The sequence below is a fragment of the Burkholderia lata genome, assembly GCF_000012945.1.
In the GTDB taxonomy this organism is placed as follows: domain Bacteria; phylum Pseudomonadota; class Gammaproteobacteria; order Burkholderiales; family Burkholderiaceae; genus Burkholderia; species Burkholderia lata.
Map to the genome: position 1 here is coordinate 2,101,017 of NC_007510.1, position 56,883 is coordinate 2,157,899.

Genomic DNA, 56,883 nt, shown 5'->3' on the forward strand with positions numbered 1-56,883 from the left:
GCTCGACACCGGGCGGCGGCGCACCGACCAGCGCGTCGGTCGTGAACGCGAGCGTCAGGTGCGGTGAAAGGATGTCGCATCCGCGAAAACGCGCATCGAGCCCGTAGCGCGCGAACAGGCGCGTGCGTTCCGGCGCGAGCCATCGCACCGTGCGCAGCAGTTCCGAATCGAGCTCGTCCGGCAGCACCGGATTCAGAGAATTCGACATCGAGACCCACGGCAGCCCTTCCAGCTCCGCGGCGATCGCCGCCGCATAGAGCAGCGGATCGATCACGACCACGTCGGGCCGCCAGTCGCGCAGCACCGCACGGATGCCGTCCACCTGCGCGGGCGCGAGATCGATCAGCAGCGTGCGGATCCAGTGCCGCAGCCAGTCCGCGTCGCGAATGTTCGCGGCGAAGCTCGCGCCGCGCGACAGGTCGTGGCGCTCGGGCGTCTCGCGCGGCCCGACGAATTCGAAGCCGCCGGCACCGTCGAGCTGTGCGCTGATGTCCGCCGGCGCATAGAACGCGACGTCGCACCCGGCATCGCGCAGATGCTGGGCCGGGCCGATACACGGATTGACGTGCCCTTTCTCGGGCACCACGCAGAACAGGATGCGTTTCATGAACGACTCAGGTTGGGCGATGCGCGGCATCGAGGTGGTCGAAATGATCGAGGATCAGCGACAGCGTCGTCCACAGCACGCGTTCGTTGTCCGTCTGCAGCGTGGGTGTGGCCAGGCCGAGCTTGCCGGCCAGCGCGTGTGTGCGGTCGCGGTCGAGCAGCGCCGCGAGGTCCATCGCCGGGGCGAGCCGCCCGCGCTTGGGGCCGTGCACGAGCCGGTCCGGCAGGTTCAAGCGTGCACCGAGATCGCGCAGGCATTGCTTGTCCGGATCGGGCGCGATGCTCGTCAGATGCGCGACGACGGCCGCGTCGACGAACGGCGGATGCAGGTCGACCGACGCCGCGTCGAACAGCGCATGGCACAGCGGCAGATAGTTGGCCGACTGGTCGCGGCGCAGCACCTGGTCCGCGCCGTCGCCGGTGATGGCCACCTCGACGCCGTCCGCGGCCATCGCCTCGGCGAGCAGCAGCTTCGCGACCGGATGCAGGTTGAACATCGGCTCCTCGACCGCATGCGTCGTTCTCGGCAGCGCCGCGACGAAATCGGCCTCGTTCGCGCGCACGATCTTCACGTTCGCCTGCATCTGCGCGGCCAGTTCGAGTGCGGCATCGCGTTCGCAATAGTCGGGCATGTCGGTCACGAGGACGTAGGACGTCACGTGCCGCTGCGCGCCGAGTTCGCGCAACAACGCGAGCAGCAGCGCCGAATCGAGCCCGCCGCTCAGCGCCAGCGCGACGCGCCTGCCGCTGTCGAGCGCACGTTGCAGCGACGCGCTCAGCACGGTTTCCAGATCGGCATGCTGCGGCCGCTCGGGTGCCGGCTGCACGGTCAGCCCCTGCGGCGAACGAATCAGCGCATGACCGGGCGGCACCGCGCGCACGTCGCGCAACACGGTGCGGCCGACCAGCCGCTCGCCGTTCAGGTAGCCCGCGATGGCCGCCGCGTCCGGCTCGCCGGCCGGTTGCCCCGACGCGTGCAGGACGGCCCCGATACCGGACGCCGTCGCACCGCTGCGCGGATGGTAGTGAAGCCGGTCGAAGCCGAACAGGTCGCGCGTGCCGACGATCATGGATAACGAGGCTTCAAGGAGTCCACTTCAATGCGTTTGAGGATGCGATGCGGCGCCACCGGCGCGCTGCCGCCCTGGCAATGCAGGCACGCTTCGAGCGGCGCCTCGCGTTGCAGATAGGCGAGCATTGCGTCGAGCATGGCGGTGTCGTTACGCAACGGCAGGCCGTCGGATTGAAAATCCTTCTCGCCCTTGTAGAGCGTATGGAAATGCGCCGGACGCGTGCAGGTGTAGAACATGCCGTCGCGAATCATATGGCAGCGCTCGCGGATCCAGCAATCGTGATAAAGGCGCTGCGCTTCGTCGCGATCGGTTCCGGGCTCTACGCGATTCATCGTCGTGAACACGTCCTGCACCTTCCAGTTCAGGCGCACGTCGAAGCGTGCGGCCTGGCGCTCGATGTGCGCGACCAGATCGGGCGACAGCGACGGCTTCGGATAGCGCGAGATCGTCAGCGCATCCACCGCCTGCCAGAACGCGCACGTCATCTCGCCGAGCTTCAGGCCGTTCGTCGTGACGGAGATCACGGGCGCGATGCCCGTGGCGCGCACGCGCTGGACGAGTTCGACGAGCGCAGGATGCAGCAGCGGTTCGCCGCCGACCAGCTTGAACATCCGCGGGCGCAACACCTTCGCGGCCATGCGCAGATCGGCTTCGAGCGATTCGGGGCTCGCGTACCACTCGGGCAGCAGCGGCGACAGCGAGCAGCATTCCGCGCAGGTCAGGTTGCAGTGATCGACGATATGCGCTTCCAGCGAGCGCGTCAGCACGCGCCCGTCTTCGACGCGGTAATCGCGATCCAGCGGCGGCGGAAACACATGCTGCCGATCGGCCGGCGGCGACGGATTCGAAGTCCGGTTCAGATTCGCATTCACTTCAGCGTCCTGCTTCCATGCAACGGGAAAAGAAATCGACGAGACGATCGCGCGCATCCACCATCGCGGACGCCATCGTCACCGCACCGTTCAGATGCGATGCAAAGCGCGAAGGGTCGTCGAGCCAGCCTTGCACGATCCAGAGCTTGAGCGCGTGCTGCAGACACGCGGCATCGACCGCCCATGCAATGCGTGCGGGATCGATCCGTCGGGTCCGCCGATAGGCCAGCACGAACGCTTCCGCCAGGTGCGGCGCCTCCAGCGGCAGATGGTTCAGGCAACGCACCAGTTCGTACTCGCGCGGCGCGCCGATCGACGCTTCCCAGTCGAGGATGAGCGGCGGCAGCGTGCCCGTGAACAGGTAGTTGAACTGGTTGTAGTCGTTGTGGATCGGGTACTGCGGATCGTCGGCCGGAAACGCGTTGATGCTGCCCGGATAGTAGCGGTCGAGCATGCGCAGTGCGAGATCGACATAGCGGCGCAGGTTTTCGGCGCTGTGGTTCGAGCGGGCGCGATCCAGTGCGTCGAGCAGACTGCGGCGCACCGCGTCCGCGTTGATCGCGGTCAGCCGTGCGCGGATCGTTTCGACTTCGGGCAAATGCAGCTGCTCGAGGCTCAGATGCAACGCCCCCAGACTCGCGCCGAGTGCATCCCATTCGGCCGGCGAAAACGTGTCGTAGGTTCTGAACTGCCCGGTTTCCCAGCGCGTCAACATCGCGTGGGCATTTGCCCCCGTCCACAGCGGTTCACCGGTTGCCGTACGTTTCAACGCCTGCACATGGAAACGCGTATCGCCGTGCGTCTCGAAGTGCGCGAGCACGGCAGCTTCCTTGGCCGCACGCGCGTGATGCCCGCTCGCGTAGAGCTTGACCGCTACGCCGCCGTCATCGGTCGGCAGGTGCCACACGCGTTCGCCGACCTGGCGCGGCGGCCCGCTGCGGCCCAGCGCATAGGCATCGCGGATCTCGTCGAAGGTCGTGGCGAGCGAGTCCATTCAGATGTGCTCGGCCGGCCCGTATCGATACGGATGGCCGGTCAGGAAGGTGTTGTTCCCGACGTAGCGCACCTTGTACATCGCCGGGCGGAACAGCACCGAGGGAGCGTTGTTCGCGATGCCGAGCAGCGGATACAGGTCCTGCCGCACGAAGAACGCGTTGTTGCCCATGTCGTCGCAGCAGACGAGTTCATAGCCCTTCTGCCTGCCGAGATGGACGAGCGATTCGAGGCTCGCGCCGTAATAGGTCGAGCCGTCCCATTCGTGGTCGGGGTTGAAGCACATGACCCAACGCTCGGGCGGCGTGTAGTACGGGTTGTATTCGATCACGACGATGCGCGGCTGGAATGCCTGCAAGCCGCGCCACACCCAGTAGTCGTTGCCGTCGATGTCGATCGACAGGAGGTCGAAGTCGGCCGGCGTGTTCGCATCGGCGAGCAATGTGTCGATCGTGTCGGGCTGAACGCGATCGTGGTGCAGACTCACGCGCTCCGCTCCCGCGTAGTGGGCGGCAAGCTTGCCGAAGCGGTACGCGCTGCCTTCCACCAGCACGCCGGACCATTCCTGTTCGCGCAGCAACCGCGCGGTGTTGCTGTTGCGCAGGCCGTCGCTTGCGCCGATATCGACGCAGAAGCGGTTGGTCGGCGCGATCCGCTCCATCAGGCGTGCCAGGATGCCCTCCTCAGTGCCCTGCGCATACAGGCTTGGCGCAAGGCCGGACAGGTCGAGCGGGAAAGGATGGTCCTGCATCGAGGGGGCGGCTCCGGGTCGGAATTCAGGGTGGTATTTGGAGCGTAATTTACCCGAAGTCGAATGACGAAAGGAAACGGGAATGCGCGGCACGCCCGTGCTTCATCGGCACGGAAATGAAAAAGCCCGCATCGACAATACTGTCGATGCGGGCTCGATGCCTTTCTGGCTGCTTCGCGTTGCTATACGCCCAGGCTTCGTACCATTGCCTGGCCGCAACACATGAACGGAAGCGTCAGGACAATTACTCCTGCCCCTGACTTGTCAGGAACTCCTCGTAATTGCCACCGAAGTCGAACAGCGTGCCATCCGTACGCACTTCGATAATCCGGTTCGCCAGCCCGCTCACGAACTCACGGTCGTGCGAAACAAAGATCAACGTGCCTTCGAACTGCTCGAGCGCGATCTGCAGCGACTCGATCGACTCCATGTCCATGTGGTTGGTCGGCTCGTCCATCAGCAGCACGTTGTGGCGGCCGAGCATCAGCTTGCCCCAGATCATGCGGCCCTTCTCGCCGCCCGACAGCACCTTTACCGACTTCTTGATGTCGTCCGACGAGAACAGCAGGCGGCCCAGCGTGCCGCGCACCATCGTTTCGTCGTCGCCGTCCTTGCGGTACTGGTCGATCCAGTCCATCAGCGTGATGTCGTTCGGGAACTCCTCGTACGTGTCCTGCGGCATGTAGCCGACATTCGCGTTCTCCGACCACTTCACCGTGCCGTGCTCGAGTGCGAGCGCGCCGAGCAGCGAACGCAGCAGCGTCGTCTTGCCCGCGCCGTTCTCGCCGATGATCGCAATGCGCTCACCCGGCTGCACCGACAGGTTGAAGTTCTGGAAGATCGTGCGCTCGTACTTCTTCGTGATGTCTTCAGCCACGACCGCGACGTTGTGCAGCTTCTTCTCGAACTCGAAACGAATGAACGGGTTCTGGCGCGACGACGGCTTGAATTCCTCGATCTTGATCTTGTCGATCTGCTTCGCACGGCTGGTCGCCTGACGGGCCTTCGACTTGTTCGCCGAGAAGCGGCGCACGAAGTCCTGCAGTTCGGCGACACGTTCCTTTGCACGCGTGTTCGCCGCGGCCTGGCGCTCACGCGCCTGTGCCGATGCGAGCATGTAGTCGTCGTAGTTGCCCGGCCAGACCTTCAGCGTGCCGAAGTCCATGTCGGCCATGTGCGTGCACACCGCGTTCAGGAAGTGACGATCGTGCGAGATGATGATCATCGTCGAGTTGTACTCGTTGAGCGTGTGCTCGAGCCAACGAATCGAGTTGATGTCGAGGTTGTTGGTCGGTTCGTCGAGCAGCAGCACGTCCGGCTTCGAGAACAGCGCCTGCGCGAGCAGCACGCGCAGCTTCCAGCCCGGCGCGACGTCGCTCATCGTGCCGGTGTGGAATTTCTCCTCGATGCCGATGCCGAGCAGCAGCGCGCCCGCGCGCGCTTCGGCGTCGTAGCCGCCGTATTCGGCGAACTTGCCTTCGAGCTCGGCGGCGTGCATGTAATCGTCGTCGGTGGCTTCCGGGTTCGCGTAGATCGCGTCACGCTCGGTCATGGCGGCCCACATCTCGGTGTGGCCCATCATCACGACGTCGAGCACGCGCACGTCTTCGTACGCGAACTGGTCCTGGCGCAGCTTGCCGAGACGCACGTTCGGCTCCAGCGCGACGTTGCCGGCGCTCGACTCGAGGTCGCCGCCGAGGATCTTCATGAACGTCGACTTGCCACAGCCGTTCGCGCCGATCAGACCATAGCGGTTGCCCTCGCCGAATTTGACCGAGATATTCTCGAACAAGGGCTTCGGCCCGAATTGCATCGTGATGTTGGCAGTAGAAAGCACGGCAGGTCCCGTTAAAGGATAAATCGACGGAAAACCGTGTATTTTAGCAGGTGTCGGAGAAACTGCCGACCATGCCGTTCCGCCGGCGCATTTCAGGCTCCGTTGGCCCGCCGCCCTGTGGCCCGCCAACACGACGGCACGCGCCCCACCGCCGCCTCACCGGAATCCCGCATGCTTGCCAGCCAGCTTCGCGAACAACTCGTCGGCGCGTGGCGCCTCGTGTCCTACGAAGTCCGCCCCTGCGACGGCAGCGCGGCCGCCTATCCGCTCGGTCGCGACGTGCGCGGCTGGCTGCTCTATACGCGGGACGGCTACATGTCCGCCCAGCTGATGGCCGCCGGCCGGCCGGCCTACGCGATCGGCGACCCGCACCACGGCGCCGACGACACATGCGCGGCGGCCGCGCGCGGCTACATCGCCTATTCGGGCCCCTTTCAGGTTGCCGACGACGGCACACTGACTCACGAAATGGACGTCAGCCTGCTGCCGAACTGGGTCGGCAACATCCAGCAGCGCATCGCCGTGCTCGACGGCGATCGCCTGCAGCTCGGCCCCGCGGCACCGGTCCGGATCGGCGGCCGGGAGGTCGAAGTCCTGCTGCTCTGGGCGCGCGCGGGCCGCTGACGCCGTCACTTGCCGACTTTCGCCGCCGCCCGCTGTGCCGCCTTCGCATTCATCTGACCGAACAGCTCCGAGCACGGCACATCGCGGTTGTTGCTCGGCGCGATCAGCGGAATCAACGCCGCGAACGGGTTGATCAGCCCGAGGCCGACCATCGCGCCGGCGCGCAACGCAAGTGCGCCCGCATCGACGCCGACGTCCGGATTCTTGAACGTGCCCTTCGCATACAGCGGCGAGCGCAGCGAGAAGATCCGGAAACCCTTCGTGTGCGGGTGGATCTTCAGGTTCAGCGTTTCGTCGCGCAGGCTGATCGGGCCGTCGACGTTGATCAGCGCGTCGTCCGTATCAAGCGCGAAGACCTTCGGGTCGAGAATGCCGTTGGTCGCGACGAAGTCGATCGCCGCGCAGTTGATCTTCACGTCGTTGTTGCCGAACAGCTTCTCGTAGACGACGTTCGCGACGTTCAGCCCCGCCGCTTCCATCAGCAGGCGGCTGATGCGGCCGTCCGTCACGAGTGCCTTCACTTCGCCGGTCGACGTCGCGGCCAGCGCGGCCGGCGAGTTGCCGGTCGCCGACAGCGACGCATCGCCGTTGATCTCGCCGAGCGCCGACTGCATGACCTTCTGCGCCGGGAACAGCTGCTTGAGCTTCAGGTGCCGCGCCGCCACCGTGAAGCGGCCCTTCAGCGGCGCACCGCTGCCGTCGAGATGCGCGGTCGTTGCGAGTGTGCCGCCCGCGACACCGAACTGCAGCGGCTCGAGCGACAGCACGCCGTCCGTCATCACGATGTGCGTGTACAGGTTGGTGATCGGCAGGTCCGAACTCTTGACCAGCTTGCGGCCCGTGAACTTGACGTCCGCGTCGAGTGCGCGCCAGCGGTCGGTGCGGAACGTCTCGACCGGCAGCACGCGGCTCGACGGCTGTTTCGTCGTGTCGCCGCGCTTGGCTTTGCTCGCGGCCGTATCCGCGCCGATCACCGGCGCGAGATCGGAGAACTGCAGCAGGTTCGACACGAGCTCGCCCGACAGCTTCGGCCGCGGCTCGCGCTGCTCGTAGGCAAGCGTGCCGCCGAGATCGCTGCCGCCGACGCGGCCGTTGAAGTTCTCGTAGCGGAACGTGCTGGCCTTGCGCTTGAAGTTGCCGATCAGCCGGCCTTCCGTCGCGTAAGGCGGCGTATCGGGCAGCGTGATGCCGGTCAGCTGGTAAAGGTGCGACATCGACGTGCCCTGCAACCACAGCCGCAGGTCGATGGCCGCGAGATGCATCGGATCGGTCAGCGTGCCGACGATCGCGAGCCGCGTGTCGCCGGCCTTCACATCGGCCTGCAACGGGAACGGCTGCGACGCGTCCTGGATCGCGAGCACACCTCCCAGCTTGCCGGTGCCGCTGATCGGTACATTCTTGTAGCGGCCGTCGACTTTCAGCCCGAACGCATAGGTCGGGCCGGACGGCTTCGCGGGCGCCGCGACGCTGCTTGCGCCGCTTGCACCAGACGCGGCAGCAGCCGATGCCGAAGCGGTGGACGAAGAAGACGAAGCCGACACCACGGCAGACGCGGCCGAAGCCCCCGTTGCCGACGCCGCACTCGCAGCCTGCGCAGCGGAAGCGCTCGACGCGGCCTCCGCGTTGGCCTTCGCGCTCAACTGCGCAGCACCGTGCTTGCCGACACGCTGCGCCGATGCCGCGCGCGACGTCTGCTCCTGCTCCTTCAGCACGTCGCCGAGCGGAATCGGCTGCCCGAGCGTATCGATCGCGACGCTCAGGTCGGCCTTCGTGATTGCGTCGCGATACGTGACGGTGCCCTTCGCGAAGCCGAAGCTGTCGAGCCGCACCTTCCACGGCGACGGCTGCGACGATTGCTTGAACTGGAAGGTCCACGTGTTGCGGCCGTCGGCCAGCCGCTCGAGATCGACGGCCGGATTCACGACGTCGATCGACGGAATCACGATTTCATGCGCGAGCAGCGGCAGGATCGCGAGATCGAAGTGCGCAGCATCGAGCGTGACGAACTTGGGTGTCTTCGCCCAGTCGGGGTTGCCGATCTCGAGCTGCGTGGCCGTCAAGCTCGGCCAGGGCACCCAGGCGCGCCAGCCAGTTTCGCCGTCGGGGCGGCGCCAGCCGACCTTCAGGTCGCCGTTGATCGCGAACGGGCGGCCGAGTGCGGCCGTGACCTGTTCGTTGACCCACGGCTTCGCGCGATTCCAGTCGAAGGCGAAGAGAAAGACGCCGGCCGCCGCGATGAGCACCGCGACGATACCGACGATCCATGCAGCCGATTTGCCGATGGCTCGGGTTAGCGTCATGGCGGTTCCGTTGTTGTTCTGAAATGTAGCCGCACCATGCCGGGCCGCGTGCGTGGACGAACGGCGCACGACACCCGCGGCTTTTCAATCGGTATTATGACGCACGCCATGGTGACGTTTCGGCGCCATTAACGCTTTTTTTCATTTGTGACATGACAGCCCCCACCGGCCTCATCGATGCAGAGCGCATCACGCGTCGCGATGCCAGCAGCGGCAAGACCCTGCTCGCCCCGACCGATTTCACCCTCGCTGCGGGATCGCGAATTGCTATCACCGGGCCATCCGGGTCGGGCAAGAGCGTGCTGCTGCGCGCGCTCGCGCTGCTCGATCCGCTCGACGGCGGCCACATCCTGTGGCGCGGCAACCGGATCCGGCGCAATGCGATCCCGCGTTACCGGCGCAGCGTCGCCTATGTACGCCAACGCCCCGCGCAGATGGACGGCACCGTCGAATCGCAGTTGCGCTATCCGTATTCGCTCGCGATCTATCGCGACGTTGCGTTCGATCGCGCGCGCGCCGAAGCGCTCGCCGCGCAGGCCGGCCGCGGCCCCGACTTTCTCGACAAGCGCGCAAGCGACCTGTCGGGCGGCGAAGCACAGATCGCCGCGCTACTACGCGTGCTGCAACTCGATCCCGATGTATTGCTGCTCGACGAGCCGACGTCCGCGCTTGACCCCGAATCGGCGCGCGCGATCGAGGCGCTCGTCGGCGCATGGTTCGACGCGGCGCCCGACGCCCGCGCGTACATGTGGATCTCGCACGATCCGGCCCAGGCCGCGCGGATCGGCACGATGCGGCTCGTGATGCAGGCCGGCGTGATGCACGTTGCCAAGCCGACGGAGGCAACGCAATGAGCCCCACACTGCAGGACCTGAGCCTCGTCGACGTCGGCATCGCCGCCGCGCTCGTCGCGGTCAACGGCGCGATCTCGATGGCCCTGTCGCTCGGCCTCGGCCGCAAGCTCGCGCTCGCGGCCGTGCGCACCGTCGTGCAGTTGCTCGCGATCGGCTACGTGCTCGGCTGGGTATTCGGCCATCCTCACTGGTACGTCGTGCTGCCGCTCACCGCACTGATGACGCTGATCGCCGGTTTCGCCGGCGCGGGGCGCGGCAAGCGCACGTATCGCGGCCAGCGCATCGACAGCATTGCGTCGATCTGGTTCAGCAGCTGGTTCGTCGCGGCGGTCGGCCTGTTCGTCGTGATCCGCATCCATCCGTGGTACGCACCGCAATACGCGATTCCGATCCTCGGGATGATTCTCGGCAATACGCTCACGGGCGTGTCGCTCGGCGTCGAACGGATGATGGAAGAACTCACGGCGCGCCGCGACCGTGTCGAGACCGCACTCGCGCTCGGCGCGACGCGCTGGGAAGCCGCGCAGGACGCCGCACGCCAGGCCGTGCGCGCCGGCATGCTGCCGACGCTGAACCAGATGGCCGTCGTCGGCGTCGTGAGCCTGCCGGGGATGATGACGGGCCAGGTGCTGGCCGGCCAATCGCCGCTGCAGGCCGTGCGTTACCAGATCGTGATCATGTTCCTGATTGCCGCGGCCTCCGCGCTCGGCACGGTCGGCGCGGTGCTGATGACCTATCGCCGGCTGTTCTCGCCCGATCACCGCTTTCTCGCAGCGCGGCTCGAAGAACGCGCGCACTGACATGCCGCGTCACCGCGCGATGCATTCGCGCGGTTCGCCAGTCAGCGCACGCTGCGGCGCTTGCCGAGCGCCTGCCGCAACGCGGCCGCGATGTCCGCGTCCGGCGCGAGCCCTTCGACCGACGCGACGAGCCGCACCGCGCGCGGCGTCGTCACATAGGCCTGCGCGCCGACGTAGCCGCCGCTGCCGGCCGAGCGCGTCGTCACGACGAGCGCCTGCGGCGCGCGTGCACCGAGGTCGGCCGTGAATGTATCGGTGACCGTACCATCACGCGCATGCAGCACGCCCGTCACGTAATCGTCGGCATCGAAGCCGGGGGCGGCATGCGCGGTCGAATACACGCGCACCGCGTAGCTGCCGGTCGAGCACGGTTCGAGCGCCCCGCTCGACACGACTGCCACCTGCTGCCGCGACGGCAGCTCGACTTTTTTCACGAAACCGCAGTCGTCGGCCGCGTGCGCGTGCGCGGCGACGAATGCAATGGCACACAGCAACGCGCGCATTCGGCATTTCATCGGGATGTCGTGACAGGAAGGTGATGATGCGGGCGAGCATAGCGTGACATTCGCATGACGTCACGCGGTCCACCACGCGACGGTGCTGCACGTCGAACGGCTGCTGCCGTGCCGTTGCAGCAACACGGTTCCGTGCTGCTGATCGCGAGAAGGCACCATGACGGCGACACGATACGATCACGTGCCGCCGGGCCCGCCCGCGCGTCGAATCCGTTGCGCGCGCACCGGCTCCGACGCCGGTCCGCGCGCGCCGCTCAGCGCTTGATCGACACCGTCACCTTCGAGCCATCGCTCATCGTGACGGACTTCGACCCGCCGTTGGTCGGGATCGACACCCACTTCACCTGGCTCACCGACACGACGTCCGGACACTGCAGCGACTTGCCGCCGGCCGTCACGCTGCGCGTGCCCTTCGGCGCGGCCGCCTGGAAGCTCATCTGCACGTTGGCGATCCCCTTCGCGTCGATCGACGGCGCAAGCCGCACCTGGGTCTGGCGCACCATCGCGCCGTTCTCGTCGCGCGGCAGGCTGTCGGCGTTCGGGCACCCGTCGGGCATCGCGACCGCACCGCTCGGCGGCACCGACTTCCAGTTGAAGTCGTCCGTCTCGCCCGAGCGGATCTTGCGGGTCTCCTGCGTATTGCCGAAGGTCTTCGAATCGACCTTGACGGTGTATTCGAGCTGTCCGGTACCGCCGCCTTTCAGGCTGCCCTTGACCGGCGGCGCCGCGAATACGCTCGCGCTGACGCACGCCGCCGCGAACACGACCGACCACGATGCGGCGACTGACAAGCTGCGTTGGCTCATGCTGACCTCCTTGGTATGCGGCGGCACGCGCGTGCCGCGCGGTTTTCGATGCATGATGCGCTGCCAGTCTACCGCCAAGCGGCATGCAATGTGCCGCAAACGCATCGGGTGTTACCCCGCTTGCGTTCGCGGCACCGCAACCTTACGCGCGATGCCGGCTCAGAAGCCGCTCAGCACGAGCTTGCCGATCGAACGCCCGGCCTCGAGCAACTGGTGCGCGCGCCGCACGTTCGCGGCATTGATCGTGCCGAGCTGCTCGCCGAGCGTGGTGCGCAGCGTGCCGCCATCGACGAGCCGCGCGACTTCGCCGAGGATCCGGTGCTGCTCGATCATGTCCGGCGTCTCGAACATTGCACGCGTAAACATGAATTCCCAGTGAAACGCGGCACTCTTCGCCTTCAGCAGTTCGACCGGCACCGGCTTGTCGTTCTCGACGATCGTGCAAATGCCGCCCTGCGGCCGGATTACCTCCGCTGCGGCAGGAAAGTGACGATCCGTGTCGTTGAAAATCAGCACGTAGTCGACGTTCGGATGCCCGGCCTCGCGCAACTGCGCAGGCAGGTCGCCGAAATGGTCGACCACCGCGTCGGCACCCAGCGAGCGCACCCAGTCGGCCGACGCCGGCCGCGACGCGGTGGCGATCACGTGCAGCTTGCCGAGCGTCTTCGCGAGCTGGATCGCGATCGAGCCCACGCCACCCGCGCCGCCGATGATCAGCACCGACTTGCCGGCGTCCGCGCCCTGCGGCGACACGTGCAGCCGGTCGAACAGCGCTTCCCACGCGGTCAGCGCCGTGAGCGGCAGCGCGGCGGCGGCGGCGAAATCGAGCGTGCGCGGCTTCAGCGCGGCGATCCGCTCGTCGACCGTATGAAATTCGCTGTTCGCACCCGGCCGCGTGATGCTGCCCGCGTAGAACACCTCGTCGCCGGGCCGGAACAGCGTCACGTCGGCGCCGACCGCGACCACCGTGCCGGCCGCATCCCAGCCGAGCACGCGCGGCGTGTCCTCGACCTGCGGCTTCGGCGCGCGCACCTTGAAGTCCACCGGGTTCACGGAAATCGCCTCGACCTTCACGAGCAGGTCGCGCGGGCCCGGCACAGGCTGCGGCAGCTCCACGTCGAGCAGCGCTTGCGGGTCGTCGATCGGCAGATAACGGGTCAGTCCAACGGCTTTCATCACGACACTCCTTCAGGAAATCCTGTGGGCCGCGGCGCAGCCCCATGAACGTCATCGTAAGCAACCCGATCATTCGAGAAAACCGCTATATTTCCTGAAACATTTTCAGGATTTTCAGAATAATGGCCTCCGATCCGATTCCGGCCCCCGACAAGCCGCTCGACCTGCTCGACGTCGCGCTGTTCGTGCGCGCGGCGCTGCTTGCGAACGTCACCGCGGCCGGGCGCGAGTTCGGCGTGTCGGCCGCGGTCGCGAGCGCACGCATCGCGCAGCTCGAGCGCCAGCTCGGTGCGCGGCTGCTGCACCGCACCACGCGCCGCATCAGCCTGACGCAGGACGGCGAAGTCTTCATGGCGCACGCCGATACGCTGCTGTCGGCCGCCGACGCCGCGCGCGCGTCGGTCGGCCACGGCCGCACCGAGCCGTATGGGCGGCTGAAGGTGTCGATGTCGTCGTCGTTCGGCCGTCAGCATGTCGCGCCGGTGATTCCCGCGTTCCTGCGCCGCTATCCGTCCGTATCACTCGACCTGCGGCTGTCGGACGAGATCGTCGACCTCGTCGACGACGGCTACGACGTCGCGATCCGCCTCGGCGCGCTGAAGGATTCGACGCTCGTCGCGCGCAAGCTCGCCGCAAACCGCCGCGTGCTGTGCTGCTCGCCCGCGTATCTCGCCGAACACGGCACGCCGCGCCATCCGGCCGACCTCGCGCAGCACGAATGCGTGATCCTCGGCGACCAGCGCGACTGGTCGTTCACCACGCCGCAAGGCCCGCTCACGGTGCGGGTCGGCGGCCGGCTCGTCGCGAGCAACGGCGAGGCGATCCGCGAAGCGCTCGTCGACGGCTTCGGGATCGCGATCAAGTCGACCTGGGACGTCGGCCCGCTGCTCGCGAGCGGCGCGCTCGTCACGGTGCTCGACGACTATCCGTTCGCGGAAGACATCGCGATCTGGGCCGTCTACCCGAGCCGCGCGCACGTTCCGCTGAAGACGCTCGCCTTCATCGCGTTCATGGCCGAGCATTTCGGCGATCCACCGTACTGGGATCGCGCGGACGAGCCATGACCGCGGCGCCGCGCGCGGTTTCGCTTCGCCCCTGACCGCCGCGTGCGGCCAACCGGCTACAATGGCGCGTTCGCCACGCAAGGGCCCGACGCCGGACGGGGCCCGCATCGGCAGGCGGCTGCCCGTTGGCCGCATACGCATTTCATTCGCCTCCCAACCATCCCGTCATGACCCACAACCTCGTCATCCAGAGTCTTGCGCCGCTGTCGGACGCCCATCACAAACCGCTGCTCGCGCTGTCGCGCGGCACCCGCATCGTGCAGACCGACGATCACGCGCTGCGGATCGACAACGCGAACCCGGCGCAGCGCCTCGATATCGATGCGTACTGCGGCACGCACGCGCTCGACTTCGCGTTCGTCGAGGCCGGCCTCTCGCTCGGCGATTTCGGGCTCGCCGTGATGGACATGGATTCGACGCTGATCACGATCGAGTGCATCGACGAGATCGCCGATTTCTGCGGGCTGAAAACGCAGGTCGCCGAGATCACCGAAGCGTCGATGCGCGGCGAGATCCGCGACTTCAACGAAAGCCTCACGCGCCGCGTCGCGCTGCTGGCCGGGCTCGACGCGCACGCGCTCGAACGCGTGTACGAGGAGCGGCTGCAACTGACGCCGGGCGCCGAGAAAATGCTCGCCGGCGTGAAGGCTGCCGGCATGAAGACGCTGCTCGTGTCGGGCGGCTTCACGTTCTTCACCGAGCGACTGAAGACACGCCTCGGCCTCGACTACGCGCATGCGAACACGCTCGAGATCGTCGACGGCAAGCTGACCGGCAAGGTGCTCGGCGAGATCGTGAACGCCGACGTGAAGGCGCGCCTGCTGCGCGAGACGTGCGCGTCGCTCGGCCTCGAGCCGCGCCGTGCGATCGCGATGGGCGACGGGTCGAACGACCTGAAGATGATGGCCGAAGCCGGGCTGTCGGTCGCGTACCACGCGAAGCCCGTCGTACGCGACGCGGCGACGGTCGCGTTCGATCATGTCGGCCTCGACGGGCTGCTGCGCCTGTTCTGATCCTGCAGAATCCGAAATGAAAAACGCCGGTGCGATGCAACATCGCGCCGGCGTTTTGTTTTTCCGCGGAGCCTTCGCGGCCTGCGATCAGCCGAGTACGTCCTGCATCGCGCGCTCGATGTCCGCGCGCAAGTCGGCTTCGTCTTCCAGGCCGACATAGAAACGCACCAGCGTGCCGCGATGCGGCCAGTCCGGACGCATCGACGCGACGTCGTAAGGCATCGCGAGGCTGCACGCGCCGCCCCAGCTCCAGCCGATCGCGAACAGTTCGAGCGACTCGACGAAGCGGTCGATCTGCTCCGCGCTGTAGCGCTCGTCGAACACCACCGAGAACAGCCCGCCCGCGCCGGTGAAATCACGCATGAACGACGCGTGCCCCGGGCAATCGGCGATCTGCGGGTGCAGGACCGCCGCGATCTCCGGCCGCGCCTTCAGCCATTGCGCAAGCGCGAGCGCGCTCTTGCTGTGCGCGTCGAAACGCACCTGCATGCTCGGCAGGCTGCGCAGCACGAGCGAGCAATCGTCGACCGACACGCCGACGCCGCAGCGCATCCGTGCGAGCTTCAGCTTCGCGTGCAGTTCCGCGTTCGCGGTGATCGTCGCGCCCATCAGCACGTCGCTGCCGCCCGACTGGTACTTGGTCAGCGCCTGCACCGAGATGTCGACGCCGTGTTCGAACGGCTTGAACGCGAGCCCGGCCGAGAACGTGTTGTCGATGGCGGTGACGATGCCGCGCGCCTTCGCGGCCGCCGCGATCGCCTGCACGTCCGGCACTTCCATCGTCACCGAGCCCGGCGCTTCGATCCAGATCAGCCGCGTGTTCGGCTGGATCAGGTCGGCAATGCCGGCGCCGATCAACGGATCGTAGAAGCGCGCGGTGATGCCGAAATCCTTCGCGAGCCAGTTGCCGAAATCGGCGTTCGGCCCGTACACGTTGTGCGGAATCAGCACGTCGTCGCCGGCTTTCACGATCCCGAAGTAGACGTTCATGATGGCCGCGAGACCCGACGGCTGCAGCAGCGCATGCGTGCCGCCCTCGATCTCGGCGAGCCGCTGCGCAAGCGCGAGCGACGTCGGCGTCGCATGCAGGCCGTAGCGCCACTGGTTGTCGTTGTGCCAGACGAGCGCACGCATCGTCGCGAGATCGGGGAACACGACCGTCGACGCGCGCGCGACCGGCGGCACGAACGAACGGAAGCCTTCCGGGATCACGTCGTCGGGTTGAACGATGCGGGTTTGCAGCGCGCGCTTGGGAGTGGATGCAGTCATGACAGGAAGCCCGGCACGAGGCCGTTCGGTTGCGGAATATGCAGCTAGATTAGCCAAAATCGGCGCAATTGGCCCGGTACAATGCGCGCCGCGCGCACCGAGCCAGCGCGGGTTCAGTCGTCGGTGCGCAGGTTGACGACACCGCCCACCGTCTCGATTTCCTGCACGCGGCCGTCGCGCACCTGCAGCGCCGCGCGCTTGCCCGGCGCAAGACGCAGCACGACGGGCTGCGGATCCGACTCGTCCGAATTCATCCGGTCGGCCTTCAGGTCGCCCGTCGCGTCGAAGCGGCCGATCCACACGCCCGTGATGTTCGTGCCGTCGTTCGATTCCTCGATCTCGAGCGTGTCGCCGTCGCGATCGCCCGCGAGCAGCACGACCTCGCCCGTATCGGCGAACTGGTATTCGCCGTGCACGCCTTCCTCGTCCGTCTTCGGGCCGAGATGCACGACGATCGGCCGGTCGCCGAGCGTGCCTTCGTAGCGCGGCAGGCGGGCGAACTCGGGATTCGGCTTCAGCGGCCGCGCCATGGCCGGTTCATCCTGCTGCACGCCCGGCGCGACGGCCTGCGCCGCGACTACGCCCGGCATCGTCATGCCCGCCGCCAGCGCGCCCGCGACGACGAGCGCCCGTTGCCATTGCGAATATCGACCCACCTTGTGTTGCTCCTTGCTTCAGATTCGCTCGAAAATCGCGGCGATGCCTTGCCCGCCGCCAATGCACATCGTGACGAGCGCATATCGGCCGCCGACGCGCTGCAGTTCGTACAGCGCCTTGACAGTGATCAGCGCGCCCGTCGCGCCGATCGGGTGGCCGAGCGAAATGCCGGACCCGTTCGGATTCACCTTTGCCGGGTCGAGACCCAGTTCCTGCGTCACCGCGCATGCCTGCGCGGCGAACGCCTCGTTTGCCTCGATCACGTCGAGATCGGCCACCGTCAGCCCCGCACGCGCGAGCACTTTCTGCGTCGCCGGCACGGGGCCGATCCCCATGTAGGCCGGATCGACGCCCGCGTGCGCATACGCAACGAGGCGCGCGAGCGGCTGCGCACCGCGCTGCTCGGCAACGCTGCGCTCCATCAGCAGCACGGCAGCCGCCGCATCGTTGATGCCCGACGCGTTGCCGGCCGTCACCGTGCCGTTCTCCTTCACGAATACGGGCCGCAGCTTCGAGAAATCCTCCAGGCTCGCATCGTGGCGCACGTGCTCGTCGTGATCGAACACGACCGGCGTGCCCTTCTTCGAGCCGATCAGCTCGACCGGCAGGATCTGGTCCTTGAAGTAACCGGCCTTCGCCGCATGCGACGCGCGGCGGTGCGATTCGAGCGCGAGCGCATCCTGCGCGTCGCGTGAAATGCCGTACTTCGCCGCAACGTTCTCGGCCGTCACGCCCATGTGGATCGTCTGGAACGGATCGTTCAGCGCGCCGACCATCATGTCGACTGCGCGCATGTCGCCCATGCGCTGCCCGAAGCGCGCGGCCGGGATCGAATACGGCGCGCGGCTCATGTTCTCCGCGCCGCCTGCGATCGCGATGTCCGCATCGCCGAGCAGCACGCCCTGCGCGGCCGACACGATCGCCTGCAGGCCCGAGCCGCACAGCCGGTTCACCGTGAGCGCCGGCGCGTGCTGCGCGACGCCGCCGTCGATCGCGGCGACGCGCGCGAGATACATGTCCCTCGGCTCCGTGTGCACGACGTTGCCGAACACCACGTGGCCAACCTCGTCGCCCGACACCTGCGCGCGCTTCAGCACTTCGCGCACGACCTGCGCGCCGAGCGCGGTCGGCGCAATGTCCTTCAGGCTGCCGCCGAAATCGCCGATCGCGGTACGCACGCCGCTCACCACCACCACTTCACGTTGCATGTCGCCTCCTCATCCTTCTGATCGAATGAATCGTTCGTGCGGTGCCGTGGCCGGCGTGCGCATGCCGCGTCAGCCTTGCATCAGGCGCTCCACCGCATCGCGGTGCGGAATCGGCGCGACCGCGCCGTAGCCCGTCGTCGACAGGGCCGCCGCGGCGTTCGCATAGCGCGCTGCCGCGAACGGATCGTCGCCCGCGACGATCCGCGCGACGAAGGCTCCGCCGAAGCAGTCGCCCGCGCCCGTCGCATCGACAGCCTCGACCGCGAAGCCCGGCACGACGCGCCGCTCGTTCGGCGTTGCCACGTAAGCACCTTCCTTGCCGAGCTTCAGCGCGACGACCTGCGGCCCGTGTTCGAGCATCGCGTCGACGATCGCGTCGCGATCGTTCGCGCCCGTGAGTGCCGTCACGTCATCCCAGCTGGGCAGGCAGATGTCCGTCTGGCGCAGTGCTTCGCGCATCACCGCGCGGGCGCGCGGCAGCGGCCACAGCTTCAGGCGCAGGTTCGTGTCGAAGCTGACCTTCGCACCGTTGCGGCGCGCATGGTCGATCCCCGCGAACGCGGCATCGCACGCAGCCGTGCTGATCGCGAGGCTGATGCCCGACAGGTGCACGGCCTTCGCGGCGGCCAGCGCGTCGAGCGGCAGGTCGCCCACCGCATAGCGGCTCGCCGCCGAGCCCGCACGCAGGTAGTCGAACTGGTGACCGTCGGCGCCGTGCGTGACGAAATACACGCCGGTCGGCGCGCTGCGGTCGACCCGCACGTATGTCGTGTCGACCTGCTCCGCGCGCCACATGTCGGCCAGCAGGCGGCCGAACGGATCGTCGCCGATCGCCGACACGAAGCCCGTCGACGCGCCCTGGCGCGCCGCGGCGATGCAGAAGTTCGACGTGTCGCCGCCGAAGCCCTGCAGGAATTCAGGCCGGCCCGGCTGCGACTGGTTGAATTCGATCATCGCCTCGCCGAGCGCGAGGATCTCCGGAAATGCCGCGGTCATCGCTTACACCTCGCCCCACAGATCGTGGCCGTCGGCGCCCGTGATCTTCACGGACACGAAATCGCCGACCTTGTAGCGCTTCGATGCCTTCGCCGCCGGCTCGACATAGACGACGCCGTCGATCTCCGGCGCATCGGCCGCCGTACGGCCGATCCCGCCTTCCGCGCTGACTTCGTCGATCAGCACCTTGAGGGTCTTGCCGACCTTGCGCTGGATGCGGTTCGCCGACACTTCCTCGGCGACTTCCATGAAGCGTGCGCGGCGTTCCTCGCGAACGTCATCCGGCAGCGCGCCGTCGAGTTCGTTCGCGGTGGCGCCTTCGACCGGCGAATACGCGAAGCAGCCGACGCGATCGAGTTCCGCTTCGCGGATGAAGTCGAGCAGCGTTTCGAACTGCTCTTCCGTCTCGCCGGGGAAGCCCGCGATGAACGTGCTGCGGATCGTCAGGTCCGGGCAGATCTCGCGCCACTTCTGCACGCGCTCGAGCACCTTCTCGGCATTCGCCGGACGCTTCATGCGCTTCAGCACTTCCGGGTGCGCGTGCTGGAACGGCACGTCGAGGTACGGCAGCACGTGGCCCTTGAACGGGCCTTCGGCCATCAGCGGAATCACTTCGTCGACGCTGGGATACGGGTACACGTAGTGCAGGCGCACCCATGCGCCGTACTGCGCGGCGAGTTCGCCGAGCGCGGCGACCAGGTCGGTCATGCGCGTCTTGATCGGCTTGCCGTTCCAGAAGCCCGTGCGGTACTTCACGTCGACGCCGTATGCGCTCGTGTCCTGCGAGATCACGAGCAGTTCCTTCACGCCCGACTTGAACAGGTTCTCCGCTTCCAGCATCACTTCGGCGACCGGACGCGACACGAGGTCGCCGCGCATCGACGGGATGATGCAGAACGTGCAGCGGTGGTTGCAGCCTTCGGAAATCTTCAGGTATGCGTAGTGGCGCGGCGTGAGCTTGATGCCGGCGGCAGGCACGAGATCGGTGAACGGATCGTGCGGCTTCGGCAGGTGCGAATGCACGGCCTGCATCACTTCGCCCACCGCGTGCGGACCGGTGACGGCGAGCACCTTCGGGTGGACTTCCTCGATCAGGTTCGAGCCGCTGGCGCTCGACTTGGCGCCGAGACAGCCGGTGACGATCACCTTGCCGTTCTCGGTCAGCGCTTCGCCGATCGCGTCGAGGCTTTCCTGCACGGCTTCGTCGATGAAACCGCAGGTGTTCACGACGACGAGGTCGGCACCGTCGTAGGTGCCGGAGATTTCATAACCTTCGGCGCGCAGTTGCGTGATGATCTGTTCGGAGTCGACGAGCGCCTTCGGGCACCCGAGGGATACGAACCCTACTTTAGGGGATTGGGACATCTGGATTGTGGGGGCGTGGCAGCAAAAGCGTGAGTTTACAGCGATTTAGGGGCGACGAGCCAAAACAAACGGGGGAAAGCGGCCGTGGCGCGCCTGATCGGACCGGCGCCAGATCGGCGGCTGATCGGGGGATGGGGTGATCCGTCCGTTTCTCTTCGGGGTCAGGGCTGCTGGCCGCTCGCCAACGGTACGTCAGACAAGGCACGTGGCGCATTCCTGCGCGCCGATCGGCAGCGGGCATCTTCACGTGTCGTCGCAGCCAGCCTCTACACGAGAACAACGGCGCTTCGGCGCCGTTTTCGTCATGCCTTTCGCCTGGCGCGTCGAAGCGATCGAGGGTCTGCCGTTCATGGAATCGCGCTACGCCCGGACGGCGCAAACGCGTAATCGAGTGTAATGGATTCGGCGCATGAGCAAGGCTAATTTTATTGCACGTGAATTTTCAAATTTCACGTGCCGGCTTGAATATGCCGGCCAGCTCACCTCCATTAATAATCCAGAGGGCCATATCATGAATGACGAAAATCGCCTTGTCGAAGAAGAAAACGACCAAGATGTTTCCGTTGCCGCTGCGCAGACTACGAATTGGCCTGCAATCGCTACGCTCAACAACCAGCTATATCTGGTCTACAAAGACCAGAAAAGCACCAGGATTCAATACCAGACATACAACGGTTCGATCTGGTCGCGCCCCGCTCCAATCAACACCTATGACTCGACCAATCAGGCCCTGGCGTTAGCGGCATTCGGCACGAAATTATATTCGGCTCACAAGAGCTCGGGATCCGACACCCAGGTCTATTACGATTCGACCAGCGGTTCGAGCTGGGGGAGTGATCAGGCAGTTCCGAATTGCAGAAGCGATAACCCGGTCGCATTGGCCTCATTCAAGACGAAGCTGTACCTGGCGTTCAAACAGGCATCCAGCACCAATATTGCCATCACGAACTTCGACGGCACGACGTGGGCGTCATCGCCCACCACCATCCTCACCGGCGCTGCCAAGACTGCCCAAGCCGTCGCATTGGCCACGTTTGGTACCAAGTTGTTCCTGGCACACAAAGGCGCATCCGACTCGCTGGTTTTCTATACGTCGTCGTCCGATGGCGTTAACTGGGCACAAGAAAGTATCGTTCGACCCGACGTTGTCTCGACCACCGTGCCGGTCGCAATGGCCGCCTTCAAAGGCAATCTTTACCTGGCGTATAAAGGCGCCCCCGACGCCAACACCAATATCTACTATACGTGGACATCCGATGGTGTTAACTGGAGGTTTCCGGTCGAATTACTCTACGGCGTCGCTCAAACCAACGCGCCGGTTTCACTGGCAGTATTCAACAACAATCTTTACCTGGTGCACCAAAACGCCTCCGATTCGAGCATTTACTACACGTCGACGTCCGATGGCGTTACCTGGCAAGCGGATCTGGCAGTGCCTTATGCATCAATGAAAGAAGAATGATGCCGCCCAACGCCGGCGCGATAATGAGCAGTGGCTCCTCTTATCGCTGTCAGTCGGCTAACGCGCTTGATTGAATGGTCCGGCAGGCATACGGCCGATAACTGCAGCCGGGTTATCGGCCGACGCAACTCGCTATCTGTCCACCCGCCAGGCTGTGGGCGAGTCTCTGCGTGTTTAAACCGCCATACCGGGTGGGAGCGATATTTGCCAAGTACCGTGCCCCCGGAGGATACGGAGCCGTGCTTCGGGAATTGGGGAAATCCGGAGTGTGAGGGTGTCGTAGCGACCGCGTAGATTTGCGGCTCTTTGGTATCCGGCTATCCCAAAACGAGCGGTTGTTGGGCATCCGCTGCGCCAGCTCGACTATCCGCCGCGCTCTAGGTGCGTCGTTACGCCGGCTTTGGCATGCCCGTTCGTGTCGAGCGAAGTCGCGTTGCCGCTCAGCCTCGGCAACGCCCCGCAGCCAGCAAGCATCGCACCGGCACCGCCAGCCGCTATGCGAAAATCGAACCTTCTACCCTCTTCAATCGACCCAACGGGGCTCGCATGACCACTCACATCACTATCGAATTCACCGAGCACGCAGCGGAAGCCATCGGCGAGCAGACCAGCACCAGCTTTTCGTATGACCAGGGCGCGCACGTGCCGCAACCGGGCGACTTCGTCGAACTCGAGAATTCGCGCCAGACGTTTTTCGTGATCGGCCGCGTGTTTTCGCTCAAGGCCAACTACAGCGCGGTCAAGCTCGTGCTCGACCTTCCTCCGCCGGACGGCGAGCAGGATTTCGATCAGACGCACTGACCGACGACGAGACGCGTGACGCCGGCCTGAATCGATGACCATGCAGCGCATTCCCTGCGCTGCATTCAGCATCACAACCCGCGTCAATCCAGGCTGGCCGGCACATACCGGGCCTGCATCAACCCGCTGGGCAATCGCTTCGTATCATCGAGCCGCAGCAGCGTTTGCGGCAGGCCATTGCTGAACAACGGAATCCCCTTCCCGAGCAGGATCGGCACCCAGTTGAGCGTGATGCTGTCGACGACGCCGGCCGCGATACCTTCTCGCGCCGTCATGCCACCGTCCAGGTAGACGTGACGATGGCCGTCCTCTGCCAGCCGGCCAAGCAGTGTCGTGAGCGCCCCGTCGAACGGTTCTTCGCCATGGCGCGAAGCCAGTTTCCGATGAGTCATGACCACCATCCGTTTGCCGGCATAGGGCCACGGGTCGAACGCAATCACCGTATCGTATGTGTTGCGCCCCATCACGATCACGTCGATGTCGTTCATCAGCGACGTATAGCCGGTTTCATCCGGCGGATCCGACGAAAATGCCTCCAGCCATGACAAATCGCCGCTTTCACCGGCGATGAATCCATCGAGACTGAGAGCGAGAAATACGCTGACTTGAGGGCGCATACAGGATTCCTTTCGGAAATGTAAGGATGACGAGTATAGCCACAATCGCCACACGCGCCGCTACGCCGACAGGACGTCCTCGTTTGAGGCTGTGGCATTCGCTCGCATGCAGCGCGCCCGCCGCCCCGCTCTCCAGCGTCGAATTACGCAGCCATGATCGCGTTCGCTGCCAATCGCCCAAGCTGGGGCGCCAGGATCACGCCGGGGTGCGCGACAACGGCATAAACCCCTGCAACGCCCGGCAAAAATCCGTTGATCGGCACCGCGTCGTTCGTCATCGGCCGAAGCGCCGATTTCGCGGAGAGCAGCGTGAGGGTCGGCGGCTCGGCAAACAGCGCCGAAATGTCCGAGGCCGTACGCACTGCAAGCGCTGCAAGCCCGCTGTCGCCCTCTTCCGGAGGATCCGCGGCTGACAGCAGGCTACCCGATGGGCCAATCCGCACTTCGAGATCCCGCCCATAGAGCAAATGGCTGATGAGACCCGGCTCGACAGCGAACCGCATCAACACGGCCGGCTTCTCGCGAACAGACAACGACACACCGAGGTCCGCGGCGATGGCAACCGTAGAAGCAGCGTTCGCCAGGACGACGACATCCGCCGGTACATGCCCGTGCGCGGTACGGACGCCGACAGCGTGCCCATTGCGCGTTTCGACCGCTTCGACCGCGCAACCGCACCGGATCTCCGCGCCGGCCGCTTGTGCACCGGCCAGCAACTGATGCGTCAGGTCGATCGGCTCGACCACGAAGTCGTCCGGTGCCCACGCGATCAACTCGGGAAGCCGGGCAAGACGCGGCTCCATCCGGGCCACCTCTCGACGCCCCAACGCTTCCATTTGCACGCCCGCCGCACGCTGCTCGTCGATCAGGGCAGCGGTCTGCGCGTCCGTGTCCAGCCAGACAAGTGCTCCGCGCGTCGTCACCGGCAACGGACCGAGTTCACGCTCCAGCCGGGCGAACTCCGGGAGCGCTCCGAGCGTGCGAGAGAACCTGGACTGGTCTTCAGAAGGAAGCGCACTGCCGGTACCCACCCAGCCGAACGACCAGTGAGTCGCACCGCCTGCGGCCGTCGCCTGCTGTTCCAGCAGCGTGACCTGTGCGCCCGAGCACGCAAGATGCCATGCGGTGGATGCACCGACGATGCCACCGCCGACCACGACGACACGCAGCGAGTTGTTTCCCATGAGTGACATTGAACGTTGCGGGGTTCCGACTATACCGTCCGTCCCGCTTCGCCGCTGTGCGGTTGCCTGCCGCCCATTACCGCGAATCGTCGCGCCCTCTCGCGTCCGGCATCGACACGATCAATCGATCGACATCCAAGGCACTTGAGGTGTGCCGACGAAACAAAAAGCCCGCCGAGGCGGACCTTGATGAAACGCTGGACACGGCACTTCACCGCATGTCCGGAAACACCGATGCCTTCAGGCACCGATCGAACCACACAGCATCGTCGCCATCGCCGATCGGCCACATTTCCGCATCGAGCTGCGGCAACCCGGCAACCGGCGCTGACGCGCGGTTATCGGCACCAGACGCCCCTGCACGCATCCACGCCGATTGCGCTCCACCGTTGTCGCACGCACTCCCATGCGCCTGCGCCTCGCAGAATGCCACGGGTCGCACCTTCCCGCCGTCGGCCGTGCTCACCGACCGGTACTGATAAACCGCACCGGTCGCCCAGTCCTCGCTCTGGCTGCAGACCCGCGCGCGATGCTGCACATGGACCGCGCCGAAACATGCATAGGAAACGTGCGCGCCGGTCGCATCGTCGGGAATGAAGTCGCAGTTTGCATCGAAACCGGTGAGCGGGCCGCCCGTGTATTTCGCGAGCCATTGGCGCTCGGCCTGCGCACGCGCGATCAACCCCTTGTTCGATTGATCGGCCAGCACGGCGGTGCGCCGATCGATTGCCTTGCGCACTTCGTCGACGGCGAGCGGACGGCCTTCGTAATCGGCGTCGAGACGCTTGTTGCGCGCGTCGATCCAGCGGCGCTGGCTGCGCACCAGCATGTCGCGGATAGCCGTGTCCGGCGCGGCCTTCAGTGCGCCTGTGTACGCCGAATTCATCCGCGTGTCGGCTGCACGCAGCACCGGGCTCGCGCAGATGCGCTTCTCGATCGGCTGCACGGCTTTCGCGCAATCGATCGCAAAGGCAGGCACCGCCACGCCAACACCCATCATGAACATCGAAGCAAAACCAGCCAGCCGCCCGGCCGATGCCATTCGAATCCCACGCATGCTTTCTCTCAGTCGGTTTTTTCTTGGTCGCACTGCCTCGATGCAGCATCGCCGATTGCGGCCTGTCGTGCCCGGGCGCCGGTATCGCATTTCGCCGATGGCAGCTTCCACGCCACATCGCGCAGCGCCGCTCATGGTACGCGTGCCTGCACAAACGCGCACCATCGGGCGCAGCACGCCCCGGTGTTTCTGTACTGGTGACTGGATCTCGATCGACTGGACGACGATCATGCACGCCCGAACCCGGCACGCGCATTCGGTGCCGACGGTCATGAACGACCGTCGGCGAGAGGGTCCGGCAGGCGGTGGCCGCACCTCGTCGCGCCCGAATGCACGATCGGCCGACCCGCACCGCGTTGCTTCGCGGTACCGACGCCCGACGGGTTGCCCGCCGCGGTCGGCCCGCCACGAAACCGTTACTTCTTTTCCGGCTCCGACGCGCCCGGTTGCTTGAACGGGAACGTGCTGAACATCGACTTCGCCTGGTTCTGCATCTGCTCCTGCATCTGCACGAACATGTTCTTCGACTGCTCGATGTAGCTGGTCATCATCCCTTGCATCATCGGCGCCTGCATGTTCATGAACTGCGACCAGACTTCCGGATTCATCGCATTGCCTTCGTACAGGTTCTTCGACTGATCCGCGAGCTTGTTCTGGATGTCGATGAACGCCTGGATGTTCTTTTCCAGGTACGTGCCCATCATGCCCTGCATCGCATGCCCGTAGAAACGGATGATCTGCGACAGCATCGACGACGAGAACATCGGCACGCCGCCGCTTTCCTCTTCGAGGATGATCTGCAGGAGGATGCTGCGCGTCAGGTCTTCGCTGGATTTCGCATCGACGACCTTGAAGTCCTCCTGCTCCAGCACGAGCTGCTTCACGTCGGTCAGCGTAATGTACGTGCTTGTCTCGGTATCGTAGAGCCGACGGTTCGGGTACTTCTTGATGAGCCGTTCGGCCGTCTTCTTTGTAGTAGTCATGTAACGCCTTTGAGTGCAGCGTAGCGGAAGTGACGAATCCCCGCCGCCCGAATCCGGGAGGCGGGGGCCTTCGGAAAACGCCCGGCTGCGCGGCCACCCGGCCCGCGCAGCGCGGACGCTCAGCCCATGTGCAGGCCGCCGTTCAGCGAGAAGTCGGCGCCCGTCGCGAAACCGGAATCGTTCGACGCGAGCCACGCGACGATCGAACCGATTTCCTCCGGCCCGCCAAGACGACGCACCGGGATCGTCGCGACGATCTTCTCGAGCACGTCCGGGCGAATCGCCTTCACCATGTCGGTACCGATGTAGCCCGGCGACACGGTGTTGACCGTCACGCCCTTCGTCGCGACTTCCTGTGCGAGCGACATCGTGAAGCCGTGGATACCGGCCTTCGCGGTCGAGTAGTTGGTCTGGCCGAACTGCCCCTTCTGGCCGTTCACCGACGAGATGTTGACGATCCGGCCCCAGCCGCGTTCGACCATGCCGTCGATCACCTGCTTCGTCACGTTGAACAGGCTCGTCAGGTTGGTGTCGATCACGGCGGTCCAGTCTTCGTGCGTCATCTTGCGGAACACGACGTCGCGCGTGATGCCCGCATTGTTGACCAGCACGTCGATCTCGCCGACTTCAGCCTTGACCTTGTCGAACGCTTCCTTGGTCGAGTCCCAGTCGCCGACGTTGCCTTCCGACGCGATGAAATCGTACCCGAGCGCCTTCTGGTCCTCGAGCCATTTCACCCGGCGCGGCGAGTTCGGGCCGCAACCTGCGACCACCTTGAAGCCGTCTTTCAACAGGCGCTGGCAGATGCTGGTGCCGATGCCGCCCATCCCGCCCGTTACGTACGCAATTCGCTGAGACATAAATCTCACTCCATTTTTTGGTTTCGAGAGCTGCCGGAGGCCCCCTCTGACTTCACGTGACGCCGGCCGAAGCCGCAATCGGCCGGCACACGGATTCGGTTCGCTGGTCGCGAACGGCCGGTTACGAACGGCCGCTTACGGACGCTCGACCGCGAGTGCGACGCCCATCCCGCCGCCGATACACAGCGACGCCAGCCCGCGCTTCGCATCGCGCTTGGCCATCTCGTGCAGCAGCGTCACCAGGATCCGGCAGCCCGACGCGCCGATCGGGTGGCCGATCGCGATCGCCCCGCCGTTCACGTTCACCTTCGACGTGTCCCAGCCCATCTGCTTGTGCACCGCCAGCGCCTGCGCCGCGAACGCCTCGTTGATCTCCATCAGGTCCAGGTCGCCCGGCGTCCAGCCCGCGCGCTCCAGGCACCGGCGCGAGGCCGGCACCGGGCCCATGCCCATCACGCTCGGATCCACGCCCGCGTTCGCATACGCCTTGATCCGCGCCAGCGGCGTCAGGCCGAGTGCCGCCGCCTTCTGCGCCGACATCACCAGCACCGCCGCCGCACCGTCGTTCAGCCCCGACGCGTTCGCCGCCGTCACCGAGCCGTCCTTCGAGAATGCCGGCTTCAGCCCGGACAGCGATTCCGCCGTCACGCCGTGACGCACGAATTCATCGGTGGCGAACTGCAGCGGCTCGCCCTTGCGTTGCGGAATCGCCACCGGCACGATCTCGTCGTTGAAGCGGCCGGCCTTCTGCGCGGCTTCCGCCTTGTTCTGCGACAGCGCCGCGAAGGCGTCCTGCTCTTCGCGCGTGATCCCGTATTCCTTCGCGACGTTCTCCGCCGTGATGCCCATGTGGTACTGGTTGTACACGTCCCACAGGCCGTCGACGATCATCGTGTCGACCAGCTTCGCGTCGCCCATGCGGAACCCGTCGCGCGAGCCCGGCAGCACGTGCGGCGACGCGCTCATGTTCTCCTGGCCGCCCGCGATCACGATCTCGGCATCCCCCGCGACGATCGCGTTCGCCGCCAGCATCACGGCCTTCAGGCCCGAGCCGCACACCTTGTTGATCGTCATCCCCGGCACTGCCGTCGGCAGCCCGGCCTTGATCAGCGACTGCCGTGCCGGGTTCTGCCCGGAACCGGCCGTCAGCACCTGGCCCATGATCACTTCGCTCACCTGCTCGGGCTTCACGCCCGCACGCTCCAGCACCGCGCGGATCACCGTCGCGCCCAGTTCGGGCGCCGCAATCTTCGCAAGCGAACCGCCGAATTTGCCGACCGCGGTCCGCGCGGCCGATACGATCACTACGTCCGTCATTTCTCTTTCCTCCAGGCCCGCACGACACGGCGCATCGCTACCGGCCCTGTTAAAAAAACTGCGGTGCACCGGACAGCCTGCGCCGCTGTCCGGTTTTCGTCAATCGCGCTGCAACACGTAGCGGCCCGGCGCCGGCTCGATCACCGGGAACTGCGCGGTACCGGGCTGGGCGGGCGGCTCCACCTTGCGGCCGCCGTACTGGTCGAGCCATTCGGCCCAGGTCGTCCACCAGCTGCCCGGTTGCTCGGTGGCACCGGCGAACCAGTCGTCCGCCGATTCGGGCAGATCGCTGTCGTTGACCCAGTAGCTGCGCTTCTTCTTCGCCGGCGGATTGATCACGCCCGCGATGTGTCCCGACGCGCCGAGCACGAACTTCAGCGGGCCCGACAGGATCGACGTGGACGCGTAGGCCGTCTGCCACGGCACGATGTGATCCTCGCGCGAGCCGTAGATGAAGGTCGGCACGTCGATCAGCGTCAGGTCGACCGATTCGCCGCACACGGTCAGCGCGCCAGGTTCGCGCAGCTTGTTCTCGAGATAGGTATTGCGCAGGTACCACGCATACATCGGGCCCGGCAGGCTCGTCGAATCGCTGTTCCAGTACAGCAGGTCGAACGGCGCCGGCGTGCGGCCCTTCAGGTAGTTGTCGACGACGTAGTTCCACACGAGATCGTTCGGCCGCAGGAACGAGAACGTGTTCGCGAATTCGACGCCGCGCATCAGCCCCGGCTGCGTGCCGTTCTTGCCGCCGATGGTCTGCTCGCGCATCTGCACGTGCGCCTCGTCGACGAACACGTCGAGAATGCCGGTGTCGGTGAAGTCGAGCATCGCGGTGAGCAGCGTCATCGACGCAGCCGGATGTTCGCCGCGCGCGGCCAGCACCGCGAGCGCGGTCGCGAGCATCGTGCCGCCGACGCAGAAGCCGAGCGTGTTGATCTGTTCGCGGCCGCTGACCTGCTGCACGGCGTCGATCGCCGCGAGCAGCCCTTCGTTCATGTAGTCGTCCCACGTCTTGTGCGCGACCGATGCGTCCGCGTTGCGCCACGACACGAGGAACACCTGATGGCCGTTCGACAGCGCATGCGCGACGAGCGAATTCTCCGGCTGCAGGTCGAGGATGTAGAACTTGTTGATGCAAGGCGGCACGATCAGCAGCGGCCGCTCGAACACCTTGTCCGTCTTCGGCGTGTACTGGATCAGCTGGATCAGGTCGTTCTCGTAGACGACCGCACCTTCAGTACACCCGAGGTTCTTGCCGACCACGAACTGCGATTCGTCGGTCTGCGAAATCTTGCCGCGCTGCATGTCGCCGAGCAGGTTCATCATCCCCTGCCGCAGGCTTTCGCCCTGCGTCTCGAGGATCGATTTCTGTGCGTCGGGATTGAGTGCGAGGAAGTTGCTCGGCGCGGCCGCGGCCGTCCACTGCTGGACCGTGAAACGAATGCGCTCGCGCGTCTTCGGATCGGTCTGCAGCGCGTCGGCCAGTTCCTGCAGATAGCGCGCGTTGAGCAGATACCAGGCTGCCGCGAACGCATGTGCCGGCGACGCCTTCCACGCATCGCCGCTGAAGCGGCGGTCCTTCAGTTCGGGCGACTCGAGCTTCGCCGCGGCGGCCTGCTGCATCAACGCCATGCAATCGCGCGCGTAGTCGGCCTGCAGCGCCTGCAGCCGCTCGGGCGGAATCGCGGCGGCCGGCAGCTTCAACCCGGCGAACGGCGACGCCATCGCGCCGAAATCGGGCATCGACGGCATCTGGAACGGAAACGATGTCGGAAACTGGAATGTTGCGAACGGATTCACGGTGGCCGACGCAGTCGCGGCGCGTGCCGGATCTGCAAAACCGCGCCACGCGTTCAACCACGACTCGAACATCTGCTGCATCGGCTGGGCGGCCGGATCGAAACCAATGCTGCCCGTGGAAGTGCCCGCCTGAGCGGACGTCGACGATTTTTTCGATGCTGTCATTACCTGCCTTACCGGTGATTCGTGAGCGTCTATCGTGAAATCCTGCTCGCGCGCGGCATGCCGGCTGCGAGCCGGGCCGTCATGCTCTGGAGAGGCGTCTCCAGATTCTGCCGCAGTGCGGTATTTTTATCATTATCGTTTTCCCCATGTGAAGCGCCATGTCAAACCGCTGAACATTTCCGTACGGAGATAATCCTCGCACAACAGACGGGACAAGGGTTCCGGCGAAACATAAAACATTTTGATTGACTTGACTTCGGGATTTTTCATTCAATCGCGCATGCCGCGTGGCATGGCCGCCAAAATATCGAGATAACCCGATTTTGCGGCGCAGCAAACCCTGCGTGCATGCGCATCTCGTCAATCGGCCAGCCAGATCGCCGCCGCCATGCGGCCCGTCACGCGATCGCGCCGGTACGAATAGAAACGATCCTGTTCGGTGACCGTACAGGCCGTCCCGCCGCTCACGTGCGCAACGCCCGCACGCGCGAGACGCAGGCGCGCGAGCGCATAGAGATCGGCGAGAAACTTGCCCGGCGCGCCATCGATCGCGATGAACGCAAGCCGGGTTTCATCATGCTCCGAGTGCGGGGCCGTGTCGAGAAACGCGTCACGCACGTCGGCGCCAACCTCGAACGCCCGCGGGCCGATCGCCGGCCCGAGGTACGCATGAAGCGCGTCCGTCGCACCGCCCGCAAGTGCCGCGACACGCGCCGCGGTCTGCTCGACGATGCCGGCCGCCAGCCCGCGCCAGCCTGCATGTGCGGCGCCGACTGCGCGGCCCTGCGCGTCGCACAGCAGCACGGGCAGGCAATCCGCGACCATCACGACGCAGACGGCACCCGTCTGGTCGGTGACGCTCGCGTCGGCCTGCACCGGCGCCGTAGCCGCGGGTGCCGCCGCGATCACCTCGTCCGCACGCACGATCTGCGCGCCGTGAACCTGCTCGAGCCACGCAGCATTCGACTGGCCTGCCAGCGCCAGCAAACGCGCGCGATTCCCGGCGACATGGGCCGGGTCGTCACCAGTATGGAGGCCGAGATTCATGCCGCCCGGCAGCGCGTCTCCGCCCTGCCAGCGCCCGTACGGGCCTTCGCTCAGCCCGCCGTCGCGCGTCGTGACCAGCGCGCGCACGCGCGGCGACACCTGCCAGTCGGGCTGTACGCAGTCCTGCCACGTCATCGGCGCCAGGTTCGTCATCGGCACTCACTCCTCCTCATCGTCCAGGTACGGCTCGTCATCGTGATACTCGCCGCCGAAATCGTCATCGTCGTAGACACCGTCATCGTCGCCGAATTCCTCGTCGCCTTGCCCGAAGCCGAGCGCCGCGACCAGCGTGTTCATGTCGTCCGGCAGCGGGCAGCGCCATTGCATCGCCTTGCCCGTGACCGGATGCACGAGACCGAGCCGCCATGCATGCAGCGCCTGTCGCGCGAACCCGTCCGGCAGCGGCGTGACCGAGCGCTTGCCGCGCGCACGCCCGTACACGGGATCGCCGAGCAGCGGATGCCCGGCATGCGCGCAGTGCACGCGGATCTGGTGCGTGCGACCGGTCTCGAGATCGCACTGAATCGCCGAAACCGGCTGACGTTGCCACAGGCATGTGTCAACCGTGCGGAAATGCGTGCGCGCGGGCTTGCCCGATGCGCCCGTGACGACGGCCATGCGCGTGCGTTCTCGCGGATCGCGGCCGATCGGCGCATCGATCGTGCCTTCCTCGGGCATCGTGCCCCACACCAGCGCAAAATAGCGGCGCTTCACAGTGCGGGCCTGCAACTGGCGCACGAGGTCCGTCTGCGCGGCCAGCGTGCGCGCCACCACCATCAGGCCCGACGTTTCCTTGTCGAGCCGGTGGACGATCCCTGCGCGCGGCAGGCCGGCCGCAGCGTCGCCATAGCGGTGCAGCAGCCCGTTGAGGATCGTGCCGCTCCAGTTGCCGGCGGCCGGATGCACGACGAGGCCGGCCGGCTTGTTGATGACGACGAGCGCGTCGTCCTCGTAGATCACGTCGAGCGGCACCGGCTCCGGCGTAAAGGCGAGCTGCTCGGGGAGCAGGTCGGGGACGAGCTGGATCTTCGCGCCGAGCGGCACCGGCTGGCGGATCTTCGCGGGCGCGCCGTCGACGAGCACGCGCTGCGCCTCGATCCAGCTCTGCAGGCGGCTGCGCGAGAATTCGGGGAACAGTTGGGCGAGCGCCTTGTCGAGGCGTTCGCCCGCGAGCGACAGCGGCACTTCGACGACGCGCGGCGCTTCATCGACCGCTGCGGACGGCACGACGGGCGGCTGCATTGCGTCGCCGGTCAGATCGTCATCGAGGGAATCCCCCGAGGCAGCGTCGGCGGGCCGATCGCTTGGGCTATAATCTTCGCGATTTGGTGTGCCCGGCTGGGCATTCTGCGAACTTGAACGGGTCATTTAGACTGGGTCACCGAGACTTGAAGCTAGGACATGCGAGCATGATGAATTCGACCAAACGCACGGCCAGAACCGCCGCCGCCCGGGCTGCGGCGGTAGCGGCCGCGGCCCTCATCGCCGGCTGCCACGGCTTGCCGCAGAAGCAGGACGAGACGGCTACCTGGTCGAACAACAAATTATACTCAGAGGCCCAGGACGCACTGTCCGGAGGCGACTGGGGCAAGTGCGCGAAATATTTCGAATCGCTGCAAGGTCGCGATCCGTTCGGCCATTTCGCGCAACAGGCGCAGATCAACGTTGCATACTGCAACTGGAAGGATAACGAAGCGGCCGCCGCCGACCAGGCCGTCGATCGCTTCATCCAGCTCCACCCCGATCATCCGGATATCCCGTACGCGTACTACCTGAAGGGGATGATCCACTTCAACGACGATCTGGGCCTGTTCGGCCGCTTCTCCGGCCAGGACATGAGCGAGCGCGATCCGCAGGCACTGCGCGAATCGTACGATGCGTTCAAGGTCGTCGTCGACCGCTTCCCGAAAAGCAAGTACGCGCCCGACGCCGCCGCGCGGATGCGCTACATCGTCAACGCGCTCGCGTCGCACGAAGTGCACGCGGCCGACTACTACTACCGGCGCGGCGCCTACGTCGCGGCCATCAACCGTGCGCAGCTCGCGATCAAGGACTACAAGGGCGCCCCGGCGATCGAGGACGCGCTGCACATCATGATCCTGTCGTACGGCAAGCTGAACCAGCCGCAACTCGCCGAGGACACGAAGCGCGTGCTCGCCGGCACGTTCCCCGACAGCCCGTATGTCACGGGCCACTCGCGCCCGGGCGCGAAGAAGTCGTGGTGGCAGTTCTGACGAAAGCACCGTGCAGCCCTCGCTGCACGAACAAAAAACCCGGCCATCGAGCCGGGTTTTTTATTGGCGCCGCACTCAGGCGGCGCCGGTGCGATCGCGCGACGATCGCCGCGCGCGCCGTCACGTGCGCTTTGCCGAACGGTGATCGTCGAAGAAGTCCTGGACGACCGCGATCTCGCGGGTCCGCTTGAACGGCGGCAGGCTCTGCCAGATCCGGCGCCCGTAGGGCTTGTCGACAAGCCGCGTGTCGCAGATCATCAGCACGCCGCGATCCGTCTCCGCGCGAATCAGCCGGCCCGCGCCCTGCTTCAGCGTAATCACGGCCTGCGGCAACTGGTGCACGGCGAACGGGCTCAGCCCCTTCTTCGTCAGCGCGTCGAGCCGCGCGGCCAGCACCGGATCGTCCGGCGGCGCAAACGGCAGCTTGTCGATCACGACGAGCGACAGCGCGTCGCCGCGCACGTCGACGCCTTCCCAGAAACTCTGGCTGCCGACCAGGATCGCGTTGCCATACGCGCGGAAGCGGTCGAGCAGTTCGGTGCGGCTCGCATCGCCCTGCACGAGCAGTGGCGTGTTCCAGCCGCGCGATTCGATCACGTCACGCAGCTTCGACGCGATCCGGTCGACCGCGCGCAGCGTCGTGCACAACATGAACACACCGCCACCGGACGCCTCGATCGCCGGCAGCGCGGCGTCGAAGACGGCATCGGTAAACGCTGGCGAAGACGGTTGCGGCAGGTTGCGCGGCACGTACAGCAGCCCTTGCGACTGGTAGTCGAACGGGCTTGCGAGCGTCATCGAGCGACGCGAGCTGAGGCCCATCTGCGCCGCATAGTGCGTGAAATCGCCGCGCACCGACAGCGTGGCCGACGTGAACACCCATGCACGCGGCACGCCCGCGCGCTGCTTGGCAAAGATCGGCGCGACCGACAGCGGCGTTTCGTGCAGCTGGACCGTATGCGCGAACACTTCGACCCAGCGCACCTTCTCGTTCGGATCGCCGTCGGATGCCGCCTTGTCGCCGGCCGCCGTTGCGTCGGCCTTCGCCGCCGCTTCCGTCGCGCCGGGTGCGACCCAGCCGGCCAGCAGATCCTGCAGCTCGCGTGCGCGCCGCAGGCACGCGCCGAGCGATTCCGCCCGTTCGGCCTGGCTGGCAAGCGCCGACGCCAACGCGTCGAGCGCAGCCTCGAGCGCGTCGAGCGCGCCGAACATCGGGTGATCGTCGCCGAGCTGGGCGAGCGACATGCGGACGATCTGGTCGTTCGCGAACGCCAGGCGCAAGTCGCGCGCCGCGCGCTCGAGATCGCCGCCGAGCTTCACCCACTCGACCGCGTCGCGTGCATGGCTCAGGCCTTCCGCCACCGTGTCGCGGGCGAGCTCGAGAATCTGTGTCGTCGACAGCGTCTCGCCGAAGAACAGCGTCGCCGTTTCCGGCAACTGGTGCGCTTCGTCGAAGATGACCGTGTTCGCGTTCGGCAGCAGCTCGGCCATCCCCGTATCGCGCAGCATGATGTCCGCGAAGAACAGGTGATGGTTGACGACGACGACGTCGGCCTGCTGCGCTTCGCGCCGCGCCTGCATCACGAAGCAGTCCTTGTAATGCGGGCACTCCTGGCCGAGGCAGTTGTCGCGCGTCGACGTGACCATCGACCACACGGGCGCCGTTTCCGGCACGCTCGCGAGTTCGGCCTTGTCGCCGCTCTTCGTGATCTTCGCGAAACGGACGATTTCCTGCAGATAGGCCGTATCCTGCCGCGACGGCAACCGGCCGTTGTCGGCCGTGCGTTGCAGGTAGTAGTGGCACAGGTAGTTTGCACGGCCCTTCAGCATCGCGACCGACACCGGCACCGCGAGCGCGTTGCGCACGGTCGGGATGTCGCGCGCGAACAGCTGGTCCTGCAGGTGTTTCGTGCCGGTCGACACGATCACCTTGCCGCCCCACAGCATCGCGGGCACGAGGTACGCATAGGTCTTGCCGGTACCCGTACCGGCCTCGACGATCAGCGTGTTGTCGCCGGCATCGCTGTCGGCCTCGGTTGCGGCGGCATCCGCGCCCGATTCGGCCGCCTTGTCGCCATCGCCGAGGCGACGCGCCGGCCGCTTGCGGGTTTCGAAGATCTCGGGGTCGGGCATCCGGCGCGCGGACGCTTCCATCGCGGACGCGACCGCGCGCGCCATCTCGATCTGCGCCATACGCGGCCGATAACCGTCGAGCGCGCGCGCCAGCAAGCCACCTTCGCCGAAGATCGTGTCGAGTTCGTCGACGCGCTTGCGGCTCAGTTCAAAGGTGCCTTCAGGCGCACGAGCGCGCCCGGCGGGCGACACATCGCGCCGGGCATCGGGGGTGGCTTCAAGCGGTGAATTCAAGGCAAGCGTTCCTGTATCCAGCGCCCGGGCGGCGCCGGCGCTTGCCAGGCCGCGCTCAGGCGCGCTTATCCGGTTCCAGCTGCGATTGCAGCAAAATGATTTTGTCCTTGGCCGCCAGCTTTTCCTTCTTCAGCCGGTGCAGCGTGATGTCGTCGATGTCGGAGTGTCCTTCCTTCAGCTCGATCTCCCGAGCGAGCTGCTGGTGCTGCTCCTGCAATGCAACCAAACGGTTGTGCAATTCCTGCTGCTGTTCCGTAGGACGGTTTTGCATATGCGCCTCCTCATCGAAGCAGCGCGCCGGCTGGCGTGCCAGCGCGCACGAGACTGATTCCGGATCAATCCAACACGTTACTGCCCCTGCTGTTGCTTCTGCTGCGCCTTCTCGGCCGCTTCCTTCTGACGCTGCTCGACATCGGCCTTGTGCTGCACGGCTTCCTTCTGCTTCTGCTCGTAGCGCGCGGCGTTGTCCGCCCGCTCCTGCGCCTTCTGCGCAGCCTGCTGGTGCGCCTGGTCGAGCTTGCGCTGGAAGTCGCCCTGCTTCTGGTCGTATGCCTGCTTGCTCGCCGCGCGCTGCGGCCCTTCCGCGCCACGCTGCGCCTGCTTCAGAGCATTCTGCTCCTGCTTGTCGCGGAACGCAGCCGCGTTTGCCGCGTCGTTCGCCGCGCGCTGCGGCGCTTCCGCCGCGTTCTGCGCCGCCTTCAGCGCCTGCTGCTGGTCGCGCTGCTGCGCGCGCACTGCCCGCTGCTCGTCGTTGAGCGCGAGCTGCTCCTGGCGGATGCTCGCCCGCTCGTCGCGCATCTGGACACGCGCCTTGCCGAGACAGTGATTGACGAAAAACTTGCTGTAGCAATCGTGCTCGGCCACCGCATAACGATAATCGTTTTCTGCGGAGCGTTGATTGAGCACTTTTTGACGGGCGTCGAAATCCGGTGCGGCCGAGGCCATCACGGGCGCAGCCGCGGCGGCGGCCGGAGCGGTTGCGTCCGAAGCTTGCGCGAACGCGCCGGAAGGCCCGGCAGACAAAGCCGCGGCGAGCGCTGCGCCGAGCGCGACGAGAGAAATTCGGGAAGTTGGCAACGTCGTAGGAAAGCTGCGGGACATGTGTCAAATTCTATCACCCCCGGCTGGGCGCTCCGCCATTTATGGCAAAATGCCCCGCTTCACTCACCCGCGGCATCTGGCCCGTCGGGCCCGCCACGCAGCCCGCCGCTTCGGGCCTGCCGGCCCCGCCGCGATTTCAGCAGGCAGATCATCCACGACATGACGGAAACCGTAGCACTCAAGATCGTACAGCGCATCGCCACCGAACTGGCCGTCCAGCCGCGCCAGGTCGCGGCGGCAGTGCAACTCCTCGACGAAGGCTCGACCGTTCCGTTCATTGCCCGGTACCGCAAGGAAGTGACCGGCAACCTGGACGACACGCAGTTGCGCCAGCTCGAGGAACGCCTCCTGTATCTGCGCGAACTCGAGGATCGCCGCGCGACGATCCTGTCGAGCATCGACGAACAGGGCAAGCTGACCGACGAACTGCGCGCCGCGATCGACGCGGCCGACAGCAAGCAGGTGCTCGAAGACCTTTATCTGCCGTACAAGCCGAAGCGCCGCACGCGTGCGCAGATCGCCCGCGAAGCCGGCCTCGAGCCGCTCGCCCAGGCGCTCCTCGCGAACCCGCTGCTCGACCCGCAGGCCGAGGCCGCCGCGTACGTCGACGCCGACAAGGGCGTCGCCGACGTGAAGGCCGCGCTCGACGGTGCGCGCGACATCCTGTCCGAACAGTTCGGCGAAACGGCCGAGCTGCTCGGCAAGCTGCGCGACTACCTGCACAACCAGGGCGTCGTGTCGTCGGCCGTCGTCGAGGGCAAGGAAAACGAGGAAGGCGAGAAATTCCGCGACTATTACGACTACGCGGAAACGATCAAGACCGTGCCGTCGCACCGCGCCCTCGCGCTGTTCCGCGGCCGCAACGCGGGCGTGCTGACGGTCAAGCTCGGCCTCGGCGAAGAGCTCGACGCGCAGGTGCCGCATCCCGGCGAGGCGATGATCGCGCGCCATTTCGGTATCGCGAACCAGAACCGCCCGGCCGACAAATGGCTGTCCGACGTATGCCGCTGGTGCTGGCGCGTGAAGGTGCAGCCGCACATCGAGAACGAGCTGCTCACGCAACTGCGCGAAACGGCCGAAACGGAAGCGATCCGCGTGTTCGCGCGCAACCTGAACGACCTGCTGCTGGCCGCGCCGGCCGGCCCGAAGGCCGTGATCGGTCTCGACCCCGGCCTGCGCACGGGCGTGAAGGTCGCAGTCGTCGACCGCACCGGCAAGGTGCTCGCGACCGACACGATCTACCCGCACGAGCCGCGCCGCGACTGGGACGGCTCGATCGCGAAACTCGCACGCATCGCCGCGCAGACGCAGGCCGAGCTGATCAGCATCGGCAACGGCACCGCGTCGCGTGAAACCGACAAGCTCGCGAGCGAACTGATCGCGAAGCACCCGGAGCTGCGCCTGCAGAAGATCGTCGTGTCGGAAGCCGGCGCGTCGGTCTATTCGGCATCCGAGCTGGCCGCGAAGGAATTCCCGGAACTCGACGTGTCGCTGCGCGGCGCCGTGTCGATTGCACGCCGCCTGCAGGATCCGCTCGCCGAACTCGTGAAGATCGAGCCGAAGGCCATCGGCGTCGGCCAGTACCAGCACGACGTGAACCAGCGCGAACTCGCCCGCTCGCTCGACGCGGTCGTCGAGGACTGCGTGAACGCGGTCGGTGTCGACGCGAACACCGCGTCGGCCCCGCTGCTCGCCCGTGTATCGGGCCTGAACGCCACGCTCGCGCGCAATATCGTCGACTACCGCGATGCGAACGGCCCGTTCCCTTCGCGCGAGCACCTGCGCAAGGTGCCGCGCCTCGGCGACAAGACCTTCGAACAGGCCGCCGGCTTCCTGCGCATCAACGGTGGCGAGAATCCGCTCGACCGCTCGTCGGTGCACCCGGAGGCGTATCCGGTCGTCGAGCGGATGCTCGCAAAGATCAGCAAGCGCATCGACGACGTGCTCGGCAACCGCGAAGCGCTGTCGGGCCTTTCCCCGACGGAATTTGTTGACGAACGTTTCGGCCTGCCGACGGTACGCGACATCCTGTCCGAACTGGAGAAGCCGGGCCGCGATCCGCGCCCCGAATTCAAGACCGCGACGTTCCGCGAAGGCGTCGAGAAGGTGTCGGATCTCGTGCCGGGCATGACGCTCGAAGGCGTCGTGACGAACGTCGCCGCGTTCGGCGCGTTCGTGGACATCGGCGTCCACCAGGACGGCCTCGTCCACGTGTCCGCGATGTCGACGAAATTCATCAAGGATCCGCACGAAGTCGTGAAGGCCGGCCAGGTCGTCAAGGTGAAGGTGATCGACGTCGACGTGAAGCGCCAGCGCATTGCACTGACGATGCGCCTCGACGACGACGCGGCAGCGCCCGGCATGTCGTCGCGCGGCGGCCAGGATCGCGGCAACGCGGCGCGCGGCGCGGCCCGCCCGCAGCGTTCGCGCGAGCCGGAACCGGCCGGCGCAATGGCCGCGGCGTTCGCCAAGCTGAAGCGCTAAGCCCCCGCAAGCCTGCGCGACATACAAAAAAGCCCGCCGAAAGGCGGGCTTTTTTTATGGCTTCGGCGAACACGGCGCGCGGACGGACGGCCCGCACGCCACACCGCGATCAGATTTCGATCTTCGTCCCGAGTTCGACCACGCGGTTCGCCGGGATCGAGAAGAAGTCGGTTGGCTTCGCGGCGTTCTGGTGCATCCATGCGAACACGCGCTCGCGCCAGATCGACATCCCGGGCAGATGCGTCGGCACGACCGTTTCGCGTGCGAGGAAGAACGACGTATCCATCAACTCGAACGTCATGTCGTGCGTGCGGCCAAACTCTTCGAGCACGGCCTTCACGTCCGGCGTCTCGTTGAAGCCGTACTCGGCCCTGACGATATACAAACCGCCGCCCGCATCACGCGAGGTCTGGCGCTTGTCGTCGCGCACATAAGGAATGTCGCGCGTGACGAATGTGAGGAAAATGGTCCGCTCGTGCAGCACCTTGTTGTGCTTCAGGTTATGCAGCAGGCTCACGGGCACGAGCTTGTCGTTGCCGGTCAGGTAGATCGCGGTACCCGACACGCGATGCGGCGGATGCGCGAGCAGCCCCTGCAGGAACGGCTCGAGCGGGATACCGTCGGCCGCCGTGCGCTCCTTGACGATGTGACGCCCCTTGTACCAGGTCATCAGCAGGAAAAACAGCAACGCGCCGATACCGAGCGGCAGCCAGCCGCCCTGCGCGACCTTCAGCAGGTTCGCGCCGAAGAAGCCGAGGTCGACCGCGAGGAACACCGCGATGATCGCGCCGACCAGCAGCCGGTTCCAGTTCCACACCTTCACCATCACGACCGCGGCGAGCACGGTCGTGATCACCATCGTCGCCGTCACCGCGATACCGTACGCAGCCGCGAGGTTGTCGGAGCTCTTGAAGCCGATGACGATGCAGAGGATCACGAACAGCAGCAGCCAGTTCACGACCGGCACGTAGATCTGGCCGATCGCGAGTTCCGACGTATGCAGCACCTTCATGCGCGGCACGTAGCCGAGCTGGATGGCCTGCGACGTCAGCGAATACGCGCCCGAGATCACTGCCTGCGACGCGATCACGGTTGCGACCGTCGACAGTATGACGAGCGGCAGCAGCCCCCATTCGGGTGCCAGCAGGAAGAACGGGTTCTCGATCGCCTTCGGGTTCTGGATCAGCAGCGCGCCCTGGCCGAAGTAGTTCAGCACGAGCGACGGCATCACGAGCCCGTAGGCGGCAATGCGGATCGGCTTCGCGCCGAAGTGGCCCATGTCCGCGTAGAGCGCTTCCGCACCGGTCAGCACCAGCACGACCGAGCCGAGCACGACGTACGCCTGCAGCAGGTGGTCGGCCATGAACGACGCCGCGTAATACGGGTTGATGGCCGCCATGATGCCCGGCACCCGCACGATGTGGTACACGCCGAGCGCTGCGATCGCGACGAACCACAGCACCATGATCGGGCCGAACAGCTTGCCGACCAGTGCAGTACCGTGGCGCTGGATCCAGAACAGCGCGATCAGGATCACGATCGTGATCGGCAGCACGAGATGGGACAGGTGTGGCGTCGCGATTTCGAGGCCTTCGACCGCCGACATCACCGAGATCGCCGGCGTGATCACCGCATCCCCGTAGAACATGCACGCGCCGAAGATCCCGAGCGCCATCAGCGCGCCCGCGACGCGGGTCTTCGAGTCGAGCGGCCGCAACGACAGCGCCATCAGCGCGAGCACGCCGCCTTCGCCGTTGTTGTCCGCCCGCATCACGAACAGCAGGTACTTGATGCCCACCACCAGGATGATTGCCCAGAACAGCAGCGAAATCACGCCGAGAATCGATCCTTCGGTGAGCGGAATGCCGTGTGCGGGGCTGAACGCCTCCTTGAGCGAATACAGCGGGCTGGTGCCGATGTCGCCGAACACGACGCCGATGGCTGCTATCGCTAGCGCCCGCATCGAGTGTTGTTGCGTCGAATGCGGCGCGTGTGCTGCGTCGGTCGCGTGGATCGTGTCGTTCATATGAAGCGTAATAATCGGGTCCGGGTCGGACAAAACGAGCGCTATTCTACTCGCGCCCCCGTGAAACGCCGCCCTGCTCTGTTGCCTTGTAACCACGTGATCCACGCTACGCATGCAATCCGGCGCGAGCTGTGGCAGGGCTGCCAATCATAGCCGGGGCAGCGCCGTCTGCCTACCGGATCCACGGTACGCGCGGCGCCGGCACATATGGCGCCCCAATGAAAAACGGCGCCGCAAGCGGCGCCGTACAAGGCTTTCCTTCGATTGGCCGGCCGCTTACGCGCCCGAACCGTCGCGCTGTGCGCGACCACGCTTGATCCACGCCTCGAGGTTGTGCGGGCGAACCGTGTCCCACTCCTCGAACGGCTGATGAATCCACGGATTCGTCGGCAGAAACTGCGTGTGATAGTCGGGCTTGACCTTCGAGCAACCCTTGTACCAGAGCACCGCCGAGCGCACGGCCGTCACCGACGGATAGCGCTCCTTCAGGTGCTCCTGCACGCGCGCCAGCGTGACGCCCGAATCGACGAGATCGTCGACCAGCAGCACGTTGCCCGCCAGGTTGCCGCGCGTCATCGTGATGTACTGCGCGATGTCGAGGTCGCCCTGCTCCGTGCCGGCCGCTTCCCGATACGAACTCGTCGCGAGGATCGCGAGCGGCACGTCGTAGATGCGTGACAGTTGATCGCCGACGCGCAGGCCACCGCGCGCGAGGCACAGGATCTGGTCGAACTTCCAACCCGATGCATGCACCTGGAGCGCGAGCAGCTCGATGAGACGGTGATACTCGTCCCAGCCTACCCACAGGTTCTTGTCGTCGTTGCGCGGATCGGTCATCAAGTCTGCCGCCGTCATCGTGATTTGCTGCGTCATCTGGAAATTACACCTTGAACGGATGGCGGAGCAGAATCGTTTCGTCGCGGTCCGGACCCGTCGACACCATGTCGACCGGCACGCCAGCCACTTCCTGGACGCGGGTCAGGTAAGCCTGCGCGTTCGCCGGCAGTGCTTCCCACGTCTTGATGCCGACCGTGCTTTCCTTCCAGCCGGCAAACGTTTCGTATACAGGTTCGCAACGGGCCACATCAGCGGCACCGCGCGGCAGGATGTCCGCATCCTTGCCGTCGATCTTGTAGCCGACGCACAGCTTGACTTCGTCGAGGCCGTCGAGCACGTCGAGCTTCGTCATGCACAGGCCCGACACGCCGTTGATCTGGATCGAGCGGCGCAGCGCGGCTGCGTCGAGCCAGCCCGTGCGACGCGGACGGCCGGTGACCGAACCGAATTCCTTGCCGACGTTCGCGAGCGTGACGCCGACCTGGTCCTGACGCTGCGGATTGTCCGCATCGTACAGTTCGCTCGGGAACGGGCCCGAGCCGACGCGCGTGCAATATGCCTTCGTGATGCCGAGGATGTAGTTGAGCTTCTGCGGACCCACGCCCGCGCCAGCCGACGCCGCACCTGCGACGCAGTTGCTCGACGTGACGAACGGATAGGTGCCGTGATCGATGTCGAGCAGCGTGCCTTGTGCGCCTTCGAACAGCAGGTTCTGGCCCGCATTGTTCGCGTCGTACAGGCGGCGCGACACGTCGGCCACCATCGGCTTCAGGCGGTCGGCATAGCCGAGCATCGTGTCGAGCGTGGCCTGGAAATCGACGGCCGCGCCACCCAGGTACTGGGTCAGCACGAAGTTGTGGAAATCGAGGTTTTCGCGCAGGCGGTCGGCGAAGGTCTTCGCGTCGAACAGGTCCTGCACGCGCAGTGCGCGGCGGCCGACCTTGTCTTCGTACGCGGGGCCGATGCCGCGGCCCGTCGTGCCGATCTTGCCCGCGCCCTTGCGCGCTTCGCGCGCCTGGTCGATCGCGATGTGATACGGCAGGATCAGCGTCGTCGCTTCGGAAATGAACAGGCGGTCGCGCACGTTCACGCCGGCTTCTTCCAGCTCGCCGATTTCCTTGAACAGTGCTTCGGGGGACAGGACGACGCCGTTGCCGATGTAGCAGGCGACGCCTTCACGCATGATGCCCGACGGAATGAGGCGCAAGATCGTTTTCTTGCCGCCGATGATGAGGGTGTGGCCGGCGTTGTGACCGCCCTGGAAACGCACGACGCCCTGAGCGTGGTCCGTCAGCCAGTCGACGATCTTGCCCTTGCCTTCATCACCCCATTGCGTTCCCACGACGACGACATTGCGCCCGGGAGTCACGTTCACTGCGCTGGCAGACATGTTGATTCGTTAGCTGGTTAAAAACGTATTCTACCTATGTTCGCGGGCGATTCCGAATTTTTCCGTTTCGCTTCAACGATATGCATGCCGAAGCACGTCCCGCGAACGCCTGTTTATCGGGGTTCGACCACCCATGCGCCGTTGCGCTCGACGAGCGAACGGTCGCACGCGAACTCGTCGAGCACATGGTCGTGGCCCGGCAGTGCCTGGATCACGACCTCGCCCGCATCGCGCAGCGCCGCGACGGCCGCGCTCAGCGCGTCGTCCTGCGCCCACGGCGCGAGAATCGCGGTGCCGCGCGCCTCGACCGGCGAAATCCGCGCGAGCTCGCGCAGGTCGAGCGAGAAGCCCGTAGCCGGACGGGCACGGCCGTACGCCTGACCAACGTGGTCGTAACGGCCGCCCCGCGCAATTGCGTTCGGCACACCGTCGATGTAGGCGCTGAACATCGCACCGCTGTGATACGCATAGCCACGCAGGTCGCCGAGATCGATCGCCACCTCCGCACCCTTCGCCTGCGCCGCGAGTTGCGCGAGATCGTCGAGCGCGCGCGTGATTTCGGGCAGCACCGGCAAGCGCGTGCGCGCCTCGGCGAGCACGCTCGCGTCGCCGTAGAGGTGCGGCAGCGCGCGCAGCGCCGCGCGCGTATCGGCGCCGAGATCGTCGGTGAGCTCGTTCAGTAGCGGCACGTCCTTGCCCGACAGCGCGTCGTACAGCGACTCGCCGCGCTCGGCAGCCTGCGCGTCACGCGCCAGCAGCGCCGCGAGCACGCCCGCGTGGCCGAGGTCGAGACGGATACGCGACAGGCCTGCGAGATGCAGCGCGTCGAGCATCAGTTGCTGGATTTCGAGATCGGCTTCCAGCCCGGCATGCCCGTAGATTTCCGCACCGATCTGGATCTGCTCGCGCGTCGCGTGCAGGCCGCGCGGACGCGTATGCATCACGTGGCCCGCATAGCAAAGGCGCGTCACGCCCTGGCGGTTCAACAGGTGCGCGTCGATCCGCGCGACCTGCGGCGTGATGTCCGCGCGCAGGCCGAGCGTGCGGCCCGACAGCTGGTCGACCAGCTTGAAGGTGCGCAGGCGCAGATCGGCGCCGCCGCTCGTCAGCAGCGACTCGAGATACTCGAGCAGCGGCGGCATCACCATTTCGTAGCCATACGAACGGAAGCGGTCGAGCAGCCTGCGGCGCAGCTCCTCGATCTTGCGCGCTTCCGACGGCAGCACGTCGGCGATATTCTCGGGAAGTAACCAGGTCGACATCGGTACGGTCCTACGACGGGAAACAGCGCGCGACACGCGCGCCGCGATGTGAATCGGAAATTCTGAATTCGGGCGGAACGAACGGCGGATACGCCGTCTGGATCAGGTCCCCGGTCAGGTCGCGAGCAGCAGCAGTATGAGCCCGAGCACCATCACGATCAGCCCGCCGATCCGGATATGATGCGGCGGCCGCTCAGCTATTCTACGAAACGTGTCGCGCCAGGCGACGGGAAACACGAAGGGGAACGCCCCCTCGATGATCAGCATCAGCGCTACTGCGAGCAACAACGAGCCAGCCAGGTCCATGCGAGCGACGGCGCCGCTCGACGCGGCGCCCCAAGGTCAGTGTTTGCGGGGAGCAGGCGCCGCCGGTGCGGCACCGCCCGTCGGGCTGCGCATGAAGCGGAAGAACTCGCTGTCGGGATCGACGACGATGATGTCGTTGCGCTTGAACGTGTTTCGGTAAGCCTGCAGGCTCGCGTAGAACTGGTAGAACTGCGGGTCGCGGCCGAATGCGTCGGCGGCAATCGTGGCAGCCTTCGCGTCGCCCTCGCCCTTGATCGTCTGCGCGGACTTGTACGCGTTCGCGAGCACGGCCTGCTGTTCGCGTTCGGCGTCCGCCTTGATCTGCTCGACGTCGGCCGCGCCTTGCGCACGCACCTGCGCCGCCTGATCGCGCAGCGCGCCGATCATCCGCTGATAGACGGCGTCGGTCTGCGCGGCCGGCAAGTCGACACGCGTCAGCTGGACATCGACCACGTCGACGCCGAAGCCGGACGCCTTCGCCTTCACTTCGTCGCGCGCCGCATCGGCGATCGCACGCTGGCCGCCGAGCGCATCGTCGAGCGCGCGCTTGCCAAGCGCGTCGCCGAGTGCGCTCTTCAGCGCGCCGGCCAGACGGTCGCCGGCTGCCGACGGGTCGCCCCCCGTCGTCGTGAAGTACTTCATCGGATCGCTGATCCGGTACTTCACCGCGTAGGCGACGAGCAGGTCATGCTTGTCTTCCGTTGCCAGTTGCAGCGGATCCGACGACTCGAGCGATTGCAGGCGCGTGTCGATCAGCGTGGCCGTCTGCAGCGGCGGCGGCAATTTGAAATGGATGCCGGGGCCTGCCAGCTCGGGCTGCGCGCCATCGCGCCCCGACAGCACGGCCGCATGGCGCGGATCGACGGTAAGGACTGTCGACGATGCCGCGAAGGCAACGATCACGATTGCGACGACGAGCGCAATGATTCGGTTCATGTTCTGCGCTCCCCGTTACTTCAGATCGTCTTCGCGCGACCGGCTGCGAAACGCTTCGCGCGATCGCAGCACGTCGGTGCCCGACGCCGCCACGGCCGACGCCGCACTCGCGGGTGCCGCTGCGGCCGGCGCGACAGCCGCCGGTGCCGACGCCGCATCGGGCGTGGATGCGCCCGTGGACCCCGCGGCGTTTTGTCGCCCCTGCTCGACGAGCTTGTCGAGCGGCAGATACACGACGCTGTTGCCGCCCTTGTTGCCGACGAACACCTTCGTCGAGTTCGAATAGATTTCCTGCATCGTCTCGAGATACATCCGCTCGCGGATCACCGCAGGCGCCTTCGAGTACTGTGCATAGACCTGCTTGAAGCGGTCGGCATCGCCCTCGGCTTCCGTGACCACGCGATCGGCATAGGCCTTCGCTTCGTCGACGAGCTTCGCCGCATCGCCCTGCGCCTTCGGCAGCAGGTCGTTTGCATATGCCTGCGCGGCGCGCTTCGCGGCTTCACGCTCGTCGCGTGCCTTCGCAACTTCGCCGTACGCGGCCTGCGTCTGCTCGGGTGCCGCAACGCTCTGCATCGTGACGGCCGTCACCTCGAGCCCCGACTGATAGCGATCGAGATCGCGCTGGATCGCGGCGGAAAGCTGCTCGCGCAGCGCGTCGCGATCCTGGTTCAGCACGTCGGCTGCGCTGCGCGTGCCGACGATCGCACGTACCGCGGCCTGGGCGGCCTGCGAGACGCTGCGCTCGGGATCGACACTGCGGAACAGGTAATCGGTCGCGGAGCGGATGCGGTACTGGACGATGAAGCGCACGTCGACGATGTCGGCATCGCGCGTCAGCATCGCCGCTTCCTTCACGTTCGCGAGACGCACGACGTTGTTGCGGCCGATCTCGATCGAGCGGACCTGCGACGTATCGACGATCTCGTGCGACGCGAACGGATACGGCGCGCGCCAGTGCACACCCTGGCCGACCGTGCCCGACAGCTTGCCGAGCTGCAGCACGACGCCCGTCTGCCCTTCCTGTACGACGAACAGCCCGCTGCCCGCGTAGACCGCGACCAGCACGCCGATCACGATGCCGACACCGACTCGCGCGGCTCGCCCGTTGTCAGGACGGAAACCGTTGCCGCCCTTGCCGCCGAAAAGGCCGTTCAGCCGCCGGTTGAAGTTGCGCCACATCTCGTCGAGATCGGGCGGACCATCGCCGTCGCCGCCTTGCGGACGCTTCGATTCGTTCGGGCGGGGACGAGATCCGTCTTTGCCATTGCTTTCGCCGCGTCCCCAGCGGGGATCGTTGATCGACAGCAAGGCGCGCATCCGCCGCCAGGTACTCCGCTCGTTGTATTCGTTCACCAGAGTTTGTTCACCAGATTAGACGCCGGCGAACCGGCCGGGACCGGTTAGCGCCCGTGTTCGGAAATCGTGTGGTCTTCGTGTGGTTCAGCGGGAGCGCCGTCGAGCGCGCCGTTGGGTAACGTCGCGCTGGAAAGGTGTTCCGCGGAGGCGATTTCGGCGATGGCGGCACGCAACGTGTCGAGACCCTGACCGGTGCGCGCGCTCAAAAAGACGCGCGAAATATTACCATACTCGTCCCGCTCGACCGCGTCGCCGCGGGCCGCCAGCTCAGGCACGGCGTCGATCTTGTTGAACACCAGCACCTGCCGGATCGTGTCCGCGCCGATCTCGTGCAGCACGCCATTGACCTGCTCGATCTGTTCGAGCCTGACCGCGCTCGACGCATCGACCACGTGCAACAGCAGATCCGCGTGGATCGTTTCCTCGAGGGTCGCACGGAATGCGGCGACCAGCTGGTGAGGCAACTCGCGGATGAAGCCGACCGTATCCGACACGACGATCTGGCCCACTTCGTCGCCGAGGTACACGCGCCGCGACGTCGTATCGAGCGTGGCGAACAGCTGGTCGGCCGCGTACGCCTGCGCTTTCGTCAGCGCGTTGAACAGCGTCGACTTGCCCGCGTTCGTATAGCCGACGAGCGACACCGACATCGTGCCGCTGCGCGCGCGCTGGCGGCGTTGCGTGCTGTGTTGCCGGCGCAGCCGGTCGAGTCGCGACTTCAGCATCTTGATGCGTTCGCCGATCAGCCGGCGGTCGGTTTCGAGCTGGGTTTCACCCGGGCCGCGCAGGCCGATACCACCCTTCTGCCGTTCAAGGTGGGTCCACGCGCGAATGAGCCGCGTCGACAGGTACTGAAGCTGCGCGAGCTCGACCTGCAGCTTGCCTTCGTGGCTGCGGGCACGCTGTGCAAAGATGTCGAGGATGAGGCTGGTGCGATCGACCACGCGCCTGTTAAGTGCCTGCTCCAGATTACGTTGCTGGGCGGGCGCCAATGCGTGGTTGAAGATGACGATTTCGACGTTGTGCGCGTCGCAGGCGAGCCGGAGTTCTTCGGCTTTGCCGCTGCCGATGAACATCTTGGCATCGGGACTGGAGCGACGACCCGTGAGGGTGACTGCGGGACGGGCCCCCGCGCTGGAGGCGAGAAGACTGAGTTCTTCGAGACTGGCTTCGAAATCGGTCTTGCCGAAATCGATGCCGACGAGCGCTGCGTTGATCAAATTTTCAGGTGTCAAGATAAGGCGGCTGGCATCGGTCGCTCGCGGCGACCGGATGCCGGCCGCTGCGATAGGTTAGGACGAGGCTTCAGCGTCCGGGTGGAAATTCACCGGACGCGCCGGCACGACCGTCGAGATGGCGTGCTTGTACACCATCTGGGTCACCGTATTACGGAGCAACACGACGTACTGGTCGAACGATTCAATGTTCCCTTGCAGCTTGATGCCATTGACGAGGTAGATCGAAACGGGAACGTGCTCTTTGCGCAGTGCGTTCAAAAACGGGTCTTGTAACAATTGCCCTTTGTTGCTCATGGCGTACTCCATCTTTTTTTGCAGGTTGATCTGGACTGGCGGCGAAGAAAAAGAGATCCGGCGCCAATCGCTACACTATAGCCGATTTTGCCTGGCCCGCCCGGGGCATAGGCCTTGCGGCCAACCCCTTGCGTGACGCGTGTAACAGACGTCTTCAGCTCTTGTCCGCGTACGGATTGTTCGACGAACGGAACTCTATGCGCAATGGAGTCCCTGTCAGTGAGAAAGTTTCGCGGAACCGGTTTTCCAGGTAACGCTTGTACGTTTCGGTCACCGCATCGAGCGCGTTACCGTGGATGACAATCAACGGCGGATTCTGGCCGCCCTGGTGCGCGTAGCGCAGCTTCGGACGCACCGGGCCGCGACGGCGCGGCTGCTGGAACTCGACGGCCTCGATCAGCGCGCGCGTGAGCTTCGGCGTCGGCAGCTTCGCCATTGCCGCCGCGTATGCGTCGTCGACCGAGCGCATCAGCGCGCCGATGCCGGTCTTCTTCGCGGCCGAAATGTAATGCGATTTCGCGAAGTCGAGGAATTTCAGCTTGCGGGTCAAATCCGCTTTCGCGCGATCACGCGCATGCTCGTCGAGGCCGTCCCACTTGTTGACGCCGATCACGAGCGCGCGACCCTGTTCGACGACGAAGCCGGCGATGTGTGCGTCCTGGTCGGAAATGTCCTGCTGCGCATCCAGCAGAAGAATGACGACGTTCGCATCGGAGATCGACTGCAGCGTCTTCACGACCGAGAATTTCTCGATCGCCTCGAACACCTTGCCACGACGACGCAGGCCGGCCGTGTCGATCAGCGTGTATTTCTTGCCGTTACGCTCGAAGTCGACGTAGATCGAATCGCGCGTCGTGCCCGGCATGTCGAACGCGATCACGCGATCTTCACCGATCAGCGCGTTCACGAGCGTCGACTTGCCGACGTTCGGACGGCCGACGATCGCGATCTTGATGCCGCGCGACGGGTCGTCCTCGTCCGCTTCCTCCGGCTGACCGGCGTACGCGACTTCCAGCGCCTCGTTGATCATGTCGGTCACGCCGTCGCCGTGCGCGGCGGAGATCGCCCGCGGGTCGCCGAGCCCGAGCTCGTAGAAGTCCGTCGCGACCGCCGTGTACTTCATCCCCTCGGCCTTGTTGACGACGAGGAAGATCGGCCGGCCGGTCTTGCGCAGGTAGTCGGCGATCGACTTGTCCTGCGGCGCAAGGCCGTTGCGGCCGTCGACGATGAACACGACGACGTCGGCTTCCTCGACGGCCTGCCGCGTCTGGCGCGCCATCTCGTGCAGGATGCCGTCCTTCGCGACGGGCTCGAAGCCGCCCGTATCGACGACCAGGTAAGGCCGCTCGCCGACGCGCCCTTCGCCGTAATGGCGATCGCGCGTCAGGCCCGGCAAGTCGGCGACCAGCGCATCACGCGAGCGCGTGAGCCGGTTGAACAGCGTGGATTTCCCCACATTGGGGCGCCCAACAAGGGCAATGACCGGTTTCATCTGTGTTTTCTACGGTGATGCGCAGCAGCGGGAGGCCCGCTGCTGCGGGCGGCTGCGCTGAATGAAAATATCACGAATTCGCGCCGCGCCGGATGCGCGCGCCTGGCGCGCGTTGCGCGCCGTCGTCTTTCGTCTCGAACTGCCTTTCAAATACCGAGCGGCCGGGAGCACCGGCCGCCTTCAAGTCGCGCAGCCGCGGCGCGCGGGACAAGCCCGTCGCGCCGCGGCCGTGCATGTTTCCTGCGCGTCAGCGCGGACGAAATCCGTACAGGCCGCCGTCCTTCGTCTGCACGACGAGCGTATTGCCCGCGAGGACCGGCGCCGCCGTAATCGCGCTGCCGTCGGTCTTCATCCGTGCAATGAAGCTGCCGTCTTCGCGCGACAGGAAGTGCACGAAGCCCTTGTAATCGCCCATCACGACCGCGTGCCCGAGCAGATACGGCACGCCGACGTCACGGCTTTTCAGCTTGTCGTTGCGCCACAGCTGGTTGCCCGAAGCGGCGTCGTACGCCGTCACGACCGACCAGTCGTCGCCGCCGGCGACCACCGAATCATCCTGCGCGAGACCGCTGCGGCTCGAGAACGCCTTTTCCCACAGCGGGCGGCCCGAGTTCGCATCGAAGCAGCCCAGCTGACCCTGGAACGTCACCGCGCAGGCTTCCGCGCCCACGAGCGTCGGCGGACCGCTGACGTCGTTGATGCGCTCGACCTCGGTCACGCCCTTCGGGAACGACACCGGCGTCTGCCAGAACGGCTCGCCCGTCTGCAGGTTGATTGCGACCAGCCCGCCGCCGGGGAAGCCCGCCAGCACCGCTGCGTCACCCGCGAACGTCATGCCGGCCGACACGCGCAGGTTCAGCGGCACCGCGCGGTTGCGGTAGTTCCACTTCTGCTCGCCCGTCTGCGCGTTGAACGCGATCACCTGGCCGTCGATCGTGCGGACGACCACGAGGCCGTTGCCCACGAGCGGCGGCGAGAAGATCTCGCCCTGCACGCTGGTGTTCCACAGTGGCTTGCCGTCCGGGCCCAGCACGAACACGCCGCCCTTCAGCGCGCCGACCGCGGTCAGGTTGCCGTCGCTGCCGACACCGGCCGACAGGTCGGAGCCGACCTTCGCGCGCCAGAGCGTCTGGCCCGTCTTCGCGTCGATCTTCTCGACCGAACCGTTTTCGCCCGCTGCATAGACGGCGTCGCCCACGGCCACCGGCGAGAACAGGTAGCGCCCGCCCTTGCCGACGCTCGCCTTCCAGACCTGTTGCACGTCCATCACGGGCTTGAACTCGGTGAGCGGCGTCGGCACGCGGCGCGCGTCCTTCGACGACGAGCAGGCCGCCAGTGCGAGGACAGCCGCCGCGCAGGCAACGGGCACAGCGTAACGTTTCAGCAAATTCATCGGTTAGCGAAGCAGAGTTAAGAGGTTGAGGGGACCGGGGTTCAGCCGCCGAGCGCGTCCAGCTTGAACTGCACGAGCTGGCGCGCAGACTGGTCGTCCTTCGACAGGCCGTCGAGCGCGAGCTTGTAAGCCGCGCGCGCATCGTCGGTCTTGCCTTGCGCGGCAAGCAGATCGCCGCGGCGATCGGCCACGAGGCCCTTGAATGCATCGACCGGCGTACCCGACAGCAGCGCGAGGCCCGCATCGTACGCCTTCTCGTCGAGCAGCAGCGACGCGAGACGCAGCTTCGCGATCTGCTTGTACTCGTCATCCTTGGCGTGATCGACGGCCCATTGCAGTTGCGCCTTCGCACCGGCCGAGTCGCCGGCTGCGTACAGCGTCTTCGCAGCGGAAAGTGCGGCCATCTGCGCATACGGCGTGCTGCCGAACTTGTCTTCCATGTCGGCGGCCGCGCGAGCCATCGTCGCCTTGTCGTTCGCGGCGGCGGCCTTCTGGACCTGTTCGTACAGCCCGGACGCCTCGGCAGCCTGACGGCGCTGCCAGTAGTTCCAGCCGTTGAAACCGGCCGCGACGACGAGCGCCGCGAGCACGATCCACGTGGTGAGGTTGCCCCAGCGGGCCCACCACGCCTTGAGACTTTCAATCGATTCTTGTTCGTCGTGATAACTCATCGGCGAGCGATTCCTTCCTGTTCAGGCCGTTTTTGTCGAGCGGATGCCAGCGCGATCAGTCGTCGCCGTCTTCGGCGGATGCAACCATCGCATTGATTAGGAATTCGGTCAAGCCTTCGACCGGTACGGTCTGCTGAACGTTCTTTTCCCCGTCTCCGCCCGCACCGCGCAGCGCTTTGACGCCCACCGTGCCGTTTGCAACCTCTTCTTCACCGAAGATCACCGCGAACGCGGCGCCGCTTGCGTCGGCCCGTTTCATTTGCGACTTGAAGCTCGCCGGCGCGCCGTCGGCGCTGCAGTGGAAGATCACGTCGAGGCCCGTATCGCGCAGGCGCTCGGCCGCGATGAACGCCTGTTCGCGCGCGGTCTCGCCCTGATGCACGACGTATACGTCGACGCCTTCCTGCTCGGGAGCGAGATCGTCTTCCTTCAGCAGTTCGAGGATCCGCTCGATGCCCATTGCCCAGCCGCACGCGGCGGTCGGCTTGCCGCCGAGCTGCTCGATCAGCGGATCGTAGCGGCCACCGGCTGCGACGGTGCCCTGCGCGCCGAGCTTGTCGGTCACCCACTCGAACACGGTCAGGTTGTAGTAGTCCAGGCCACGCACGAGACGCGGGTTGATCTTGAACGGAATGTTGTTCGCGAGCAGCAGGCGCTGCAGCCCTTCGAAGTGCGCGCGCGACTCGTCGCCGAGGAAGTCGATCAGCTTCGGCGCGTTCTGCGCGATTTCCTGCAGCGCGGGGTTCTTCGTGTCGAGCACGCGCAGCGGGTTCGTATACAGGCGGCGCTTCGCATCCTCGTCGAGCACGTCGGCAAACTGCTCGAGGTACTTGATCAGTTCGACGCGATGCGCGGCACGCTCTTCGGCGAGGCCGAGCGAGTTGATCTCGAGCTTGATGCCGGTCAGGCCGAGGTCGTCCCACAGGCGCTGGCACATCATGATGATCTCGGCATCCGCATCAGGACCCGCGAAGCCGAGCGCCTCGACGCCGACCTGGTGGAACTGGCGATAGCGGCCGCGCTGCGGACGCTCGTGACGGAACATCGGGCCGATGTACCACAGGCGCTTCGGGCCGTCGTACAGCATGTTGTGCTCGATCGACGCGCGCACGACGGCCGCGGTGTTTTCCGGGCGCATCGTCAGGTTCTCGCCGTTCAGCGCGTCGGTGAAGCTGTACATCTCTTTTTCGACGATGTCGGTGACCTCACCGATGCCGCGCGTGAAGAGCTGCGTGTGCTCGACGATCGGCGTGCGGATGTTCTGGTAACCGTATGCGCGCAGCAGCGATTTCACCGTAGCTTCGAAGAACTCCCAAAGGCCGGCATCCTGCGGAAGGATGTCGTTCATGCCCTTGACGCCGGTGAGCTTCTCGATCTTGCGTTTTTGTTCAGTCATCGTGTGTGTGGACGAATTAGTTCGTGGCCTCAGCGCGGCCGTAGTTGCGTTCGACGTAGTCGCTGACGATCTGCTGGAATTCCTCGGCGATCCGCTCGCCGCGCAGCGTCTTGACCTTCTCGCCGTCGATGAAGACAGGCGCGGCCGGGTTCTCGCCCGAGCCCGGCAGGCTGATGCCGATGTTCGCGTGCTTCGATTCGCCCGGGCCGTTGACGATGCAGCCCATCACCGCGACGTTCATTTTCTCGACGCCCGGATACTCCTTGCGCCAGGCCGGCATCTGCTCGCGCAGGTAGGTCTGGATCTGCATCGCGAGCTCCTGGAACAGCGTGCTCGTCGTACGGCCGCAGCCCGGGCACGCGATCACCATCGGTGCGAACGAGCGCAGGCCCATCGTCTGCAGGATTTCCTGGCCGACGATCACCTCGCCCGTGCGCGACGCGCCCGGCTCCGGCGTCAGCGAGATGCGGATCGTGTCGCCGATCCCTTCCTGCAGCAGCACGCCGAGTGCAGCCGTCGACGCGACGATGCCCTTCGAGCCCATGCCGGCCTCGGTCAGCCCGAGGTGCAGCGCGAAGCCGCAGCGGCGGCTGAGTTCGCGGTACACGGCGATCAGGTCCTGCACACCGCTGACCTTGCACGACAGAATGATGCGGTCGCGGCCGAGGCCCAGTTCGACCGCACGCTCGGCCGAGCCGATCGCCGACTGGATCAGCGCCTCGTACATCACGCTCTGCGCATCCCACGGCTGCGAACGCGCACCGTTCTCGTCCATCATGCGCGCGAGCAGATCCTGGTCGAGACTGCCCCAGTTCACGCCGATCCGCACCGGCTTGTCGTACTTGGCCGCGGCCTCGATCATCTGCGCGAACTGCGTATCGCGCTTCGCGCCCTGGCCGACGTTGCCCGGGTTGATCCGGTACTTCGACAGCGACTCGGCGCAGCCCGGGTAGTCACGCAGCAGCAGGTGGCCGTTGTAGTGGAAATCGCCGACGAGCGGCACGGTCACGCCCATGCGGTCGAGCTGCTCGCGGATCGCCGGTACGGCGGCCGCGGCCTCGGGCGTGTTGACCGTGATGCGCACCAGTTCGGAGCCCGCGTTCGCGAGTTCCTTGATCTGGATGGCCGTGCCGATCGCGTCGGCCGTGTCGGTATTCGTCATCGACTGCACGCGCACCGGCGCGTCGCCGCCGATCGTCACGAGTTGCCCGCCCCAGCGGACATCCACCGCATGCGATACGCGGCGCGGCTGATGCCCGCCGAACACCGGCTCGGTTGAACAAATCTGACTGCTGCGTGGGGATTGAGCTTCGGATTGCATCGATAGATCCATTTACGCGGAATGCGCCGCGACGCGGCGCATGAATTGAAAAAGCGCCGTGTCCTCACGGCCTGTCGATATCGACGACAGGCCTTCGCCACGGCGCTTGACGTCAGGGCAACGTGAACCGCGCCACATTACCCCGCGCTGCCGAATATTTTGCCGGATCGACAGGTTTTCCGTCGAACGCGATCGCGTCGAGGCCCGCCTTGTTGCCGATCGTGACCTTGAACGGGCCTTCGCCAGCGACCTGCTTCGCCTCGCTGCTGTGCACCAGCCCGGAGAACAGCTCCTTGCCGTTCTTGTCGCGCACGCTGAACCAGCTGTCCTGCTTGACCTTCAGTTCCACCATCGACTGGCCGGCCGCGACCACGACGCTCGCCGGCTGTGCCGGTGCGGCGGCGCTGGCCGCCGTCGTTGCCACGACGGGCTGCGAAGCCGCCGCCGTCACGACCGGCGCCACGGGCGCAGGCGCCCGAACAGCCGATGCAACTGCCGGCGCCGGCGCTGCAGACGCAACAGCCGGGGCCGGAACCTCATTCGCGACCACGGCAGACGCACCACCCGAAGCCGCCTCTTCGACGGATGACGACGATGCTGCCGCCGGCACGCTCGCGGCCGACGCATGCTCCGCGTCGCCGCTCTTGAAGCGCGCGAGCAGGCTCGACGAATCGCCGCCAGTGTGCCACATCAGTACCGCAACC

The 56,883-nt window shown here is 65.9% G+C and carries 51 protein-coding genes (2 of these 51 running past the window's edge); 9 read left to right on the forward strand and 42 right to left on the reverse strand.

The window, feature by feature from the left end; all coding sequences use genetic code 11:
• The 6 genes from BCEP18194_RS15375 to BCEP18194_RS15400 form a co-directional block, all read right to left on the reverse strand.
• Window positions 1-607: the 5' portion of a glycosyltransferase gene (locus BCEP18194_RS15375; protein ID WP_041493086.1), read on the reverse strand. It extends 602 nt beyond the left edge of the window; only the first 607 of its 1,209 coding nucleotides appear in the window; its start codon is at window positions 605-607; the stop codon falls past the left edge of the window.
• A 7-nt stretch (window positions 608-614) separates the two neighbouring features.
• Window positions 615-1,676 (reverse strand): asparagine synthase-related protein, encoded by a 1,062-nt coding sequence (locus BCEP18194_RS15380; protein ID WP_011352214.1) that lies wholly within the window; start codon window positions 1,674-1,676, stop codon window positions 615-617.
• Window positions 1,673-2,551: a 4Fe-4S cluster-binding domain-containing protein gene (locus tag BCEP18194_RS15385; protein ID WP_041492858.1), complete on the reverse strand. Its 879-nt coding sequence runs from the start codon at window positions 2,549-2,551 to the stop codon at window positions 1,673-1,675. The genes BCEP18194_RS15380 and BCEP18194_RS15385 overlap by 4 nt, the downstream gene beginning before the upstream one ends.
• Window position 2,552: 1 nt before the next feature.
• The gene (locus BCEP18194_RS15390; protein WP_011352216.1) at window positions 2,553-3,545 is read right to left on the reverse strand and encodes a phosphotransferase enzyme family protein; all 993 of its coding nucleotides are present in this window, start codon (window positions 3,543-3,545) and stop codon (window positions 2,553-2,555) included.
• Window positions 3,546-4,295: an FkbM family methyltransferase gene (locus BCEP18194_RS15395; protein ID WP_011352217.1), complete on the reverse strand. Its 750-nt coding sequence runs from the start codon at window positions 4,293-4,295 to the stop codon at window positions 3,546-3,548. It lies immediately after the preceding gene.
• A 244-nt stretch (window positions 4,296-4,539) separates the two neighbouring features.
• Complete coding sequence (locus BCEP18194_RS15400) at window positions 4,540-6,132, reverse strand: ABC-F family ATPase (RefSeq protein ID WP_011352218.1); 1,593 nt, start codon at window positions 6,130-6,132, stop codon at window positions 4,540-4,542.
• 171 nt (window positions 6,133-6,303) lie between these two features.
• Here BCEP18194_RS15400 and BCEP18194_RS15405 point away from each other — a divergent pair, with 171 nt between their 5' ends.
• Entirely contained in the window at window positions 6,304-6,756 is a 453-nt protein-coding gene (locus BCEP18194_RS15405) for a lipocalin-like domain-containing protein (RefSeq protein ID WP_011352219.1), read from the forward strand.
• 5 nt (window positions 6,757-6,761) lie between these two features.
• On the opposite strand, the gene BCEP18194_RS15410 is transcribed toward BCEP18194_RS15405, so the two are convergent.
• Window positions 6,762-9,056, reverse strand: a complete 2,295-nt coding sequence (locus BCEP18194_RS15410; protein ID WP_011352220.1) for an AsmA family protein — start codon at window positions 9,054-9,056, stop codon at window positions 6,762-6,764.
• Window positions 9,057-9,208: 152 nt separating this feature from the next.
• On the opposite strand from BCEP18194_RS15410, the gene BCEP18194_RS15415 reads away from it, so the two are divergent.
• Together BCEP18194_RS15415 and BCEP18194_RS15420 are read left to right on the forward strand one after the other, a co-directional pair.
• Window positions 9,209-9,910 carry an ABC transporter ATP-binding protein gene (locus tag BCEP18194_RS15415; RefSeq protein WP_011352221.1) on the forward strand — a complete coding sequence of 234 codons (702 nt, stop codon included), beginning with the start codon at window positions 9,209-9,211 and terminating at the stop codon, window positions 9,908-9,910.
• Window positions 9,907-10,710 (forward strand): ABC transporter permease, encoded by an 804-nt coding sequence (locus tag BCEP18194_RS15420; protein ID WP_011352222.1) that lies wholly within the window; start codon window positions 9,907-9,909, stop codon window positions 10,708-10,710. Before BCEP18194_RS15415 ends, BCEP18194_RS15420 begins: the two co-directional genes overlap by 4 nt.
• 41 nt (window positions 10,711-10,751) lie before the next feature.
• Here the strand turns inward: BCEP18194_RS15420 and BCEP18194_RS15425 are convergent, their stop codons facing one another.
• From BCEP18194_RS15425 to BCEP18194_RS15435, 3 genes are all read right to left on the reverse strand, one after another.
• Window positions 10,752-11,225, reverse strand: coding sequence for a PliI family lysozyme inhibitor of I-type lysozyme (locus tag BCEP18194_RS15425; protein WP_011352223.1), 474 nt, complete (start codon window positions 11,223-11,225; stop codon window positions 10,752-10,754).
• A 254-nt stretch (window positions 11,226-11,479) separates the two neighbouring features.
• Window positions 11,480-12,031, reverse strand: coding sequence for a DUF6013 family protein (locus BCEP18194_RS15430; RefSeq protein WP_011352224.1), 552 nt, complete (start codon window positions 12,029-12,031; stop codon window positions 11,480-11,482).
• 159 nt (window positions 12,032-12,190) lie between these two features.
• Entirely contained in the window at window positions 12,191-13,207 is a 1,017-nt protein-coding gene (locus BCEP18194_RS15435; protein WP_011352225.1) for a zinc-binding alcohol dehydrogenase family protein, read from the reverse strand.
• Window positions 13,208-13,329: 122 nt separating this feature from the next.
• On the opposite strand from BCEP18194_RS15435, the gene BCEP18194_RS15440 reads away from it, so the two are divergent.
• Window positions 13,330-14,271 carry a LysR family transcriptional regulator gene (locus BCEP18194_RS15440; RefSeq protein WP_011352226.1) on the forward strand — a complete coding sequence of 314 codons (942 nt, stop codon included), beginning with the start codon at window positions 13,330-13,332 and terminating at the stop codon, window positions 14,269-14,271.
• Between the two features lie 167 nt (window positions 14,272-14,438).
• On the forward strand, window positions 14,439-15,284 hold the full coding sequence (serB, locus tag BCEP18194_RS15445; RefSeq protein ID WP_011352227.1) for a phosphoserine phosphatase SerB: 846 nt from the start codon (window positions 14,439-14,441) through the stop codon (window positions 15,282-15,284).
• Window positions 15,285-15,371: 87 nt separating this feature from the next.
• On the opposite strand, the gene BCEP18194_RS15450 is transcribed toward serB, so the two are convergent.
• From BCEP18194_RS15450 to rimO, 5 genes are all read right to left on the reverse strand, one after another.
• The gene (locus BCEP18194_RS15450; RefSeq protein ID WP_011352228.1) at window positions 15,372-16,553 is read right to left on the reverse strand and encodes a cystathionine beta-lyase; all 1,182 of its coding nucleotides are present in this window, start codon (window positions 16,551-16,553) and stop codon (window positions 15,372-15,374) included.
• A 113-nt stretch (window positions 16,554-16,666) separates the two neighbouring features.
• Complete coding sequence (locus tag BCEP18194_RS15455) at window positions 16,667-17,209, reverse strand: hypothetical protein (protein WP_011352229.1); 543 nt, start codon at window positions 17,207-17,209, stop codon at window positions 16,667-16,669.
• Window positions 17,210-17,227: 18 nt separating this feature from the next.
• Window positions 17,228-18,418 carry a beta-ketothiolase BktB gene (gene bktB, locus BCEP18194_RS15460; RefSeq protein WP_011352230.1) on the reverse strand — a complete coding sequence of 397 codons (1,191 nt, stop codon included), beginning with the start codon at window positions 18,416-18,418 and terminating at the stop codon, window positions 17,228-17,230.
• A gap of 69 nt (window positions 18,419-18,487) precedes the next feature.
• Window positions 18,488-19,414 (reverse strand): sugar kinase, encoded by a 927-nt coding sequence (locus BCEP18194_RS15465; protein WP_011352231.1) that lies wholly within the window; start codon window positions 19,412-19,414, stop codon window positions 18,488-18,490.
• Between the two features lie 3 nt (window positions 19,415-19,417).
• A complete protein-coding gene (rimO, locus tag BCEP18194_RS15470; protein WP_011352232.1) occupies window positions 19,418-20,779 on the reverse strand; it encodes a 30S ribosomal protein S12 methylthiotransferase RimO in 1,362 nt (453 codons plus the stop codon).
• Window positions 20,780-21,188: 409 nt separating this feature from the next.
• Between rimO and BCEP18194_RS15475 the strand changes: the two genes are divergently transcribed.
• The gene (locus BCEP18194_RS15475) at window positions 21,189-22,241 is read left to right on the forward strand and encodes a hypothetical protein (protein ID WP_244272901.1); all 1,053 of its coding nucleotides are present in this window, start codon (window positions 21,189-21,191) and stop codon (window positions 22,239-22,241) included.
• Between the two features lie 546 nt (window positions 22,242-22,787).
• Window positions 22,788-23,042, forward strand: coding sequence for a hypothetical protein (locus BCEP18194_RS15480; protein ID WP_011352235.1), 255 nt, complete (start codon window positions 22,788-22,790; stop codon window positions 23,040-23,042).
• Window positions 23,043-23,125: 83 nt separating this feature from the next.
• Here BCEP18194_RS15480 and BCEP18194_RS15485 read toward each other — a convergent pair whose 3' ends face one another.
• The 9 genes from BCEP18194_RS15485 to BCEP18194_RS15525 all read right to left on the reverse strand — a co-directional run bounded on the left by BCEP18194_RS15485 (window position 23,126) and on the right by BCEP18194_RS15525 (window position 33,440).
• Window positions 23,126-23,659 carry a dihydrofolate reductase family protein gene (locus BCEP18194_RS15485; protein ID WP_011352236.1) on the reverse strand — a complete coding sequence of 178 codons (534 nt, stop codon included), beginning with the start codon at window positions 23,657-23,659 and terminating at the stop codon, window positions 23,126-23,128.
• Between the two features lie 143 nt (window positions 23,660-23,802).
• A complete protein-coding gene (locus tag BCEP18194_RS15490) occupies window positions 23,803-24,852 on the reverse strand; it encodes an NAD(P)/FAD-dependent oxidoreductase (RefSeq protein WP_011352237.1) in 1,050 nt (349 codons plus the stop codon).
• Between the two features lie 202 nt (window positions 24,853-25,054).
• Window positions 25,055-26,173: a lysozyme inhibitor LprI family protein gene (locus BCEP18194_RS15495; RefSeq protein WP_244272903.1), complete on the reverse strand. Its 1,119-nt coding sequence runs from the start codon at window positions 26,171-26,173 to the stop codon at window positions 25,055-25,057.
• Between the two features lie 143 nt (window positions 26,174-26,316).
• Entirely contained in the window at window positions 26,317-26,883 is a 567-nt protein-coding gene (phaR, locus tag BCEP18194_RS15500) for a polyhydroxyalkanoate synthesis repressor PhaR (RefSeq protein WP_011352239.1), read from the reverse strand.
• A 119-nt stretch (window positions 26,884-27,002) separates the two neighbouring features.
• Window positions 27,003-27,743 carry a 3-ketoacyl-ACP reductase gene (locus BCEP18194_RS15505; RefSeq protein WP_011352240.1) on the reverse strand — a complete coding sequence of 247 codons (741 nt, stop codon included), beginning with the start codon at window positions 27,741-27,743 and terminating at the stop codon, window positions 27,003-27,005.
• Window positions 27,744-27,878: 135 nt separating this feature from the next.
• The gene (locus BCEP18194_RS15510; RefSeq protein ID WP_011352241.1) at window positions 27,879-29,060 is read right to left on the reverse strand and encodes an acetyl-CoA C-acetyltransferase; all 1,182 of its coding nucleotides are present in this window, start codon (window positions 29,058-29,060) and stop codon (window positions 27,879-27,881) included.
• A gap of 99 nt (window positions 29,061-29,159) precedes the next feature.
• A complete protein-coding gene (locus BCEP18194_RS15515; RefSeq protein ID WP_011352242.1) occupies window positions 29,160-31,025 on the reverse strand; it encodes a PHA/PHB synthase family protein in 1,866 nt (621 codons plus the stop codon).
• Between the two features lie 360 nt (window positions 31,026-31,385).
• Complete coding sequence (gene pgeF, locus BCEP18194_RS15520; protein WP_011352243.1) at window positions 31,386-32,225, reverse strand: peptidoglycan editing factor PgeF; 840 nt, start codon at window positions 32,223-32,225, stop codon at window positions 31,386-31,388.
• 6 nt (window positions 32,226-32,231) lie between these two features.
• On the reverse strand, window positions 32,232-33,440 hold the full coding sequence (locus tag BCEP18194_RS15525) for an RluA family pseudouridine synthase (RefSeq protein ID WP_011352244.1): 1,209 nt from the start codon (window positions 33,438-33,440) through the stop codon (window positions 32,232-32,234).
• 41 nt (window positions 33,441-33,481) lie between these two features.
• On the opposite strand from BCEP18194_RS15525, the gene BCEP18194_RS15530 reads away from it, so the two are divergent.
• Window positions 33,482-34,306, forward strand: coding sequence for an outer membrane protein assembly factor BamD (locus BCEP18194_RS15530; protein ID WP_011352245.1), 825 nt, complete (start codon window positions 33,482-33,484; stop codon window positions 34,304-34,306).
• A gap of 120 nt (window positions 34,307-34,426) precedes the next feature.
• Here the strand turns inward: BCEP18194_RS15530 and BCEP18194_RS15535 are convergent, their stop codons facing one another.
• From BCEP18194_RS15535 to BCEP18194_RS15545, 3 genes are all read right to left on the reverse strand, one after another.
• On the reverse strand, window positions 34,427-36,673 hold the full coding sequence (locus BCEP18194_RS15535; RefSeq protein ID WP_011352246.1) for an ATP-dependent DNA helicase: 2,247 nt from the start codon (window positions 36,671-36,673) through the stop codon (window positions 34,427-34,429).
• Between the two features lie 55 nt (window positions 36,674-36,728).
• Window positions 36,729-36,944, reverse strand: a complete 216-nt coding sequence (locus BCEP18194_RS15540; RefSeq protein WP_011352247.1) for a YdcH family protein — start codon at window positions 36,942-36,944, stop codon at window positions 36,729-36,731.
• Window positions 36,945-37,021: 77 nt separating this feature from the next.
• Window positions 37,022-37,774 carry a hypothetical protein gene (locus tag BCEP18194_RS15545; RefSeq protein WP_011352248.1) on the reverse strand — a complete coding sequence of 251 codons (753 nt, stop codon included), beginning with the start codon at window positions 37,772-37,774 and terminating at the stop codon, window positions 37,022-37,024.
• A gap of 159 nt (window positions 37,775-37,933) precedes the next feature.
• Here BCEP18194_RS15545 and BCEP18194_RS15550 point away from each other — a divergent pair, with 159 nt between their 5' ends.
• Window positions 37,934-40,258, forward strand: a complete 2,325-nt coding sequence (locus tag BCEP18194_RS15550) for a Tex family protein (protein WP_011352249.1) — start codon at window positions 37,934-37,936, stop codon at window positions 40,256-40,258.
• Window positions 40,259-40,367: 109 nt separating this feature from the next.
• On the opposite strand, the gene BCEP18194_RS15555 is transcribed toward BCEP18194_RS15550, so the two are convergent.
• The 15 genes from BCEP18194_RS15555 to BCEP18194_RS15625 all read right to left on the reverse strand — a co-directional run.
• Window positions 40,368-42,284, reverse strand: a complete 1,917-nt coding sequence (locus BCEP18194_RS15555) for a potassium transporter Kup (RefSeq protein ID WP_011352250.1) — start codon at window positions 42,282-42,284, stop codon at window positions 40,368-40,370.
• 276 nt (window positions 42,285-42,560) lie between these two features.
• Window positions 42,561-43,157, reverse strand: a complete 597-nt coding sequence (locus BCEP18194_RS15560) for a phosphoribosyltransferase (RefSeq protein ID WP_011352251.1) — start codon at window positions 43,155-43,157, stop codon at window positions 42,561-42,563.
• Between the two features lie 7 nt (window positions 43,158-43,164).
• Entirely contained in the window at window positions 43,165-44,511 is a 1,347-nt protein-coding gene (locus BCEP18194_RS15565) for an adenylosuccinate synthase (RefSeq protein WP_011352252.1), read from the reverse strand.
• 113 nt (window positions 44,512-44,624) lie between these two features.
• Window positions 44,625-45,773 (reverse strand): ATP phosphoribosyltransferase regulatory subunit, encoded by a 1,149-nt coding sequence (locus BCEP18194_RS15570; RefSeq protein ID WP_011352253.1) that lies wholly within the window; start codon window positions 45,771-45,773, stop codon window positions 44,625-44,627.
• 114 nt (window positions 45,774-45,887) lie between these two features.
• Window positions 45,888-46,079 carry a DUF2065 domain-containing protein gene (locus tag BCEP18194_RS15575; RefSeq protein WP_011352254.1) on the reverse strand — a complete coding sequence of 64 codons (192 nt, stop codon included), beginning with the start codon at window positions 46,077-46,079 and terminating at the stop codon, window positions 45,888-45,890.
• A 36-nt stretch (window positions 46,080-46,115) separates the two neighbouring features.
• Window positions 46,116-47,015 (reverse strand): protease modulator HflC, encoded by a 900-nt coding sequence (gene hflC / locus BCEP18194_RS15580; protein WP_011352255.1) that lies wholly within the window; start codon window positions 47,013-47,015, stop codon window positions 46,116-46,118.
• A 15-nt stretch (window positions 47,016-47,030) separates the two neighbouring features.
• Window positions 47,031-48,371, reverse strand: a complete 1,341-nt coding sequence (hflK, locus tag BCEP18194_RS15585) for an FtsH protease activity modulator HflK (RefSeq protein WP_041492860.1) — start codon at window positions 48,369-48,371, stop codon at window positions 47,031-47,033.
• Window positions 48,372-48,418: 47 nt separating this feature from the next.
• On the reverse strand, window positions 48,419-49,594 hold the full coding sequence (hflX, locus tag BCEP18194_RS15590; protein ID WP_171026909.1) for a GTPase HflX: 1,176 nt from the start codon (window positions 49,592-49,594) through the stop codon (window positions 48,419-48,421).
• A 72-nt stretch (window positions 49,595-49,666) separates the two neighbouring features.
• A complete protein-coding gene (gene hfq / locus BCEP18194_RS15595) occupies window positions 49,667-49,906 on the reverse strand; it encodes an RNA chaperone Hfq (RefSeq protein ID WP_006399927.1) in 240 nt (79 codons plus the stop codon).
• Window positions 49,907-50,060: 154 nt separating this feature from the next.
• The gene (der, locus tag BCEP18194_RS15600) at window positions 50,061-51,398 is read right to left on the reverse strand and encodes a ribosome biogenesis GTPase Der (RefSeq protein ID WP_011352258.1); all 1,338 of its coding nucleotides are present in this window, start codon (window positions 51,396-51,398) and stop codon (window positions 50,061-50,063) included.
• Between the two features lie 247 nt (window positions 51,399-51,645).
• Entirely contained in the window at window positions 51,646-52,791 is a 1,146-nt protein-coding gene (gene bamB / locus BCEP18194_RS15605) for an outer membrane protein assembly factor BamB (protein ID WP_011352259.1), read from the reverse strand.
• A 41-nt stretch (window positions 52,792-52,832) separates the two neighbouring features.
• The gene (locus tag BCEP18194_RS15610) at window positions 52,833-53,462 is read right to left on the reverse strand and encodes a tetratricopeptide repeat protein (protein WP_011352260.1); all 630 of its coding nucleotides are present in this window, start codon (window positions 53,460-53,462) and stop codon (window positions 52,833-52,835) included.
• A gap of 55 nt (window positions 53,463-53,517) precedes the next feature.
• Window positions 53,518-54,858, reverse strand: coding sequence for a histidine--tRNA ligase (gene hisS / locus BCEP18194_RS15615; RefSeq protein WP_011352261.1), 1,341 nt, complete (start codon window positions 54,856-54,858; stop codon window positions 53,518-53,520).
• A 16-nt stretch (window positions 54,859-54,874) separates the two neighbouring features.
• Window positions 54,875-56,179, reverse strand: coding sequence for a flavodoxin-dependent (E)-4-hydroxy-3-methylbut-2-enyl-diphosphate synthase (gene ispG / locus BCEP18194_RS15620; RefSeq protein WP_041493087.1), 1,305 nt, complete (start codon window positions 56,177-56,179; stop codon window positions 54,875-54,877).
• 112 nt (window positions 56,180-56,291) lie between these two features.
• Window positions 56,292-56,883, reverse strand: the 3' portion of a protein-coding gene (locus BCEP18194_RS15625; protein WP_011352263.1) for a helix-turn-helix domain-containing protein. The gene runs 437 nt beyond the window's last position; 592 of the gene's 1,029 nt are visible here — the last part of the coding sequence; the start codon falls outside the window, past its right edge; its stop codon occupies window positions 56,292-56,294.

What these genes read in the sequence shown, in the direction of transcription:
- BCEP18194_RS15380 (WP_011352214.1), bottom strand. Translation starts at nt 1,676, where the DNA reads ATGATCGTCGGCACGCGCGACCTGTTCGGCTTCGACCGGCTTCACTAC.
- BCEP18194_RS15390 (WP_011352216.1), bottom strand. Translation starts at nt 3,545, where the DNA reads ATGGACTCGCTCGCCACGACCTTCGACGAGATCCGCGATGCCTATGCG.
- BCEP18194_RS15395 (WP_011352217.1), bottom strand. Translation starts at nt 4,295, where the DNA reads ATGCAGGACCATCCTTTCCCGCTCGACCTGTCCGGCCTTGCGCCAAGC.
- BCEP18194_RS15405 (WP_011352219.1), top strand. Translation starts at nt 6,304, where the DNA reads ATGCTTGCCAGCCAGCTTCGCGAACAACTCGTCGGCGCGTGGCGCCTC.
- BCEP18194_RS15410 (WP_011352220.1), bottom strand. Translation starts at nt 9,056, where the DNA reads ATGACGCTAACCCGAGCCATCGGCAAATCGGCTGCATGGATCGTCGGT.
- BCEP18194_RS15415 (WP_011352221.1), top strand. Translation starts at nt 9,209, where the DNA reads ATGACAGCCCCCACCGGCCTCATCGATGCAGAGCGCATCACGCGTCGC.
- BCEP18194_RS15420 (WP_011352222.1), top strand. Translation starts at nt 9,907, where the DNA reads ATGAGCCCCACACTGCAGGACCTGAGCCTCGTCGACGTCGGCATCGCC.
- BCEP18194_RS15425 (WP_011352223.1), bottom strand. Translation starts at nt 11,225, where the DNA reads ATGAAATGCCGAATGCGCGCGTTGCTGTGTGCCATTGCATTCGTCGCC.
- BCEP18194_RS15430 (WP_011352224.1), bottom strand. Translation starts at nt 12,031, where the DNA reads ATGAGCCAACGCAGCTTGTCAGTCGCCGCATCGTGGTCGGTCGTGTTC.
- BCEP18194_RS15435 (WP_011352225.1), bottom strand. Translation starts at nt 13,207, where the DNA reads ATGAAAGCCGTTGGACTGACCCGTTATCTGCCGATCGACGACCCGCAA.
- BCEP18194_RS15440 (WP_011352226.1), top strand. Translation starts at nt 13,330, where the DNA reads ATGGCCTCCGATCCGATTCCGGCCCCCGACAAGCCGCTCGACCTGCTC.
- serB (WP_011352227.1), top strand. Translation starts at nt 14,439, where the DNA reads ATGACCCACAACCTCGTCATCCAGAGTCTTGCGCCGCTGTCGGACGCC.
- BCEP18194_RS15450 (WP_011352228.1), bottom strand. Translation starts at nt 16,553, where the DNA reads ATGACTGCATCCACTCCCAAGCGCGCGCTGCAAACCCGCATCGTTCAA.
- bktB (WP_011352230.1), bottom strand. Translation starts at nt 18,418, where the DNA reads ATGCAACGTGAAGTGGTGGTGGTGAGCGGCGTGCGTACCGCGATCGGC.
- BCEP18194_RS15465 (WP_011352231.1), bottom strand. Translation starts at nt 19,414, where the DNA reads ATGACCGCGGCATTTCCGGAGATCCTCGCGCTCGGCGAGGCGATGATC.
- rimO (WP_011352232.1), bottom strand. Translation starts at nt 20,779, where the DNA reads ATGTCCCAATCCCCTAAAGTAGGGTTCGTATCCCTCGGGTGCCCGAAG.
- BCEP18194_RS15475 (WP_244272901.1), top strand. Translation starts at nt 21,189, where the DNA reads ATGAGCAAGGCTAATTTTATTGCACGTGAATTTTCAAATTTCACGTGC.
- BCEP18194_RS15480 (WP_011352235.1), top strand. Translation starts at nt 22,788, where the DNA reads ATGACCACTCACATCACTATCGAATTCACCGAGCACGCAGCGGAAGCC.
- BCEP18194_RS15485 (WP_011352236.1), bottom strand. Translation starts at nt 23,659, where the DNA reads ATGCGCCCTCAAGTCAGCGTATTTCTCGCTCTCAGTCTCGATGGATTC.
- BCEP18194_RS15490 (WP_011352237.1), bottom strand. Translation starts at nt 24,852, where the DNA reads ATGTCACTCATGGGAAACAACTCGCTGCGTGTCGTCGTGGTCGGCGGT.
- BCEP18194_RS15495 (WP_244272903.1), bottom strand. Translation starts at nt 26,173, where the DNA reads ATGACCGTCGGCACCGAATGCGCGTGCCGGGTTCGGGCGTGCATGATC.
- phaR (WP_011352239.1), bottom strand. Translation starts at nt 26,883, where the DNA reads ATGACTACTACAAAGAAGACGGCCGAACGGCTCATCAAGAAGTACCCG.
- BCEP18194_RS15505 (WP_011352240.1), bottom strand. Translation starts at nt 27,743, where the DNA reads ATGTCTCAGCGAATTGCGTACGTAACGGGCGGGATGGGCGGCATCGGC.
- BCEP18194_RS15510 (WP_011352241.1), bottom strand. Translation starts at nt 29,060, where the DNA reads ATGACGGACGTAGTGATCGTATCGGCCGCGCGGACCGCGGTCGGCAAA.
- BCEP18194_RS15515 (WP_011352242.1), bottom strand. Translation starts at nt 31,025, where the DNA reads ATGACAGCATCGAAAAAATCGTCGACGTCCGCTCAGGCGGGCACTTCC.
- pgeF (WP_011352243.1), bottom strand. Translation starts at nt 32,225, where the DNA reads ATGACGAACCTGGCGCCGATGACGTGGCAGGACTGCGTACAGCCCGAC.
- BCEP18194_RS15525 (WP_011352244.1), bottom strand. Translation starts at nt 33,440, where the DNA reads ATGACCCGTTCAAGTTCGCAGAATGCCCAGCCGGGCACACCAAATCGC.
- BCEP18194_RS15530 (WP_011352245.1), top strand. Translation starts at nt 33,482, where the DNA reads ATGATGAATTCGACCAAACGCACGGCCAGAACCGCCGCCGCCCGGGCT.
- BCEP18194_RS15540 (WP_011352247.1), bottom strand. Translation starts at nt 36,944, where the DNA reads ATGCAAAACCGTCCTACGGAACAGCAGCAGGAATTGCACAACCGTTTG.
- BCEP18194_RS15545 (WP_011352248.1), bottom strand. Translation starts at nt 37,774, where the DNA reads ATGTCCCGCAGCTTTCCTACGACGTTGCCAACTTCCCGAATTTCTCTC.
- BCEP18194_RS15550 (WP_011352249.1), top strand. Translation starts at nt 37,934, where the DNA reads ATGACGGAAACCGTAGCACTCAAGATCGTACAGCGCATCGCCACCGAA.
- BCEP18194_RS15555 (WP_011352250.1), bottom strand. Translation starts at nt 42,284, where the DNA reads ATGAACGACACGATCCACGCGACCGACGCAGCACACGCGCCGCATTCG.
- BCEP18194_RS15560 (WP_011352251.1), bottom strand. Translation starts at nt 43,157, where the DNA reads ATGACGCAGCAAATCACGATGACGGCGGCAGACTTGATGACCGATCCG.
- BCEP18194_RS15565 (WP_011352252.1), bottom strand. Translation starts at nt 44,511, where the DNA reads ATGTCTGCCAGCGCAGTGAACGTGACTCCCGGGCGCAATGTCGTCGTC.
- BCEP18194_RS15570 (WP_011352253.1), bottom strand. Translation starts at nt 45,773, where the DNA reads ATGTCGACCTGGTTACTTCCCGAGAATATCGCCGACGTGCTGCCGTCG.
- BCEP18194_RS15575 (WP_011352254.1), bottom strand. Translation starts at nt 46,079, where the DNA reads ATGGACCTGGCTGGCTCGTTGTTGCTCGCAGTAGCGCTGATGCTGATC.
- hflC (WP_011352255.1), bottom strand. Translation starts at nt 47,015, where the DNA reads ATGAACCGAATCATTGCGCTCGTCGTCGCAATCGTGATCGTTGCCTTC.
- hfq (WP_006399927.1), bottom strand. Translation starts at nt 49,906, where the DNA reads ATGAGCAACAAAGGGCAATTGTTACAAGACCCGTTTTTGAACGCACTG.
- der (WP_011352258.1), bottom strand. Translation starts at nt 51,398, where the DNA reads ATGAAACCGGTCATTGCCCTTGTTGGGCGCCCCAATGTGGGGAAATCC.
- bamB (WP_011352259.1), bottom strand. Translation starts at nt 52,791, where the DNA reads ATGAATTTGCTGAAACGTTACGCTGTGCCCGTTGCCTGCGCGGCGGCT.
- BCEP18194_RS15610 (WP_011352260.1), bottom strand. Translation starts at nt 53,462, where the DNA reads ATGAGTTATCACGACGAACAAGAATCGATTGAAAGTCTCAAGGCGTGG.
- hisS (WP_011352261.1), bottom strand. Translation starts at nt 54,858, where the DNA reads ATGACTGAACAAAAACGCAAGATCGAGAAGCTCACCGGCGTCAAGGGC.
- ispG (WP_041493087.1), bottom strand. Translation starts at nt 56,179, where the DNA reads ATGCAATCCGAAGCTCAATCCCCACGCAGCAGTCAGATTTGTTCAACC.